Origin of the sequence: Streptomyces sp. NPDC102274 (assembly GCF_044766385.1) — a bacterium.
In the GTDB taxonomy this organism is placed as follows: domain Bacteria; phylum Actinomycetota; class Actinomycetes; order Streptomycetales; family Streptomycetaceae; genus Streptomyces.
The window spans coordinates 73,018-128,619 of record NZ_JBIWLW010000008.1 but is presented as its reverse complement, the minus strand read 5'-3'; the positions used below and the strand labels follow the sequence as shown (position 1 = coordinate 128,619).

The 55,602-nt window shown below is 70.4% G+C and carries 38 protein-coding genes and 1 pseudogene (1 of these 39 only partly in view); 25 read left to right on the top strand and 14 right to left on the bottom strand.

What is annotated here, in order from left to right:
* Positions 1–205 precede the first annotated feature (205 nt).
* Entirely contained in the window at positions 206–2,026 is a 1,821-nt protein-coding gene (locus tag ACIRQP_RS13625) for a glycoside hydrolase family 71/99-like protein (protein ID WP_403888184.1), read from the bottom strand.
* A 68-nt stretch (positions 2,027–2,094) separates the two neighbouring features.
* A complete protein-coding gene (locus tag ACIRQP_RS13620) occupies positions 2,095–4,362 on the bottom strand; it encodes an ROK family protein (RefSeq protein WP_403888181.1) in 2,268 nt (755 codons plus the stop codon).
* 266 nt (positions 4,363–4,628) lie between these two features.
* Between ACIRQP_RS13620 and ACIRQP_RS13615 the strand changes: the two genes are divergently transcribed.
* The 8 genes from ACIRQP_RS13615 (at position 4,629) to ACIRQP_RS13580 (ending at position 17,045) form a co-directional block, all read left to right on the top strand.
* Positions 4,629–5,534 carry an ABC transporter permease gene (locus tag ACIRQP_RS13615; protein ID WP_403888179.1) on the top strand — a complete coding sequence of 302 codons (906 nt, stop codon included), beginning with the start codon at positions 4,629–4,631 and terminating at the stop codon, positions 5,532–5,534.
* The gene (locus tag ACIRQP_RS13610) at positions 5,531–6,490 is read left to right on the top strand and encodes a carbohydrate ABC transporter permease (RefSeq protein WP_403888177.1); all 960 of its coding nucleotides are present in this window, start codon (positions 5,531–5,533) and stop codon (positions 6,488–6,490) included. Before ACIRQP_RS13615 ends, ACIRQP_RS13610 begins: the two co-directional genes overlap by 4 nt.
* 54 nt (positions 6,491–6,544) lie before the next feature.
* Positions 6,545–8,158 (top strand): extracellular solute-binding protein, encoded by a 1,614-nt coding sequence (locus tag ACIRQP_RS13605; RefSeq protein ID WP_403888174.1) that lies wholly within the window; start codon positions 6,545–6,547, stop codon positions 8,156–8,158.
* Complete coding sequence (locus tag ACIRQP_RS13600; RefSeq protein ID WP_403888171.1) at positions 8,158–10,266, top strand: DUF2264 domain-containing protein; 2,109 nt, start codon at positions 8,158–8,160, stop codon at positions 10,264–10,266. Before ACIRQP_RS13605 ends, ACIRQP_RS13600 begins: the two co-directional genes overlap by 1 nt.
* The gene (locus ACIRQP_RS13595; protein WP_403888169.1) at positions 10,259–13,408 is read left to right on the top strand and encodes an alpha-mannosidase; all 3,150 of its coding nucleotides are present in this window, start codon (positions 10,259–10,261) and stop codon (positions 13,406–13,408) included. The genes ACIRQP_RS13600 and ACIRQP_RS13595 overlap by 8 nt, the downstream gene beginning before the upstream one ends.
* Positions 13,409–13,541: 133 nt before the next feature.
* A complete protein-coding gene (locus ACIRQP_RS13590) occupies positions 13,542–14,636 on the top strand; it encodes a beta-galactosidase small subunit (RefSeq protein ID WP_403888166.1) in 1,095 nt (364 codons plus the stop codon).
* 69 nt (positions 14,637–14,705) lie between these two features.
* A complete protein-coding gene (locus ACIRQP_RS13585; RefSeq protein WP_403888164.1) occupies positions 14,706–15,755 on the top strand; it encodes an alpha/beta hydrolase in 1,050 nt (349 codons plus the stop codon).
* A gap of 156 nt (positions 15,756–15,911) precedes the next feature.
* Positions 15,912–17,045, top strand: a complete 1,134-nt coding sequence (locus tag ACIRQP_RS13580) for a DNA alkylation repair protein (RefSeq protein WP_403888161.1) — start codon at positions 15,912–15,914, stop codon at positions 17,043–17,045.
* 39 nt (positions 17,046–17,084) lie between these two features.
* Here ACIRQP_RS13580 and ACIRQP_RS13575 read toward each other — a convergent pair whose 3' ends face one another.
* Positions 17,085–17,738 (bottom strand): TetR/AcrR family transcriptional regulator, encoded by a 654-nt coding sequence (locus ACIRQP_RS13575; RefSeq protein WP_403888158.1) that lies wholly within the window; start codon positions 17,736–17,738, stop codon positions 17,085–17,087.
* Between the two features lie 195 nt (positions 17,739–17,933).
* Between ACIRQP_RS13575 and ACIRQP_RS13570 the strand changes: the two genes are divergently transcribed.
* From ACIRQP_RS13570 to ACIRQP_RS13535, 8 genes are all read left to right on the top strand, one after another.
* The gene (locus tag ACIRQP_RS13570; protein ID WP_403888155.1) at positions 17,934–18,296 is read left to right on the top strand and encodes a hypothetical protein; all 363 of its coding nucleotides are present in this window, start codon (positions 17,934–17,936) and stop codon (positions 18,294–18,296) included.
* 78 nt (positions 18,297–18,374) lie between these two features.
* On the top strand, positions 18,375–19,010 hold the full coding sequence (locus tag ACIRQP_RS13565; protein WP_403888152.1) for an SRPBCC family protein: 636 nt from the start codon (positions 18,375–18,377) through the stop codon (positions 19,008–19,010).
* A 597-nt stretch (positions 19,011–19,607) separates the two neighbouring features.
* Entirely contained in the window at positions 19,608–21,938 is a 2,331-nt protein-coding gene (locus ACIRQP_RS13560) for a nitrate- and nitrite sensing domain-containing protein (RefSeq protein WP_403888149.1), read from the top strand.
* Entirely contained in the window at positions 21,935–22,339 is a 405-nt protein-coding gene (locus ACIRQP_RS13555) for a roadblock/LC7 domain-containing protein (protein ID WP_403888146.1), read from the top strand. Before ACIRQP_RS13560 ends, ACIRQP_RS13555 begins: the two co-directional genes overlap by 4 nt.
* A gap of 129 nt (positions 22,340–22,468) precedes the next feature.
* Complete coding sequence (locus ACIRQP_RS13550; protein WP_403888143.1) at positions 22,469–23,671, top strand: ABC transporter substrate-binding protein; 1,203 nt, start codon at positions 22,469–22,471, stop codon at positions 23,669–23,671.
* A 1-nt stretch (position 23,672) separates the two neighbouring features.
* Positions 23,673–25,724, top strand: coding sequence for a branched-chain amino acid ABC transporter permease (locus tag ACIRQP_RS13545; protein ID WP_403888586.1), 2,052 nt, complete (start codon positions 23,673–23,675; stop codon positions 25,722–25,724).
* A complete protein-coding gene (locus ACIRQP_RS13540) occupies positions 25,721–26,629 on the top strand; it encodes an ABC transporter ATP-binding protein (protein ID WP_403888141.1) in 909 nt (302 codons plus the stop codon). The genes ACIRQP_RS13545 and ACIRQP_RS13540 overlap by 4 nt, the downstream gene beginning before the upstream one ends.
* 10 nt (positions 26,630–26,639) lie before the next feature.
* Positions 26,640–27,368 carry an ABC transporter ATP-binding protein gene (locus tag ACIRQP_RS13535; protein ID WP_403888138.1) on the top strand — a complete coding sequence of 243 codons (729 nt, stop codon included), beginning with the start codon at positions 26,640–26,642 and terminating at the stop codon, positions 27,366–27,368.
* A 102-nt stretch (positions 27,369–27,470) separates the two neighbouring features.
* On the opposite strand, the gene ACIRQP_RS13530 is transcribed toward ACIRQP_RS13535, so the two are convergent.
* From ACIRQP_RS13530 to ACIRQP_RS13480, 11 genes and pseudogenes are all read right to left on the bottom strand, one after another.
* Positions 27,471–28,688, bottom strand: a complete 1,218-nt coding sequence (locus ACIRQP_RS13530) for an FAD-dependent monooxygenase (RefSeq protein WP_403888136.1) — start codon at positions 28,686–28,688, stop codon at positions 27,471–27,473.
* Positions 28,689–28,971: 283 nt separating this feature from the next.
* Positions 28,972–32,013, bottom strand: a complete 3,042-nt coding sequence (locus ACIRQP_RS13525) for a glycoside hydrolase family 2 TIM barrel-domain containing protein (RefSeq protein WP_403888134.1) — start codon at positions 32,011–32,013, stop codon at positions 28,972–28,974.
* 56 nt (positions 32,014–32,069) lie between these two features.
* A complete protein-coding gene (locus ACIRQP_RS13520; protein WP_403888131.1) occupies positions 32,070–34,802 on the bottom strand; it encodes a glycosyl hydrolase-related protein in 2,733 nt (910 codons plus the stop codon).
* A 57-nt stretch (positions 34,803–34,859) separates the two neighbouring features.
* Positions 34,860–35,666: a carbohydrate ABC transporter permease gene (locus tag ACIRQP_RS13515; RefSeq protein WP_403888583.1), complete on the bottom strand. Its 807-nt coding sequence runs from the start codon at positions 35,664–35,666 to the stop codon at positions 34,860–34,862.
* Between the two features lie 47 nt (positions 35,667–35,713).
* Positions 35,714–36,658 (bottom strand): carbohydrate ABC transporter permease, encoded by a 945-nt coding sequence (locus tag ACIRQP_RS13510; protein WP_403888128.1) that lies wholly within the window; start codon positions 36,656–36,658, stop codon positions 35,714–35,716.
* A 7-nt stretch (positions 36,659–36,665) separates the two neighbouring features.
* Entirely contained in the window at positions 36,666–38,000 is a 1,335-nt protein-coding gene (locus tag ACIRQP_RS13505) for an ABC transporter substrate-binding protein (RefSeq protein WP_403888125.1), read from the bottom strand.
* 217 nt (positions 38,001–38,217) lie between these two features.
* On the bottom strand, positions 38,218–39,222 hold the full coding sequence (locus ACIRQP_RS13500; protein ID WP_403888122.1) for a LacI family DNA-binding transcriptional regulator: 1,005 nt from the start codon (positions 39,220–39,222) through the stop codon (positions 38,218–38,220).
* Between the two features lie 245 nt (positions 39,223–39,467).
* Positions 39,468–40,250 (bottom strand): helix-turn-helix domain-containing protein, encoded by a 783-nt coding sequence (locus ACIRQP_RS13495; protein ID WP_403888119.1) that lies wholly within the window; start codon positions 40,248–40,250, stop codon positions 39,468–39,470.
* Positions 40,251–40,475: 225 nt separating this feature from the next.
* On the bottom strand, positions 40,476–41,033 hold the full coding sequence (locus tag ACIRQP_RS13490; protein WP_403888116.1) for a cysteine hydrolase family protein: 558 nt from the start codon (positions 41,031–41,033) through the stop codon (positions 40,476–40,478).
* 94 nt (positions 41,034–41,127) lie between these two features.
* A pseudogene (locus ACIRQP_RS13485) lies at positions 41,128–42,594 on the bottom strand (MFS transporter).
* Positions 42,591–43,049: a MarR family winged helix-turn-helix transcriptional regulator gene (locus ACIRQP_RS13480; protein ID WP_403888113.1), complete on the bottom strand. Its 459-nt coding sequence runs from the start codon at positions 43,047–43,049 to the stop codon at positions 42,591–42,593. Before ACIRQP_RS13480 ends, ACIRQP_RS13485 begins: the two are co-directional and overlap by 4 nt.
* A 168-nt stretch (positions 43,050–43,217) precedes the next feature.
* Between ACIRQP_RS13480 and ACIRQP_RS13475 the strand changes: the two genes are divergently transcribed.
* The 9 genes from ACIRQP_RS13475 to ACIRQP_RS13435 all read left to right on the top strand — a co-directional run.
* Positions 43,218–43,739 carry a DinB family protein gene (locus tag ACIRQP_RS13475; protein ID WP_403888110.1) on the top strand — a complete coding sequence of 174 codons (522 nt, stop codon included), beginning with the start codon at positions 43,218–43,220 and terminating at the stop codon, positions 43,737–43,739.
* Positions 43,740–43,974: 235 nt separating this feature from the next.
* Entirely contained in the window at positions 43,975–44,178 is a 204-nt protein-coding gene (locus ACIRQP_RS13470; RefSeq protein WP_403888107.1) for a DUF2997 domain-containing protein, read from the top strand.
* A complete protein-coding gene (locus ACIRQP_RS13465; protein ID WP_403888104.1) occupies positions 44,166–44,756 on the top strand; it encodes a 4Fe-4S cluster-binding domain-containing protein in 591 nt (196 codons plus the stop codon). Before ACIRQP_RS13470 ends, ACIRQP_RS13465 begins: the two co-directional genes overlap by 13 nt.
* Positions 44,757–46,307, top strand: coding sequence for an AAA family ATPase (locus ACIRQP_RS13460; protein ID WP_403888101.1), 1,551 nt, complete (start codon positions 44,757–44,759; stop codon positions 46,305–46,307).
* Positions 46,308–46,312: 5 nt separating this feature from the next.
* Positions 46,313–48,220, top strand: coding sequence for a hypothetical protein (locus ACIRQP_RS13455; protein ID WP_403888098.1), 1,908 nt, complete (start codon positions 46,313–46,315; stop codon positions 48,218–48,220).
* Positions 48,217–50,766 (top strand): hypothetical protein, encoded by a 2,550-nt coding sequence (locus ACIRQP_RS13450; protein ID WP_403888095.1) that lies wholly within the window; start codon positions 48,217–48,219, stop codon positions 50,764–50,766. Before ACIRQP_RS13455 ends, ACIRQP_RS13450 begins: the two co-directional genes overlap by 4 nt.
* Positions 50,767–52,434: 1,668 nt before the next feature.
* Positions 52,435–54,045 carry an Hsp70 family protein gene (locus ACIRQP_RS13445; RefSeq protein ID WP_403888093.1) on the top strand — a complete coding sequence of 537 codons (1,611 nt, stop codon included), beginning with the start codon at positions 52,435–52,437 and terminating at the stop codon, positions 54,043–54,045.
* A 46-nt stretch (positions 54,046–54,091) separates the two neighbouring features.
* Positions 54,092–54,499, top strand: coding sequence for a DUF1257 domain-containing protein (locus ACIRQP_RS13440; RefSeq protein ID WP_403888090.1), 408 nt, complete (start codon positions 54,092–54,094; stop codon positions 54,497–54,499).
* A gap of 511 nt (positions 54,500–55,010) precedes the next feature.
* Positions 55,011–55,602, top strand: partial view of a sterol desaturase family protein gene (locus ACIRQP_RS13435; RefSeq protein WP_403888087.1) — the 5' portion only. Its footprint extends 329 nt past the window's final position; only the first 592 of its 921 coding nucleotides appear in the window; the start codon lies at positions 55,011–55,013; the stop codon falls past the right edge of the window.

The following is a 55,602-nucleotide window of genomic DNA, read 5'->3' as shown; positions in this document are numbered from 1 at the left end:
GGTTTGGGGGGGGGGCGGCGCGCGGGGGGGGGGGGGGGGCGCGGGGGGGGGGGGGGGGGGGGTGGGGGGGGGGGTGTGGGTGGGGGGGGGGGGGGGGGGGGGGCCCCCCCCCCCCCCCCACTCCCCCGGTTCCTGCTCAACCGCTCACTCCACGCTCAACTGCTCAGAGCTGCTCGGCTGCTCGGCTGCTCGGCTGCTCGGCTGCTCAGCCATTGAAGACCGTGAGGTCGTCGATGTACGCGTGGAAACCGCCGGACGTCCCCTGGCGGTCGAAGCCCACCAGGATCCTGTCGATCGTCCTGCCGGCCAGCGCGGGACCGACATTGCTCTGGATCTTCGTCCAGGCGCCGACACCGCCCTTCGGCGCCGCCGGGTGCATGTCCGTGCCGTCCGTCGTGGTCGCGGCACTGTCGCGCAGTGTGGAGCCGTCGGACATCACGAAGTCCACCGCGACGTTCCGTCCGCCCGCGTCCTTCGGCAGGAACTCGTACGACAGCTTCGTCGCCGCGGTCACCGGGATGTCGACGTCGAACGCCTGGAAGTACGCGTAGGCGTGCGCGGTCGTCGTGGTACTTCCCTGGATGCGCAGCGCCGACTGCCCGAGCCGGTGGTCCTCCCCGGTCACCACGCCGAGGACGGGCGATCCGCTGCCGCCGGGACCGGTCACATTCGACGTGCCGCCGGGTACCGGGGTGTTGGTCCAGGTCGGTGTGGCGTCGGTGTCCTTCTCCACACTGGTACGGAAGAAGGTGGGGCCGGTCGCCAGCGGGATCGGTACCTGCGTGACCAGCGGGTCCAGGCCCGTGATCATACGCGTCGCCTTGCCGGCGAGCCGCAGGTAGAAGTCCGAGGACACATACTTCCCGTCGGAACTGGTCGTCTGGAAGTACTGGTTGGTCGGGATCATCGAGGAGTCCTCGGCGGCGGGCGCGAGCGCCGTGCCCTCGTCGTACTCGTCGAACATGGCGATGAACGCCTGCGGCACCCCGGCCTTGCGGACGTTGGCGGCCTGCTGCCAGAGGTAGTCGCCGTTCTTGCGCGGGATCTCGTTGCGCGGACCGTCCTTCCAGTTGGACCAGGCGAAGCCGGGATAGATGACGGGCTGGTAGTCCTGGCCGGTCGCCTTGAGCGCGTCACGGTCGGCCGTCAGCTGGGGAGTGGTGTCGGCCGTGCTGCCGACCATCCAGGGCGAGAGCATGTCGAACGCCCGGTAGACCGGGGCGAATCCGGGCTTGGCGTCGGCGTCGGTGCGCCAGCCGCGCGGCACGCCGCCGATGACGTACAGGCCCTGGTCCTTGAACCAGTTCACGACGCGCTCCGCCTGGGCGGCGGTGCCCGGCCGGTTGAGGAAGCCGAGGCCCCACAGCTCGACGACGGGCTTGCCGCCCTCCTTGGCGTAGGCCGGGGAGTCGGTGAGGCCCAGCGTGCCGGTGATGACGTCGGTCCAGTCGCTCGTGAGGACCTGCTCAAGGTTGGCGTCGGTCAGGCCGCTGACGTCGTACTCGACGTAGAAGCCGCGGCCGTACTTCTCGGCGGCGTCACGGGCCTTGTCCGCGATGGAGTTGCGGTTCGCCGCTCGCGGCGCGGCGGGATCGGAGATGTCGCTGCCGAAGCGCTGGAGAGCGGCGCCGTCGATGCCGTACTGCTTCATCCAGCTGAAGTGCTGGTCGACGACGGCGGTCGGGTAGGACGAGAAGAGTGTGGAGCTCTGTCCATTGCCCAGCGGCGCGTATCCCGTGGCGTAGCGGGCCGATGCCGGGTACTTGCTCATGTCGGGATAGAGCTCGAAGGACTGGTTGCCCGGCGAGGGCTGCGAACCGGCCCAGTGCCGCCAGGCGTTGAGCGGTGAGCCGTCACCGGGCGCGTTGAACCAGCCCTGGTAGCCGGTGTACACCCGGTTCTTCACGGTCGGGTTCGCGGCGGCCTGTGCCGTGGGGGTCAGGGCGGTCGCCGACCACCACAGGCCCGCCGTCAGGAGGGAGAGGACGAGGGTCAGTCTCAGGACGAGATTTCGGCGTCTGTGCATGAGGCACCCTTGGGTTGGGGGGCCGCCTATGTAAATCCATTGGATTGCCATACGTCAATGGCTCCGACTCAGCCGCGAGTTGACGCTCCACGTGCCGAACGGCCGTGCGGGCTCAGGCGGGGAGTGAACGCCGAGTGGAAAACACCGGCCGCGGCGCCGACCGCCGCCGCCTGGTTCGGGCGTGACTGGGCGACATGCACATCGCGTACCCGCCGCGCGACCGGGAAGCGGTTGACGGCGGCGGCGATCTGGCCCAGATAGAGGTCGGCGACGGACGGCAGGACGGCCGGTCCGCCCACGACGAGCAGTTCCACGTCAAGGAGGTCGATGATGCCGACGGCTCCCAGGGCCACCGTCCTGGCCACGCTCTCCAGCACCGTGACGGCCCGGTCGTCACCGCGCGCCGCCGCTTCGCAGACCCAGTCGTAGGCGCCGTCCCCCTGCGGCACCATCAGGCCAGCCGCCCTGGCCTGCTCGACGACCGCCGAGATCGGGGCACACTCCGCGACCATGCGGGGGCCGCCCTCGTCGGTGAGCAACCCGGTTCTGATGGCGCAGAGTTCGCCCATCTCGCCCGCGTTGCCCGTCGTGCCGCGGTACACATCGCCGTTGAGGAAGGCACCGCTGCCGGCGCCGGCGCCCAGGTAGAGATAGACGAAGTCCCCGGCGCGGTCGGCGGCGCCCAGCCAGCGTTCGCCGATCGCCGCGGCGGTGGCGTCCTTCTCCACGATCACCGCCGTGCCCAGCCGCTCGATCAGTTCCGCCTTGAGCTCCACCTGTTCCCAGCCGTCGAACAGCGGCGGGTCGAGGACGATCCCGGCGCGCGCGTCGACCGGGCCCGGCACGGCGACACCCACCCCGAGCAGGGCCTCCGACGCCTGACGGGCCACCGCCGCGGACTCCAGGGCCAGCCGTGTCATGTGCTCCAGGCACCAGCCGGGGTCGCGCCGTTCGAACAGGTGCATCTGCCGACGGTCGAGGATGCCTCCGCACAGGTCGACGGCCACCACGCTGATCATCTCGGGGTCGAGATGGACCCCGATGGCGGACGCGGCATCGGGCCGCAGCCGGAGCGGCACCCTCGGTTTGCCGGCGCCCGCGGACTGCCTTCCGTCCTCGGCGAGCAGCCCGGCGGTCAGCAGATTGCGGGTGATACGGGACACCGCCTGGGGCGTGAGCCCGGTCTGCTCGGCGATCTCGACCCGGCTGAGCGCCCCCGCCTCCCGGATGCTCTCGATCACCAGCTTCTCGTTGTACGAGCCGAGCGCGAGCTGGTTGAAGGCGCGCGGGACGGGGCGGGGCGGGGTCCGCCGCACCCGGGTCTCCGACCGCTGCCAGCTGAAGGCACAGTCGCCGCGCGCGTCCGCGTGGGCCCGCGCGGCCTCGGTCAGCGCGTGCAGGACCGGTCTGAACCGGCCGGGGAACTGGGCGAGTTCGGCGAGGGCGATCGTACAGGCGGTGGCGGACCAGCTCATGGTGGAGTCGGCCCGGTGCCAGCTGGCCTCACGGAGAGCGTCATGGTCCGGGTGGCCGTCCGGGGTCGCGCGGTACGCCGCTTCGTCGCCCCAGGCGATGAGGTGCAGCGTACGGCGGGGATGACGCGCGGCGATGGTGGCGATCAGGGCGTCGGGCTCCTGATCACGCGGCGCGGGGACGCCACCCGGGGCAACCGCGTGGGCACCGGTCGCGGACGGACCGGCCGGCGGCGGTTCCGCGTCCCGTACGCGGTCGAGCTGCGCGGCGAGGGCGGCGTGCCGCGAGCGTCGCTCGTCGGCGTCGGTGGCCCGGCCCCGCTGCCCCTCGGGCGCGGGAGCCTCGCCGATGACCAGTACCGCCCTGTCGGCCCTGGCCCACACACCGAGCAGTTCGGCACGCGCGCAGGGCAGGGCGGGATCGACGGGCACGGTCGGCAGGCTGCCTTCGCCGGGACCGACCTGCCACCGGCGCCACACCCCGGTCAGTGTGGTGTGCGAGACGCCGATACGGTCCGCGAGTGCGCGGGCCGACCAGGTACGCGCCGGGGCGGGCGGTCCCGCGAGCGTCGCGGCGACGACATCGGCCTCGTCGACCTGCGGCGGGCGGCCGCTGCGCGGGCGGTGCTCAAGACCGGCCAGCCCCTCGGCGGCGTACCGCTTGCGCCATGTGGTCACCGTGGGGCGGGAGATGCCCAGGGCGCGCGCGCTGCCGGAGACGCTGAGACCCGCCGCGGCGTCCAGCACGATGCGCGCGCGAACGGAACGCTCCGGCCCACCACGGGCCCAGGCGCGCAGAGCCTCGTGGTCCCGGTCACTGAGCACCGGCTTGCTCGCCTCGTCCATGTCACGCATGGCAGACATCCAAACACCCGCCCCCTCAACTGCAAAAGTACTAAGTTGCCAATTTTTGGAGCCGACAGAGAGCGTCCCGAGGCACCCCGCGCGACGAGAACCCGCAGCCAGAGGGCCAAAAAGAAACCGCTTCCTACTGGCTGAGCTGCACCGTAACAACGTCCATCGAACCCCGGTGCGACAGATTTTTACGCGCACGAAGCATTGACGTAAGACAAATCAATGGACTGTCATGGTCGGCACATCGCTCCATCCACCCTGGCGAAGGGCAGCCCATGTCCACACGGTCCGCACGTCGCGACCGGTCGCTGTTCTGGTTCACGGTGCCTGGCATTCTCGTCGTCCTCCTCTTTCACTATGTGCCGCTGCTCGGCAATGTGATCGCGTTCCAGGACTACCAGCCGTTCATCGGGATCTGGCACAGCAGTTGGACGGGACTGGACAACTTCGGCGTCCTCGTCAACGGTGACGCCGCGTTCCTCCACGCACTGAACAACACCCTCCAACTGCTGCTGATCCAGGTGGTGTTCGTCTTCCCCGCGCCCATCCTGCTCGCGCTGGCGCTCAACAGCCTGGTGAGCGAGCGGGTCAAGAAGGCCGTACAGAACATCCTGTATCTACCGCACTTCCTGTCGTGGGTGGTCGTCGTCGCCGTGTTCCAGCAGATGCTCGGCAACGGCGGTCTCCTCAATGTCTTTCTGCGCGCCCAGGAACTGGGCACCTGGAACATCATCGGCGACCCCGAGCTGTTCAAGACGCTGCTCACGTCCCAGGTGATCTGGAAGGACACCGGCTGGGGGACGATCCTGTTCCTCGCCGCGCTCTCCCGCGTCGACAACAACCTCTACGAGGCGGCGGCGGTCGACGGCGCGGGCCGCTGGCGCCAGACCTGGCATGTGACCCTGCCGGCGCTGCGCGGGCTCGTGGTCCTGCTGCTCATCCTCCGGCTGGGCGACGCGCTCAGCGTCGGCTTCGAGCAGATCATCCTCCAGCAGACCGGTGTGGGGCTCGAATCCAGCGAAGTCCTCGACACCTACGTCTACAACAACGGTCTGCTGGCCGGCCAGTGGGGCGTGTCGGCCGCGGTGGGCCTGGTCAAGGGCGTGGTCGGTGTGGTCCTCGTCCTCGGCGCGAACAGACTCGCCCATTTCTTCGGCGAGGAAGGGATCTACCGCAAATGACCGTACAGACCGCCACCACCGTCCAGACCGCCGCCCCCGCCGTTCCGCCGCCGCGCCGCGGACGCGTGGACAGCGCGATCCCCGGGCAGACCCCCGCCTCGCCTCCCTGGCGTGTCGTCAAATCCGTTCTGCTGCTGATCTGTTGTCTGCTGGTCGCCATCCCGTTCTTCTCCATCATCGCGACCTCGCTCGCCGACACCCAGCAGGTCAACGAGGCGGGCGGGTTCGTGCTGTGGCCCGACCATCCCACCTTCGACGCCTACAGCGCCATCCTCCAGGGCGGCATGGTGTCACGCGCCCTGCTGGTGAGCGTCGGTGTCACGGTGGTCGGTACGGCGCTGAGCCTGCTGTCCAGCATCACCCTCGCCTACGGGCTGAGCCGGCCGGGCTCCTTCGGTCACAAGCCGGTGCTGATGACCCTGCTGTTCTCGATGCTGTTCGCGCCGGGTGTGATCCCCAGCTATCTGCTGATCAAGCAGCTGCATCTGATCAACAGCTACTGGTCGCTGATCCTGCCCACCATGGTCAGCGCGTTCAATGTGATCGTGCTGCGGTCGTTCTTCATGAGCATCCCCGGCGAACTCACCGATGCCGCCCGGATCGACGGAGCCAACGCGGCCCAGATCCTGCGCCGCGTCGTGGTGCCCCTCTCGCGTGCCGCGATCGCCGTGGTGGGGCTGTTCTACGCGGTGTCCTACTGGAACGCGTTCTTCAACGCGATGCTCTATATGAACGAGTCGGCGAAATGGCCCATGCAACTGGTCCTTCGGACCTATGTCGTCAACAACTCGGCGATCGGCGCCGGCCAGGCGTCGGCCGCGGGCGCGGCGCTGCCGCCCTCGCAGGCCCTCCAGGCCGCGATCCTCGTGCTGTCCATCGTCCCCATCGTGATCGTCTATCCCTTTTTGCAGCGCCATCTGACGAAGGGCGTGATGATCGGCGCCGTCAAGGGCTGACCCGGCGGGCCGCCGTCGCAGGCGGCCCCGATGCCAACAAAGGAGAGGCCTGACATGGGCACGTATCTCACGCGCAGACATCTGCTGCGCGGCTCGCTCGGCGCCGCCGGGCTGGCCCTCGCCGGATGCGGCGACGGCGGGCCACGGCTCCCGCTGGCCGACAACGCGCGGGTCCGGTTGCCCGAGTACATCCCGTACCGGGGCGTCGCCGCGCCCCTGGCCGGCACCGCCGAGGGCGTACTCAACGGCTATCTGCACTACCCGGAGCGCCCTATCCGCGCCTTCCCGGACGGGCCGCCGGCCAAGGGCCCGGGGTTCTCGGTCATGACGCTGATCTTCAATCCCGTGCCGCCCCCGCCCGACCGCAACAGCTACTGGCGGGCGCTCAACGACAGTCTGGGCACCGAGCTCACGATGGAGATCGTGCCGGTCGTGGACTATCCCAACAAGTTCTCCGTGGTCATCGCGGGCGGTGATCTTCCCGACGCCATGGCGGTACTGCCCTCCGCGACCCAGCGTCCCGCCATGTTCAACGCCCTCTTCCAGGACCTGTCCGAGCATCTGTCGGGCTCGGCGATCCGCGAGTATCCGTACCTCGCCAACATCCCCTCGCAGTCCTGGCGTTGGACGGTCTACAACGGCGGCATCTACGGACTGCCGATGCCCCGCGCCAACACCGGCTCCGTGATGTACTACCGCGCCGACCGGGTCAAGGAGAAGTCCCTCGATCCGAACCCGGGCAGCTTCGACGAGTTCAGGCAGCTGTGTCTGGATCTGTCCGAGCCGCGCAAGAGCCGCTACGCGCTGGGTGACCCGATGACCACGCTCTACTTCATGATGGAGATGCTGGGCGGCCCCAACAAATGGCGCGAGGAGCAGGGGCGCTTCACCTCCTGGCTGGAGACCGAGGAGATCAAGCAGGCCCTGGACTCCGTACGCCGGCTGACCCGTGACCAGCTGCTGCATCCGGACGCCTACAGCGTCCTCGGCAAGTTCAAGGACTGGTTCGGCAGCGGTCAGATCGCGCTGCACTACGACGGCAACACCGGCTGGAACGACTTCTACCGGCTGTACGCGCAGAACACCGAGGACTTCGCGATCGACGGGATGCTCGCGCCCGGCTTCGACGGCGGGCCCGGCACCCACTGGGCCGGCGACTCCAGCTTCGCCACGCTCGTCTTCAAGAAGGCGCCGCGCTCGCGCATACGCCAACTGCTGTGCCTGTGCGACGCGTTGGCGGCGCCCTTCGGCACCGACGCGTACAAGCTGCGCAAATACGGAGTCGAGGGTGTCGACCATACGATCAAAGGGTCCGATCCCCTGCTGACCCCGACCGGGACCGTCGACACGACCGTGCCCACGGTCTTCGTCACCGACGCCCCTCAGTCGCTGTACTTCCCCGAGCGTCCCGAGGTCGTCCCGCAACAGCACGCGTTTCAGAAGCGCGCCGTGGACGTCCTGGTGAAGAACGCGGCCGAGGGTCTGTACTCCGAAACGGACGTCACCTCCAGCGGCGGCCTCCAGAAGCGGATCGACGACTCTCTCAAGGGCATCATGCAGGGACGGGATCCGCTCTCGTCGTGGGACGACACGCTACGGACCTGGCGCCGCGAGGGCGGCGACCGGATGCGCGCCGAATACGAGAAATACTGGGAGAGTCTCCACTGATGCCGCATTCCACACCCCGTACGGCCCCGCTCACCAGGGCGGACTGGGAGCGAGTCGCCGACCGGCTCCTGCTGGCGGTCCGCCCGTACGCCTCGGAGCATCACGCGCTGATCGGACTGCCCGGTACGGCCAGTGTCAACGGCCCCTGGAGCGATGGTCTGGAGGGCTTCGCCCGGACCTTTCTGCTGGCCGCGTTCCGGCTGGCCGGCGCGCGGGGGCACGATCCGCACGGGCTCGCCGAGTGGTACGCGGCCGGGATCGTGGCGGGCGTCGACCCGGCGAACGAAGAACGCTGGCCCACCTTCGCCGAGTCCAACCAGGCCAAGGTGGAGGCGGCTTCGGTCGCCATCGCCCTGCACGAGACCAGGCCGTGGATCTGGGACCGCCTGCCGGAGCTTACGCGGCGCCAACTGCTGGACTGGCTGGGCGACATGGTCGGAAACACGATGCCGGGGAACAACTGGATCTGGTTCCAGGCCATCACCGAGGCCTTCGCCCATACCACGGGCGGCGCCTGGCGGGCCGGTGATCTGACGCGGACGATCGAGCTCACCGAAGACTGGTACACGGGCGACGGCTGGTACTCCGACGGGCTCTCCGGCGGCGCACACCGCAACTACGACCACTACAACGGCTGGGCCATGCACTTCTATCCGCTCTGGTTCTGCCGCATCCTCGGTGACCGGGCGCCGGACGGGCTCCTCGATCGCTACCGATCCCGGCTGCGCCGTTTCCTGGACGACGCCCGGCACCTGGTGGGCGGCGACGGTTCGCCGCTGATCCAGGGCCGCTCGCTGACGTACCGCTTCGCCGCGCTCGCGCCGGTGTGGACCGGCGCGCTCTTCGACGCGACGCCGCTGCCGCCCGGCCAGACACGCCGGCTGGCGGGCCGGATGCTGGACCACTTCACCGGTCACGGCGCCATCGACGAGCGGGGCCTGCTGACACTGGGCTGGCACCGGCCGTTCCGGCCCGTCCTCCAGGTGTACTCCGGGCCCGCGTCTCCGTACTGGGCGAGCAAGGGGTTCGCGGGCCTGCTGCTGCCGGACAGCCATCCGGTGTGGAGCGCCGCCGAGAGTCCGCTGCCCGTCGAGTCCGGAGACTTCGACCGTACCCTGCGCGCACCCGGCTGGCTGGTGTCCGGAACCCGCGCCGACGGTGTGGTGCGCGTCGTCAATCACGGCGGCGACCACGCCGATCCGTCCCGGCAGCACTCCGACGATCCGCTGTACGCGCGGATCGCCTTCTCGACGCACGCCGCGCCCGAGACTCCGTCTCATCCGCGCGGCGGGCCGGTGGATTCGTCGGTCGTGCTGCTCGACGCGGACGGACGGGCCAGCCACCGGCGGCCCCTGGAGCGCATCACGGTCGAGGGCCGTGTCGCTGTGTCACGCAGTCGCGCGCACTGGCCGGAGGACGAGCGCTGGGACTGCTTCGGCGGCCCGGACACGGCGTACCGCCTCGGGCCGTGGATCACCGTGGCGTCCGTGCTGCGCGGCGCCGTGGAGGTCCGGCTGGTGCGCGTGGACCCGGCTCCCGGGGGCGACCCCGGTCCTTGGCGGCTGCGGCTGGGGGGATGGGCCGTGGCCGAGGGCGGTACGGACCTGCACAGCGGCCTCGTTCCGCTGCCCGTTCTCGACGAGAACCCCGGCTCGGGCTCCGATTCCGGTGCCGCGTCGGGGGCCGGAACCGCGTCGGGGGCCGGGTCCGGCTTCGAGTCCCGGTCCGGCTTCGACGAGGCGGACGTACACCACGGAACCGACACCAACGCCCTCACCACCGCGTCCGCGACACCGACACTCTCCACCCGCGGCGAAGTGGTCTTCGCACGGCCGTACGCCGCGGCCGTCCACCTCGGCGGCGACGCTCTGTCCGAGGACCTGACACCGCGGATCCGGCTCCGCTCCCGAACCACGGACGCCACCGGGACCACGGACGCCACTCATACGACGGACGCGACGGGGACGACGGACGCGAACGCCATCGTGGCGGACGTCCTGTGGCCCGATGGCCAACTCGACAGCGTTCGGCTCCCCGCCCCCGCCCCCGCCCCCGCCCCCGTTCCCGCACAGCCGTCCACCGAGAAGGAATCCTCGCCCCATGCATGACGACCGCGTATCCACCGAGGACCGGATCGCCAAGTTCACCGCCGAGCGTCTGGCCCCCGCCCTCTACGGCCCGTCGCTGCCCCTGGAGTTGTCCGCCTGGCGCGTGCCGGGAGAGCCCGTACCCGTCGCCGAGGCACTGACCGCCGCGTACGAACCCTTCAGCGTGGGCGAGGGGTGGGGCGGTCCGTGGGCGACCACCTGGCTGCGCGCCCGTGCCCGTATCCCCGCCGACTGGGCGGGCCGCCGGGTGGAGGCCGTCTTCGACCTGGACTTCGATCTGACGCGGGGACCGGGCGGCCAGGCGGAGGGCTTTGTGCACGACGCGTCCGGCACCCCGGTCCAGGGCCTGCATCCCTACAACAGGTCGGTGCTGCTCGCCGGTTCGGCGAGCGGCGGGGAGCCGGTGGATCTGCTGATCGAGCTGGCCGCCAACCCGCCGATCAGTGGCAGCCGCGGCATCGGTACCCACTACGGCTCGAAGGAGACCGCGGGCACCGACACGCTCTACCGGCTGCTGGCCGCCGGGATCGCCGTCCGCGAGGAGGACGTGTGGCACCTCCTGCACGACATCGAGGTACTGGGCGAGCTGATGCGCGAGCTGCCGGCCGACTCGTCGCGCCGTCATGAGATCCTGCGCGCCCTGGAACGCGCCGTCGACGCCGTCGACCCCTGGGACGTCGCCGCCACGGCCGCCGCCGGACGCGCCGCGCTCCGCGATGTGCTGGCCCGGCCCGCGCATGCCTCCGCGCACACCATCAGCGCCGTCGGCCACGCCCATATCGACTCCGCCTGGCTGTGGCCGCTGCGCGAGACCGTCCGCAAGTGCGCCCGTACCTTCACCAACATCACCACCCTGGCCGAGGAGTACCCCGAGCTGGTCTTCGCCTGCTCCTCGGCGCAGCAGTACGCGTGGATGAAGGAGCAGCGCCCCGAGATCTTCGAGCGGATCAGGAAGGCGGTGGGCGACGGCACCTTCGTACCGGTCGGCGGCATGTGGGTGGAGGCCGACGGCAATCTTCCCGGCGGGGAGGCGCTGGCGCGTCAACTCGTCTACGGGCGGCGGTTCTTCGCGGCGGAGTTCGGTATCGAACAGGACGGGGTGTGGCTGCCCGACTCCTTCGGCTACACCGCCGCGTATCCGCAGCTGGCCCGGCTCGCCGGGGCGCGCTGGTTCCTGACGCAGAAGCTGTCGTGGAACGCGACCAACCGGCTGCCCCATCACACCTTCGACTGGGAGGGCATCGACGGGACCCGTATCCTCACCCACTTCCCGCCCGTCGATACGTACAACGCCGAGCTGACGGGGCGTGAACTCGCCCACGCCGAGCGGAATTTCGCCGAGAAGGGCGCGGCCAGCCGGTCGCTCGCGCCGTTCGGCTTCGGCGACGGGGGCGGCGGTCCCACCCGCGGCATGCTGGAGAAGGCCCGCCGGATGCGTGATCTGGAGGGCTCGCCGAAGGTGGAGATCACCCACCCGACGGAGTTCTTCGAGGCGGCGGGCGCGGAGTATCCGCGACGGCCGGTGTGGCGCGGCGAGCTGTATCTGGAGACACACCGCGGTACGTACACCAGCCAGGCCCGCACCAAGCGGGGCAACCGCCGCTCCGAGCAGCTGCTGCGCGAGGCGGAACTGTGGGCCGCGACGGCCGCCGTGCACACGGGGGCGGCGTATCCGTACCAGGAGTTGGAGGAGTTGTGGCAGCAGGTGCTGCTGCATCAGTTCCACGACATCCTGCCCGGGTCCTCCATCGCATGGGTGCACCGGCAGGCGGAGGAGACGTACGGCCGTATCCACGAGGGACTTGAGCGGATCATCGACGGCGCGTTGTCGGCGCTGACAACGGCCGGGGACGACGGGAGCACCGCCGACACCGGGGTCGCTGACACCGACGAGCCGCACAGTGTGTTCAACGCGGGCCCGCACGCACGCGACGAGGTGCTCGTCCTGCCGACCGGCGTGCGGGCACCGCGCGACGCCCAGCCGTTGAGCGACGGACGGTACGCGGTCGCCGTCACCGCGCCCGCCCTGGGCGCGGGCACCCCGGCCGACGAGGCACCCGCGTCCGTGAGCGCCGAGGCGGACGGCGAGGGCGAGGGGTTCGTCCTCGACAACGGTCTGCTGCGGGTACGCATCGACGGCGCCGGGCTCGTCCGGTCCGTACGGGACCTGGCCGCGGCGCGCGAGACCCTCGCCCCGGACCAGCCGGGCAACCTGCTCCAGCTGCACCACGACGACCCCAACGCCTGGAGCGCGTGGAACATCGACCACCACTACCGCAATACGGTGCGCGATCTCGACGAGGCCGACTCGGTCACCTTGACCGAGCGGGGTCCGCTGCTCGCGAGTGTCCGCGTGGAACGGACCTTCGGCGATTCACGGATCACACAGGATCTCCAACTGACCGCCGGAAGCCGACGGTTGGTGGTGCGCACCGATATCGACTGGCAGGAGCGCGACGCCGTGCTCAAGGCGGCCTGGCCGCTGAATGTGCACGCCGAGCACGAGAGCGCGGAGATCCAGTTCGGGCATGTGCGGCGGCCCACGCACGAGAACACCAGCTGGGACGCGGCCCGCTTCGAGGTGTGGAACCACCGATGGGTGCATGTCGGTGAGTACGGATTCGGCGCGGCCGTCCTCAACGACTCCACGTACGGGCACGACGTACGCCGTCACACCCGCGAGGACGGCGGCACCACCACCACGCTGCGGCTCAGCCTGCTGCGCGCGCCGCACAGCCCGGACCCGCGGGCCGACCGCGGCCGGCACTCCTTCACCTACGCGCTGGAGGCGGGCGCCGATGTCGGCGCGGCCGTCGCCGGGGGCTACGCGCTGCATCTGCCGCTGCGCCGACGCCCGGGTGCGGCCACGGCCGCGCCCCTGGTCACGGTCTCCGACCCGGCCGTGGTCGTGGAGGCGGTCAAGCTCGCCGACGACCGCTCCGGCGATGTCGTCGTACGGCTCTACGAGTCCCGGGGCGGGGCCGCGACCACCACGCTCACCAGCGCCCGCGGTCTGCGCGCGGCCCACCTCACAGACCTGCTGGAACAGCCCGAGTCCGCGCTTGATGTGGCGGGGGACGGTCATGACATCAGCCTTTCGCTGCGCCCGTTCCAGATCCTGACGGTACGGCTGAAGAGCTGACACGGCGGGGCGGGCGGCCCCGTGTACGTACCGGCTCACGCCCGGCACGATCGCCCAGGTCCGCCCGCCCACCGGCCCGATCCCGTACCGACGAGATCACCTACCGGCCCGACCGCCCGAGGAGGGGCCCGTCATGTCCCCCGCACTACCCCGGCACCTCGACCCGGCCCCACCGCCCGGCACGCTGCCCGCCCGTGCCGCCTTCCCCAGCTCCGCCCCGCGCCTGAGCCTCGACGGCGACTGGCGCTTCCGACTCGAAGGCGCCCCGCCCCACGAGCCGGAGCCCGCGGTCCGGCACCGGCGGCGGCCATCGGCGACAGATCAGCACTCCACTGACCGCCTCTCCACGGACGACCTCTCCGCGAACCAGCTCTCCACATGCACACTCCCCACCGGTCAACTCGCGTTCGGTGAGGGGGCCTTCGACGTCCACACCGGCCGGCTCCGCTCGCTGGGCGGTACGGAGCTGGCGGGGCCCGTGCTCGACATCTGGCGGGCCATGACCGACAACGACCGTGAGCCCGGGGCCGAACTGCGCGGCTCCGAGGCCGCCCGCACCTGGCGTCAGCGCGGCCTGGACCGTATGCGCCATCGCACCGACCGGGTGTGCGCCGACGGTCCGGATCTCACCGTCCACAGCCGGCTCGCCCCCGCCTCGGAGCAGTTCGGGCTGCTCGCCACGTACCACTGGAGCGCCGTGCCCGGTGGTCTGCGGCTGCGCCTGACAGCGGCGCCCGACGGCCCGTGGCCCGAGGACATGCCGCTGCCGCGCATCGGCGTGCGTCTGGCGCTACCGGCCTCCTGGAGCCTGGTCCGCTGGTTCGGGCTCGGGCCCGGCGAGTCGTATCCCAACTCCCGTGCGGCGGTACGCGTCGGCCGCTGGGAGCACACCGTTGACGCGCTCCAGTTCCCGTACACGTTTCCGCAGGAGAACGGCCATCGCAGTGAGGTGCGTTGGGCCGAGCTGACGCCCTCGGACGGGGCGGCCGGCGGAATCCGTTTCGAGGGCCGGCCGCATTTCGGGTTCACGGCGCGCCGCTGGACCAGCCAGGACCTCGACACCGCCCGGCACCCGCACGAACTCGTCGCCCGGGACCGCGTCCATGTCCATCTCGACCTCGCCCAGCACGGCCTGGGGTCCGCCTCCTGCGGCCCCGACACACTGCCGGCCCACCGGCTGACGGCGGCCCCCATGGAGTTCGCCGTTGTGCTGCGCGCGACCCCCTGACCACACCGGAACATGTCCACTGCCCCGCCCCGAGCGTCACAGGTAGACACGAGAGACGGAGAAGACATCATGTCCCAACCAGACCTGTCCCCACCGGACCGTCCCGCAGGGGACTTCACCCCCTCGCTCCCCCTCACCCGGCGGCGTGCCGTCGCCGCGCTGGCCGTCGCCGGCGCGAGCGCCGTCGCGTCGGGCTCCGTGGCATCCGCGTCCTCCGCCACACCGCCCTCCGCCGCACCGCCCTCCTTCCGTCGCGGGCCGCGCCTTCTGGCGGCCGAGCGGATCGATGAGCGCACCCTGAACCTGCGGATCGAGTCCCCCGCGCTGGGCCGCACCGGCAACGTCACGGTGCTGCTACCGCCCGGCTTCGACGACGCGCCCACCCGCCGCTGGCCGGTCCTGTACCTGCTGCACGGCTGCTGCGGAAGCCCCGGCTCGACCGGCTGGGGCAACGCCCCCGCCATCACGGCTCAGACACCGGCCCTGGTCGTCATCCCGGAGGGCGGACCGGCGGGCTTCTACGCCAACTGGTGGAACCAGGGCCGGTACGGGGCGCCCGCCTGGGAGACCTTCCACATCAGCGAGGTCCGCCAGATCCTGGAGCAGCAGGTGCGGGCCGGTGACCGACGCGCCGTGGCCGGGCTGTCCATGGGCGGCCACGGCGCGCTGTACTACGCCGCACGGTATCCGTCGCTGTTCCGCGCGGCCGCGTCCTTCAGCGGACTCGTCAACACCACACGGTTCACGACCGGCATCCAGAACATCGTCAAGGGACAGGGCCTCAACCCGCTCGATCTATGGGGCGACCCCACCGCGCAGGCGGGGCTCTGGCGAGAACACAACGCCTACGAGCTCATCTCCCGGCTGCCCCGCGGCTATCCCGTATACGTCAGCAGCGGCAACGGCCTGCCCGGCCCGTTCGACCCCCCGGACCGTACGCCCGACAGCCTGGAGGCGACCCTCGATCTGATGGCCGGGGACTACATAGCCCGCGCGCGGTCCCACGGTCTGAACGTCACGGCCGACCGCTACGGCCCCGGCACCCACACCTGGCCCTACTGGGAACGCGCCCTGACACGTGCGCTCCCGATGCTCACGGCGGCCATCGGCGCGACCTGAGTGTTCCGGTTCCGATCCAGGAGCCGGATGAGGACAGAAGCTGTCCTCATCCCGTCGTAGCGTCCGAGTGCGAGGAAGACCCCGGATCCGGGCCTCTCCGGTGCATTCCGGGGCGATCCGGTCCGATCCGGGCCGACACACGAAGGACGTAGCGACATGCCCACCGCCGACGAACTGATCAGCGCGGCCACCATCCGACAACTGGCACGCGTGCTCGGCGCGACCACCGCGCCGGGCACGCACGGGTCCACGCGTGGGTCCGCACGCTGGTCCACCGTACGGGCGAGCGCCGAGACCCTCGGGCCGCTCGGCCTGAGCCAACGGGCCCGCGCCGTACGTGACGCGCTCGTCCAGGACCTCCCCGGTACGTACCCCGCCGCCGCGGACGTCTTCCGTACCGCCCTGGCCGATCCCGGGTTCTCCGGCTGGATGATCTGGCCGGTCTCCGAGGCTGTGGCGATGATGGCCGTGGACTCGGCCCGCCCCGGGGACTTCGAGGACGGCCTCGCTCTTCTCGCCTCCCTGACACCCCGGCTGACCAGCGAATTCGCCCTGCGGACCTTCCTCAACGCGGACCTCGGGAGAACATTGCGGACGGTCGGCACCTGGACCGCCTCCGCCGACCCCTCGGTACGGCGACTGGCGAGCGAGGGCACCAGACCGCGGCTGCCCTGGGCGAAGCAGGTACCGGAACTGCGCCACCGGCCCTCCGTGACCGTGCCGATCCTCGACGCGCTCCACACCGATGCCGATGAAGTGGTCCGCCGGTCCGTGGCCAACCACCTCAACGACATCTCCCGGCTCGACCCGGCCCTCGCGGTCTCCACAGCGCGCGGCTGGTCGGAGCGCGCCGCTGCCACCACCACGCCCGCGGTGGCCAGACACGCGATGCGTACCCTCGTCAAACAGGCCGATCCGGCAGCACTCTATCTGCTCGGATTCGCCCCGCCCTCCGAGGACTTGATCGTCACCGGGCCCAGACTGCGGAGCACGAAGGTCACCCAGGACGACGAACTGACCTTCGGTGTGGACCTCACCAACGAGGGACCGCGGCCGGTCCGGCTCGCCGTCGACTACGTCATCCACTACGTCAAGGCCAACGGCACCACGGCGCCCCGCGTCTTCAAACTGACCACACGGACCCTGGCCGCCGGTGAACGGCTCGCGCTGGAGCGCCGGCACTCCTTCCGCCCCATCACCACGCGCCGGCACTACCCCGGCGAACACGCCCTGGAGATCCAGGTCAACGGACGCCGCTCCGGCAAGGCCGTGTTCGTCGTCGACCTCTGAACAGAGCCCGGATCTCCAGCCCGCCGGCCGCCGTACGACTCAAGTCCGGTGTGCCGGCAGGCTGTCCAGTTCGGCCGCGAAGAGCAGGGCGGGATCGAAGCCCATTCCGGTGAACTGGCCGGCGAGTTCCAGGGACAGGACGCCGTGCAGCCGGGTCCAGAATTTCAGGGCCAGATGGAGCGCCGCGGGCGGGGCGGGGTGACCGCCGGCCCAGTCCCGGTGGTCTTCCAGATGGGCGCTGAACGGTGTCGCGGGGAGGTCCGGGGCGAGCGCCGTGGACGCGTCGAGCAAGGTTGCCATGATCTCGCTCGAGATGCCGGTGATGTCCTGGGGCGCGTGGTAGCCGGGGACCGGGGTGCCGTAGATGAGGAAGTACCGCTGGGGGTCCTCCAGGGCCCAGCCGCGCAGGGCGTGTGCCAGTCCGACCAGGTCGGCGCCGGCGGCGGAGGCCGCACCGAGGGTGTCGGCGAGACTTCGGTACGCGTCCCGGATGAGTTCGGTGATCAGCTCGTCGCGGCCGGCGAAGTAGCGGTAGAGAGCGGGTCCGCTCATACCCATCCGCTTGGCGATCGCGTTGAGGGAGAGCGCGGACGCGCCCGCCGCGGCGATCTGCTCCCAGGCTCGTTCCTTGACCTCCGCACGCACCTGGGTGCGATAGCGCTCGCGCGGGGTCTTCGTGTCCGTCTTCGCCATGGCCTGCCACCTTCCCCATCCTTGTGGCTATAAGTTCAAGATTTAATTAGAGGCTATCACGCACCCTGTTGACCTCTCGTTTCACATTGCGTTATAACTTCTAACGAACGCAGGAGCTTCTATCCCAGTGCGGAGTGCGCGGCGCGGCCACGCAACACCGCGCACCTGTGCGCACCACCGGATGAGGAGAACTTCGTGACCACCACGGCCGCTTCACACCCCACCCGCACAGAACGGCGCGTTCCGCTGTCGGTGACCGTCTCCGCCTGGGCGGTCCCCGTCATGGTTGTCGGTCAGTTCGCCCTCATCTCGGGCATCCCCGTCGTGATCGCGCTGGTCGGTGCGCTCCGCCGGGTCTCCGACCGGGCGGTGCGCCGGGCGGCCACGCTCGTCGCCGTCACGTTCGCGATTCCGCTCACCGTATGGCTCACCCGGCCCGACGGGGCGCCGAGCCTGTCCAAGGACATGCACCCCGTGTTCGCCGGGCTGATCGTCGCCGCGTCCGCCGCCCTCATCGTGACCCTCCACCGAGCCCGCCGGCGCCTTCCCGCGCGGTGACACCACCGCCCGGACCGCCGCCCCACTCCCGCTCACTCAACACGCCGCGCTCAGCCCGCAACTGACAAGGAGAACGCCATGTCCCGAATCCGCGGCACCAACGTCCGCGCCGCCCTGTTCACCGTCCCGCTCGTCGTCGCCGGTGTCCTCGGCACCGCCGCCGCCCCCGCCGGCGCCACCCCTCACCCCGGCAAGTCCCTCACCTGCCGCGGAGAGGGCGTCGATCCCAAGGCCCTCATCCGCTCCACGACCGAGACCGTGATCCACGCGCCGCTGAGCACCATTTGGAAGCTGCAGACCGATGTGGAGCGCTGGCCGTCCTGGCAGACCCCGGTCACGACCGTGGAACGCCTCGACCACGGCCCGTTCCGGGCGGGTTCGGCGTTCCGGTGGACGACCCCGATACCTCCCAATCCCGCGACTCCCGCCACCAGCCTGGACATCACCTCCACCGTCGAACAGCTCAGGCGCAATTCCTGCATCCGCTGGACCGGCCCCGCGATCGGCGAGGGACTGCGCATCGACGGCGTCCACGTGTGGAACTTCACCAAGGTCAAGGGCGGTGTCCTCGTACGCACCGAAGAGACCCACACCGGAGAGCAGGTCGAAGCGGACGTCCCCACCGCGACCAAGATCCTCGCCGATGGCCTCAAGGGATGGCTGGGTGAGCTGAAGACCGCCGCCGAGGCCAGTGCCCACCACCAGTCGCGCTGACACACACCGGACCCGGATCCGCGCCGCCGTCCTCCTCAGCCCGTGCGCGAGGAGGACAGCGGCATGACACACTGGCAATTGCCGCCGGGACCGGATCCGCCGTCGAGCCGGAGCCGGATCCGCGCCGAGCCCGCTCGTCGCGGCCGTCGTCGACCATGGGATCTAACCTTTCCGCAACGAAGCTCACACCGCCTGATGGCCGGTCACCTATCCTTGCGCGGAAGCCTCGTTGACATTCCGCCGACCGTTGGCCACCCCCGTGGGAAAGCCGCTACGCAGGGCAAGCATGGTTGCGCTTGATTGATTCGGTCATTCCGATTCACCCGAGGAGAGACTGATCTCCCGGCATCCGCAGCCGAGTTGGACCCTCCCCGCGCAGACGAGTGCGCGCGATTTCCCACGCGGCACGCGCCCGTTGGCGCCCGCTACGGCTTAGGATCAGCCGCGCCGCCGGGCCCCCTCCGCCCCGTCGGCAACGATGTGCCAGACCCCCCACCGACATAGCAGCGTTCCCCCACCGACACCCCGCCACAACCCGTTAACAGGTATCAGCGTGTTACCGATACTCAGCACCGGTTCCGGCGATGGAGCCGCGCAGTGAAAATCAATCGTCGCCTCGCCCTGCTCGTCACCGCTCCTCTCACCGTGGCCGTCGCCTTCTCGGTTCTGGCCCTCGCACCCGCGACCAATCGGGCGCTGCAGGCCAACCGGCTTGCCACGATGGTCGAAGTCGCCTCCAGCGCCGGGGAGTTGACCCACCAGTTACAGCGCGAGAGGGCGGCAGCAACCGCGTTGGTCTCCGCACAGGGAGATACGGAGGCGTTCCGGGAACGTTCCCACGCGACCGATAGGAGTGTCGCCACGTTCCGCGGTCGGACAGAGCGCCTGTCCGAGGTGCCCGACAACGCACAGGGCGCGCTGAACCGTATCGAGCGCTTCATCGAGGAGATGCCCTCCCTGCGTGCCCAGGTACGCACGGGCGACATCACCATCTCCGCGCTCGCCTTCGGCTACCGGATCGTGATCGCCGACCTCAACGGCTACCGCGACGGCATCGCGCAGGCCGACGGTGTCGACGCCGACATCGCGGAGCGGATCCGCGCTGCGGCCGCCTTGTCCGAGGCAGCCGAGTACACGGCCCAGCAGCAGGTCACGGTGTTGAGAGCGCAGGCCGCGGGCGGCTTCACGACCGCCTCGCAGCGGACGTTCGACGCCGGCCGGCTGGGCTACACCGAGTCGATCAGCGTCCTGTTCGACCTCGGCCCCGGCCAATGGCGGACCTGGCTGGAGCGCACCCTCTCCGGCGCGAAGGCGCTGGAGGCCCGGCGGCTGGAAGACGAGATCGGGCGTACGGGAACGAGCAAGGACATCGAGGTCACCCCGAAGGAGTGGCAGAAGGCTTCCCAGGACCGTCTGACGCTGCTGCGTTCGGTGGAGAAGCGCGTCGACGAATCCATCTTCTCGACGGTCTCCGACACGCGCACCGCACTCCTCTGGATCGCGGGGGCCGAGGTCGCCCTGGTGGTGCTGACCCTGGTCGGCGCCGTCGTCGTGGCCATCCGCCTGGGCCGCGTGATGATCCGCCGGCTGAGTGATCTGCGCAACGCCGCGCACGAAGTCGCCCACACCGGGCTGCCCGCCGTGATGAGCGAACTGTCCCGACCCGGCGCGCTGAGCGGCGCGACACCCGAGCAGGTCGCCCAGCAGACCGGCAACCCGGTCAGGACCACGGGCGAGGACGAGATCGGCGAGGTCGGCGAGGCGTTCAACGCCGTTCACCACGAAGCCGTCCGGCTGGCCGCCCAACAGGCCCACATCTACGAACAGTTCGCGGACACGCTGGTCGGCGTCGCCCGCAGGGGCGCGCAGTTGACCAGCGTCATGGTGTCCGAGTTGGACACGGTGCAGCGCGACGAGTCCGACCCCGCGCGGATGAAGACCCTCTTCGCTCTCGACCACCTCGCGATCCGCATGGAGCGCAACACCAACAGCCTGCTGGTGCTGGGGGGTTACGGACAGGCCCGGGTGCGCTCGCAGGACGTCGACTGCGCCAGCGTCATCATGGCCGCGGCCCAGCAGATCGAGCGCTTCGACCGCGTGTCGCTCGGCGTCGTCGAATCGGAAATCGGTATCGCCGCCCGCGCCGTGCACGACGTGGCGCACATCCTGGCGGAACTCCTCGACAACGCGACCCGGTTCTCGCCCCCCGACAAGCAGGTCGGGGTCGCCGTATGGCGGCTGTGGGACCGGGCCGTCGTGCAGATCGTCGACGAGGGGGTGGGCATCGCCGCGGAACGCCGCGCCGTCTGCAACGCCGCGCTGCGCGAGCCGCGGTCGGGCATCGGAGACGTACGGTCCATGGGTCTGCACGTGGTGGCGCGACTCGCCGCGCGTCACGGCATCACGGTCGAACTGTGCGACTCGTCCGGTCCCGGCACCATCGCCGAGGTCGCACTGCCCGCGAGCGTGCTGGCCCCGGCCCCCCGGAAGTCCGCGGAGCCGCCGCGCGGCACGCTCGGTTCGAACCGTGCCAACGACAACCGTGGCATCGGTGTGCGCTACACAGCACCTCGTCCGATCACACAACCCGGCGGCGCGACGCAGGGCGCCAACCAGGGCGCGCGCAACCGGGTCACGCCGCCCGGTGGCACCACCGTGCGCGACGAGCCGGCTTCCCGTATCGCCGGAGTGAGCTCCTCAGGACTGCCCGTACGGCAGCGCAACACACCGCAGCAGCGAGCCACCTTGGGCAGACGGGACGGCGGCGAACAGCGCTCCGGCGCCGCCACGCCCAGGCCGTCGCCCCGCCGCCGGGACTCCCGGCAGGTCTCCGACGTCCTGGCGGCCTACGCCCAGGGGATCAACAGGAGCACCAACCAGCGCCGGCGTTCCACCATCGATGACGACACCGAACGGAGCGAGAAATGACCTCATCCGCCGACCTGAGCTGGATCCTGAGCGGTTTCGCCGGACGCGTCCCGGAAGTCACTCAGGCGATAGCCGTGTCCGTGGACGGACTCGTGCTGGCGTACACCGGTGTGAATCGTGACGACGCCGACCGGCTGGCCGCCATCGCCTCCGGCGTCGTCAACCTGCTCTCCGCCGCCGCCCAGTTGACGAACACCGATCCCGTCGAGCACAGCCTCACGGCGATGGAGGGCGGCTACATGTTCTCGATGGCCGTCTCCAGCGGCGCCTCACTGCTGGTGACCACCACGAGGGACGCGGACATCGGTGAGGTCAGCTACATGATGTCCGAACTGATCAACCAGGTCGGCGACTCACTGTCTCCCCAGGTCCGCGAGGCGAGCACCGAACTATCGGGCTGATCGCCCGGCCGTTCCCGTACGACCGCACCACCCCGGCCGTCGCCCAGGTCGAGCCCGCTCCACAGCCAGTCGGCGGCCACTCGGCAGCCGCTCGGCCCGTTTTGCCCGTTCCTACCGATGGGAGCCCCCATGTTCCTCGACGTGTCCCTTTCGCGCCGCCGCCGATTCCGGCCGCTCGGCGCTGCCGCCCTCGCCCTCGGTCTGGCAGCCGTCACCGGGTGCAGCGGCGACAGCGGAGCCGGCGACGACACCGTGAAGGTGGGCCTGGTGGCCTCCCTGTCCGGCACCTACAAGCCGGTCGGCACCGAACTGCGCGCCGGCTTCGAGCTGTACCTGGAAACCCACGGCAACAAGCTGGGTGGACGCGAGGTCGAACTCATCGTCGCGGACGAGGGCGACGGTCCGCCGACCGCCGTTCCCGCCGCCACCAAGCTGGTCAAGAAGGACAAGGTCGACGCGTTGACGGGGTTCGTCGGCGGAGGCTCGGTCAACGCGGTGCTGCCGCTGGTCAACCAGGCCAAGATCCCCTTCTTGGGGTCGAACGGCCGGCCGCCCATCAAGGACCTCGAGTACGTGTGGACGACGAGTTTCCTGTCCGACGAGCCGGGCAAGGCCATCGCCCCGTACGTCAAGGAGAAGGTCGACGGGCCGGTCTACGCGATCGGCCCCGACTACCAGGGCGGCTACGACGAACTGCGTGGTTTCACCGACGAGTTCAAGCGCATGGGGGGTGAACTCGCCAACCCCGACGGCAAGACCGCCTGGACGCCGTTTCCGAAGACCACCAACTTCCTGCCCTACTTCGGCGAGATCGCCAAGACGGACGCCAAAGCGGTGTACTGCTTCTACGCCGGCAAGGCCGCGATCGACTTCGCCAAGCAGTACGCGCAGTCCGACATCGCCGATCTGCCGCTGTACACGGCCTTCGTCACCGAGGGCAGTGTGCTCCAGGCGCAGGGCGACGCGGCGAAGGACATCTACTCGGTCCTGAACTACGCGGCCGACCTCGACAACGCGGCCAACCGTAAGTTCGCCGCCGACTGGACGGCCAAGCACGACACACAGCCCACCACCTACGCGATGGCGTCGTACGACGCGGCTGCCGTGCTGGACCAGGCGATCGCCGATGCCGCCAAGGGCGGGGACGTGACGCCGCAGACCATCAACAAGGCCATCGCGGGACTGGGCCAGATCGACAGCCCGCGTGGCGCCTGGGAATTCGGCGACAAGGCTCACTCGCCGGTGCAGGCCTGGTATCTGCGTCAGGTGCGGCCGGACGGTAACCAGCTGGCCAATGTCATGGTCCAGGACCTGGCGACGCTCGGCAGCTGACGTGGAACTCCTCGATGCCCACCTCATGCCCGCGGTGGACGGGGTGGCCTACGGGCTGCTGCTGTTCGTGGTCGCCGCCGGCCTGAGTCTCGCCTTCGGGACCGCGGGCGTGCTGAACCTCTCGCACGGCACGTTGTACGCCATCGGCGCCTACACGGGAGCCGAGCTGAGCGACGGAACCTGGGGCGGCCTCGCCCTCGGGCTGGCCGCCGGAACGGCGGCGGCGTGCGTCGCCGGAGCCGGGCTGTCCGCCGCGACGGTTCCGCTCGCCCGGCGTGGGCATCTCGCTCAAGCGCTGCTGACGTTCGGGCTCGCCCTGGTCGGCGGTGATCTGCTCATCCAGCTCTTCGGGGCGGACGAGCTTCCGGTACGCGTCCCCGAGGCGCTCGACTCCTCGGTGACACTGCTGGGCCACCGGTATCCCGCGTACCGGCTCTGCTTCATCGTGATGGCCGTACTGCTCGCCGCGTTCGGCACATGGGTGCTGACCCGGACCCGCGTGGGTGCGACGGTACGGGCCGCCTCCGACGATCCGCAGATGCTGGCGGCCACCGGCCACAACCCCCGGGCGGTGCACACCGGTGTCCTCGCGGCGGCGGGTGCGCTGGCCGGTGCGGCGGGCGTGCTCGGGGCGCCGATCATCGGTCCCGGGCCCGGCACGTCCGAGAACGTACTGATGCTGTCGCTCGTGGTGGTCGTGCTCGGTGGACTGCGCTCGCTGTGGGCGACCTTCTTCGCGGCGATCGCCGTGGGTGAGGTCCAGACGCTGGGCGTCTCGTTGGCGCCGGACCTCGCGCCGTACCTGCTCTTCGCCGCGATGGCGGCGGTGCTGGTGCTCCGGTCCCGCTTCGCGGAACCGGCGACCGGGCACCGCCCGGAGGACCCGGAGGGCCCGTCCGCGGACCCGGTGGCCCGGCTGCGCCGCCATCTCGCCGCGCGGCTGCGACGGGGACCGCGCGGGGCGGCCGGGGCGGTGGCATCGCGCGGCAGGGGCAGGGGCAGGGCCGCGCTCACGGAGATCACCTGGCTTCCGCGCGGGGCCGCGTGGCGGCGGGCGGCTCCGTTGCCGGTGTTGCTCGTGGTGCTGATCGCGCTTCCGGGGATACTCGACCCGTACAGCATCTCGCTGGCCGGTTCGGCCCTGGCTCTGGGCCTCCTCGCGGTCAGTGTCACCGTCCTCACAGGCTACGCCGGACTGCCCACCCTCGGGCAGACCGCGCCGTTCGCCGTCGGCGCGTACGCCACCGCGAATCTCGCGGAGGCCGGGTGGACCATGGGCCCGGTCCAGATCGTCCTCTCGGCGCTCGCGACCGCGGTCTTCTCCGCCGTGACGGGGCCCGCCGTGATCCGGGCCCGTGGCACCACCGTGCTGATGATCACGCTCGCCATCGGTGAGCTGACCGGCGCGGTCATCAACCAGTTCACGTCCGTCACCGGCGGCGCCGACGGTCTCGTCGGCTTCCCGTCCACGCGGGCGCCGTGGGGCGGGGAGGGGATGTCCGAGGAGAGCGACGTCTACACCTACGCGCTCGTCGTCGCCGTCCTCGCCGTCGCCGTCACCCTGCTCGTGCTGCGCTCCCCTGCCGGGAAGCTGCTGACCGGTACCCGGGGCGCCGAGGCGCGGATGCGCGCCTCGGGGCACCCGGTGGGGCGCTACCTGCTGGTGGCGTACATCTGCGCCGGTGCGCTGGCCGGCGTCGGCGGCTCGCTGATGGTCACCGTCCAGCAGTACCTCTCCCCCGCCGACGTCGGCTTCGAGATCGCCGCGTTCGCGCTGCTCGCGGCCGTCATCGGCGGTACGACGTCCGTGATCGGCGCGCTGATGGGCGCCGGGCTCATCGTCATCACCCGGGACTGGGTCGCCAGTTCATGGCCCGGCCACGGGCCGCTGCTGCTCGGCGCGCTGTGCGTCGCCGCCGTGTACCTGCTGCCCCGCGGTCCGGCCGGCCTGCGCGGCGGATCCGGTCGCGGCGGGCCGACTCCCGGCGAGCGGCCCTCGGCCGCGTCGACGTCCGCGCACACCCCGCCCCCCGCCGGGAAGGTCTCCTCATGACGCCCACACCGACCGCCGCATCGGCACCCCCGGTACTGGACCTCACCCGTCTCACCCGCAGATACGGCAGTCTCACCGCCGTCGACGACGTCAGCCTGCGGCTCCCCGCGGGAGCCCGGCACGCCGTCATCGGCCCCAACGGCGCGGGCAAGACCACCCTGCTCAACCTCATCGCGGGTACCGACCGGCCCGACCAGGGCACCATCGTCCTGGGCGGCGCGGACATCACCCGAACGGCCACCGCCAGGCGCAGCCGTCTCGGTATCGCCCGCAGCTTCCAACAGCCGTCCGTGATAGCCGAGTTGACGGTACTGGACAATGTCGTACTGGCCGGCTGGCCGCACCATCCGAAGCGCCGCGGTGCCTGGCGCAGCCCGTCCCGCCACCGGCTGCACACCGAGTCCGCGGGCCGCCATCTGGAGGCCGTCGGCCTCGCGGACATCGCCCACCGGCCGGCCTCCACGCTCTCCCACGGACAGCGTCGCATGCTCGACCTCGCCGCCGCGTTGGCGGGCGACCCGCGCCTGCTGCTCCTGGACGAGCCGGCGGCCGGGCTGACCGACGGCGAGATCGGCCGGCTGCTCGGCGTCCTCGGAGGGCTGCCGGAGAGCGTCGCGATCATCCTGGTCGAGCACCATGTCGAAGTCGTCGCCCAACTCGCCTCGACGGTCACGGTGTTGGCGGCCGGACGGGTGCTCGTCACCGGTCCGACCCAGGAGACGCTCGCGCACCCCGAGGTCCGCGACGCGTACCACAACACCGGCACGACGGCGGACAAGGCCGCGGACGGCGTCCCGGACCCCGGCGTCGAGAACGTCGGCGCGTCCACCGTCGCCACGTCCACCACCGCCACGTCCACAGCCGCCCCGTCCGCCGACGACCCGTCCGCCGACGCGAGAGGATGACCGACCCCCGATGCTCGAACTCACCGGACTGACCGCGGGCTACCACGGCGGGACCGTCCTCCACGATCTCGACCTGTCGGTGCCCGCCGGCACAGTCCACGCCGTCGTCGGCCACAACGGCGCGGGCAAGACCACTCTCGTCCACACCGTCGCCGGACTGATACGCCCCAGCGCAGGTGCCGTACGGCTCGACGGCCGGGACGTGACGGGACAGCCCGCACACCGGATCGCCCGCGCCGGGATCGGCCTCGTACCGCAGGGCCGTCGCGTGTTCGCCGGGCTCACCGTCGCCGAACACCTGCGGCTGTCCTACCGTCCGCCGCGCCGTGACGACACCACGCGTCCCAGCGTGTGGACCCCGGCGCGCGTCCTGGAACTGCTGCCCCGGCTGGGCGAGCGCCGGGGCCACCGGGGGGCGGATCTGTCCGGCGGCGAACAGCAGATGCTGGCGCTGGCCCGCGCGCTGCTCGGCTCGCCGAACGTGCTGCTGCTCGACGAGCCGACCGAGGGCCTCGCGCCGGTACTCGTCCGGCAGGTCCACGAGCTGGTGACCACGCTGGCGGACGAGGGCATCGCCGTAGTGCTGGTCTCCCCCAGCCCGGCCCAGGCGGCCGAGTGCGCCAGTACGCTCACGGTCCTCACCTCGGGGCGGACGACGCTGCGGCTGGACGGCGCGGCCGCCCGTACCGATGCCACCGCCCTGCACACCGCACTCGAACTCGCGCCGACGGCGGATTGAGACGCGAGCGATACCAGCCGTGAGGGCGGTGACCGGCACGCGGTCACCGCCCTCCTCGCGCCCCGGGCCCACTCGCACCCCGGGCCTCCCCGCGCCCCGGGCCTACTCGACCTCGATGCTGTGGCCGCCGAAGCCGCTGCGCCGGTCGGAGCCTTCGTTCTGGTCCTGCCACCACGCGTCGAACTCGGGTTGGTCCATGGCGGACCAGTCCGGTGTGTTCTCGACCTGCGCGCCGCCCATCCTGCGGGCGAGCGCGACCATGGCCGCCCCGACGGCGCGGCGACGGGCGTCGTACCTCTCCAGGATCTCCTGCCAACTGCCCCCGGTCACCCAGGCGGCCTCCAGAGCGGTGGCGTCCTGGAGCGCCTTCACACTGCCGCCGCCGATGTGCGGCCGGGCGACGCTGGCGGCGTCGCCGACGAGCGCCATCCGTCCCGAGGTGTAGTGCGGCACCTCCAGGTCGTAGATGGGCTGGATGAAGGTGGTCTCAGGACGCGTACGGAGCACCCTGAGAGCCCAGTACGGCGGGAAGTTGTCGGCCACCAGGGCCCGCAGGTGCGCGGTGAGCTCCGAGTTCAGACGGCCCGGTGGCAGGGAGGTCGGGGTCAGCAGGTCGGGGTGGAGGCCGTCGATCCGCGGGGGCGTCGTGTAGAGAACCCAGTTGAGCCGGTGCCCGCCGACGCCGTCCGGGATGCGATAGATCATGCAGTGGCCGCCGGGGAAGACGATGTTGTGCGCGTCGTGGCCGTCCGAGGGGAGGTCGGCCACGTCCGACGACGTACCGCGCCAGCCGATGTAACCGGCGTATGTCGCGTCGGCCCCGGGGAACATGGCCTCGCGGACGACGGAGCGGTACCCGTCGGCCCCGATCACGACGTCGAAGTGCTCCTGGTATCCGTCCGCGAGACGCAGCGTCACACCGTCAGCGTCCGGCTCCACGCCGGTGACCGTCGCGCCGGACCGGTAGCAGACCTCCTCGGGCACCCGGCGGCGCAGCTCGCTCCATAGGGAGCCCCAGTTGTAGGCACGGAAGGGAAACGGCTGCTCGCCGACGGTCCGGCCGTGGTCCGCCTCGCCGTCGCGCATGCTCCACACCCGCCGGGTCAGTGGCGCCCAAGGCATCTCGGAGGCCACATAGCCCGCGTGCCTCAACTCGTCGTACCGGTCGTTGTGAAGGGCGATTCCCACTCCCCTGTCGCGGAGTTGGGCGTCGGCGCGCTCGAAGACGGTGATCTTCCCGGCTCCGCCGCGCGACGCGGCCACGGCCGTGGCACACCCCGCTATGCTGCCGCCGACCACAGCGATGCTGCCTCCACGCATGACTGGCTCTCCACTCACTCGGTGTTCCGGTCACCGTTCCGGCCGCTGTCGCGCCGGCGTGACCGGCTGGAAATCCGCTTGAATTGGCGCTCGTTGTCCCGTTGCCCACGGTCAGGATCCGGCGGAATCCTATCGAGGAACGCGCGCACTATCAGTGAACTTCCCACAGTGGATGACCAGTTGGCTCCCGGCACCGCCGGAGCGCGACCGACTCGGCGCGGAGCACAACGCGGCGTTCGCGGCACCGTGGAGTAGCTGGGGTGTGTCCGGACACACCCCAGGTCTAGTCCTCCTGGCTCTGGCCTGCTGTGATGCGCAGCCTGATCGTGCGGGATTCGGGGCGAAGCGCGAACTCGGGCCACACATCCGGTCCACAGGCCCGTGAGCCGAGCCCGTGCTGGGCCGCATCGACGATCAGGTGACTCGTCGTCGACTCCGGAAGCTCGAACGGGTGTCCGGCTCGTGCGATCTGCTGTGGGATGTGACGGCTGAGCGTGAAGCCGGGGCGCCGTCCGCGCGTGTCCGGGATGGTCGTCATGCGCAGCGCCTCGGTACCGGCGCTCGTCAGTGCCAGCTCTCGCAACTGGGAGCGGTGCCCCGTCTCCTGGGGCCGCGCGTAGGCAACGGAGAGGTCGCGGATGGTTGAGGAGAAACGGCCGGTACGCGCCGCGCGAAGACTGTCGGGGTAGGACTCGAACGGGCCGAGGCCGAACCATTCGGCGCCGTCTATGGGAGCCGCGCCATCGGGCAGCTCGAAACGAATCCCGATCCGCGGCCACACCGTCAGCCAACCGCTCGACGGCTCGATCTCCACACGCAGGTCGAGTCCGTCGCCCTCAAGCGACCAGACCGACTCCACGATCACGGACGAGGCGGAGTTCGCCGCGGAGACTCTACTGATCGTCCGCAGGGCCGTCGCGGTGCACTCCACGGACAGTCGCCGCGTGACCAGCCGGTCGAGACCGTCGCGACGCCACAGCTCGGCGTTGGAAACCCCGGCGACGCTGGCGTCGCTCTCGCCGACATCGTCGGACGCGCCTTCGTCGTTGTCGGTCGGGGCGCGGAACAGTTCCAGCCGCGGGCCCACCACGGCGCGACCCGCGAGGCGTACGAGGGACCCGTCGATGAACTCGGCGGGTCCGAGCGTCAGTGTGCCGTCGCTCTGCCGCCAATCGGTTTCGGGTCGCACAACCGGTACGGGACGACGCGTCGAACGGTCCAGCTGCGCGGTCGCGATCACATGCCCGGCGCTCGCCCACGCGGTCCCGGCCGCCAGTACCGCGTCGGCGGTGAGCCACGTCTCCGCGTCTCGCGACACCGGGATCCGTGGAAGCGGCACCCGCGCCGACTCGCCTGCCGCGATGACGGGGACCTCCATGTCCCCGGAATCCACGAGCGTCCCGTCGTGCTCGACGCGCCAGCGGAAGCGCAGGTCGGACGTGTCGGCCGAGTGCCGCAGGTTGGTCACCGCGAGCGCGTCACCGTCGAAGGTGAAGCGGAGCGGCTGCGCGACCGCCTTGTACTCGTGGAGGCTCGGAGTCGGGACGTCGTCGCTCAACAGCACCCCGTCCATCACGAAGTTGCCGTCGTGTACGACCTCTCCGAAGTCGCCGCCGTACGCGTGATAGGGCGTACCGTCCGCGGTCGTCGTCAGGATGCCGTGGTCGCGCCATTCCCAGACGAAGCCGCCGTGCAGCCGTGGATGCGCGTGCACGAGCGCCTCGTACTGGTCGAGCGCTCCCGGCCCGTTGCCCATCGCGTGGGCGTATTCGCAGAGCAGGAACGGCTTGGAGCGCTGCCGAGCGCTCTGCGCGGGGGTGCAGTTCAGCAGCGTCGAGTGTGAGCCGTCGGTTCCGATCCGCTCGGTCTCGGACACCGACGGGTACATGCGCGAGTAGATGTCGGTGTATTCGCCGGCGTGGTCGCCTTCGTAGTGCACGGGCCGTCCGGCGTCCCGGGCATGGACCCACGCCGACATCGCGGCGAGGTTGCTGCCGGTTCCCGCTTCGTTGCCGAGCGACCAGATCACGATACTGGGATGGTTCTTGTCCCGTTCGACGGTGCGCTCGATGCGGTCGAGATAGGCTCCGCGCCACGCCGGGTCGTCGCTTGGATTGCCCACCCAGTCGAGATGGTCGAAGCCGTGCGTCTCAAGATCGCATTCGAGTATGACCCAGAATCCGAGTTCGTCGGCGAGGTCGAGCAGTCGTGGATGCGGTGGGTAGTGGCTGGTGCGGATCGCGTTCACGTTGAACCGCTTCATGCGGGCCAGGTCCTCGCGGGCGTGCTCCTCGTCGAAGACGCGTCCGCGCACGGGGTGGAACTCGTGGCGATTCATCCCGTGGAACACGACGCGGCGGCCGTTGACCAGGAACTGGTCGCCGCGTATCTCGACCGTGCGGAAACCCACCCGCAGGGCGATGCTCTCCGCGGCCGTCGACACGGTGGCGTTGTACAGGCGGGGGTGCTCGGCCGACCAGGGCTCCACTCCCCCGACATCGAGCGGGGCCACATCGGCCGCTGTCGCCCAGATCTGTTCGATGCCGAGTTCGGGGAGGCGAAGGGTGACCGGGAAGGCCGCCGCGCCGGCGATGACCTCCGTCTCGATCCGCCCCCGCCCCTGCTCGAACCCGGTGCGCAGCCAGACGTCCTCGATGCCTCCGACCGGCCGTGCGATCAGGGTGACATCGCGGAAGATGCCTGGCAGCCACCACTGGTCCTGGTCTTCGAGATAGCTGGCCGCCGACCACTGGTGCACGCGTACGGCGACGACGTTGTCGCCCGGACGCACAGACGAGGTCACGTCGAATTCGTGGGCGAGCCGGCTGCCGCCGGCGCTGCCGATCTCGTCTCCGTTCACCCAGACCTTGAAGAGCGACTCGACACCGTCGAACCGCAGCACGACGCGCTCGGCTCGCGACCAGTCGGCGGGCATGTCGAAGTGGCGGCGGTAGTCGCCGGTGGGGTTCTCGTCCGGGACATGGGGCGGGTCGACCGGGAACGGGAACTGCACGTTCGTGTAGATCGGCCGGCCGTAGGCTCCGTCGCCCTGGAGCACCCAGTGGGAGGGGACCGGGATGCTGTCCCAGCCGCTGTCGTCGAAGCCTTCCGACGCGAAATCCTCCGCCGTCGGCGCCGTTCGCGACAGACAAAAACGCCAATGCCCGTTCAGTGAAAGAGAAGGGGCGTCGGAGTGCAGCCACGAACGCGCCGTGCGCAGCGCGCCACGCCCTGGTGTGGTGTCCGAGACATACGCGGAAAGTGGGGAGTGCACGAGGTCACAACTCTTTCTTGATAACAGAAAGGATCCGAACGCCGGCCGCATTCGCCGACTCACGTGATCGGAGCTTGGCTGGTGGTCCTTCGCGTGCGTGCGGTTGTCTACCGGACCACGACTGTTCGGATCTCCCACGGGCCGAGGACGAGTTCCAGTCCGTCCGTGACCGGCGTCGCGGAGAGCGGCCGGCCGAGCAGGTCGACCGTGGTGGCTTCGGTGAACGCGCCGGTCACGCGGGCGGTCGACCCCGTGTCGCTCATCGCGGCCAACCGCACCTCGATACCGGCACCTTGATCGTCGTCCGCGACGCGGCGGATGCTCGATACGAGGATGTCCGCACCGTCCACCCGCAGGCCGGTCGCGTCGGGGGGCAGTTGGCCTCCGGCGGGCGCGGTCCCGCGGGCGACCAGTACGTCGTTGCGGAATTCCTCGGCGAGAGCGACCGCGTTCGCGCCCTGCCAACCGGTCGACGAGGGCACGACGGCGAAACGGTTCTCGATGCGCACGCCGAGATCCTGCGCGCCGGGTGCGGGGATCTCGGTCGCCGCGGGCTCGTCACGGAGCGGATGGATGTTGACGCTGATGGAACCGATCGCGCGCAGCAGCGTCAGGGCGATTTCGGAGCCGTCGCCGACGAGTTCGTACTCGGTCGCGTGGTCGACCAGTACGTTGGCGGCGCCGGCCGATACGAACGAACTCGCGGGGAAGGTCGGGATCGGGTACTCGCCCCAGCCGCCCTCGGCGGTGAGCCCACGCTCGGTGACGGCGAACTGACCGGCGGACGCGGACACGGCCGCCGGCTCGGGCAGCGGCACATGGAAGCGCAGCCGGTGGTCGGCGGACTGGTTCAGGAACGACGTGGAGACCCGCACGAACGGCTCACCCGCGCGCACCTCGACGAGTGTCTCCACCGGGGTCGGCACGGTCAGGCCGCCGCGTAGGTCGCGCTCGTCGGAGGAGAGCGCGGTGGGCCACGCGTACACGCGGGTGACACGCGTCCTCGAACGCAGCGGGCCGTTCTCAAGAAGCTCGACGGAGACCTCGGTCGGCTCCGACACGAGCACATCCCGCGCCGGTGGAGCGTAGTTGTAACTGTCGCCGCGGTCGCCGCCGTCGACGAGGCGGCCGACTCCGTACAGCACGGTGCCGTCGGACCCGGTCACGTCCAGGGTGCCGTCGGCGGCGATCGAGACCTCGACCAGTCCGTTCGAGAGCGTGCGGGCCGTCGCCGTCGCGGGTGCGGACGTCGTCGGCCGCACAGCGGTCCGGTCGCTCGGTTCGACCCGGAAACCCGCGAGCCCCGAGGCGGGTACGTGCACGGGCACCAGCGCGGTCGCGCGAGCTTCCTCCAGCGTCAGCACCCTCCACCGACCGGGATGCGCGGCGGCCGCGGTGGCGACCTCCCGGCGCAGGATCAGCAGGTCGAACGGTCCGCTGGTCGGCACCTCGGCGAGATGGAAGACGAGCGATCCCGGGGTGAGTTCGTAGTGGTCGATCAGACGGCCGAAGAGCTCGCGGCGGTGGATGCGGCGCAGCACACGTTCGAGCTGCGAGGCGTCCATGTGCTCGTCGCTGAGCACGGTCGGGGCCTCGGAGACCAGTTGCACGGGATGCGCGGAGCCGTCGGCGGCGGTCGCGACCAGAACGGTTCCCTCCGGCGGGGCCACGACGTCCACCTCCACCAGTGCCGTACGCGGGAACGGCAGCGGGTTGGCGACCAGGTAGGCGTCGCTCGGCAGCAGGGCGGCGGGCACGGCGAGGGCCGCGTCCCGGACCGCCCGCGCGGTGTGCGTGGCTTCGGCGAGACGTGCTTCGACCTGATCGGAGGTCTCGTCGGTACCGGAGCCGACGACCGAATCGTGCGCGGTCGACTCGATGATCTTGTGCCAGGCGAGCGAGAGGAACGGCGAGTCGTCGCGCCGGGACCAGAGAGCGTTCACCCGCTCGGCGTGGTCGATGGTGCGCTCGGCGACGGCCATCCGCTGTTTGAGCGCGAGCCGTACGGAGAGCACGCCCGGGAGGATGTTGCCGCGCACGTGGCTGCGCAGCTCACCGGTGACGACGGCGGAGACCTCGTCGCGCACATGCTCGCGGATGTACTCGTCGAGCGTCGCGATGGTGATGGCGCGCTCGTCGCTGGACGCGCGCCGCAGCCAGCTCGCGAGTCGCGGGTCGGGCGCGTTGTGGTCGGTGCCGGCCATCGCGAGCACGGGGTCGTCACCCCACCGCTCGGCCGTCATCTCCGCGTACTCGCCGAGCGCCCGCCCGATCTGGTCGGGCACCAGCAGCACGTCGAGGCCGTTGTCGTAGCCGTCGAAGAGGAACTCGGTGCGCACCTCCGAGCCGTCGGGAGCGCGCCAGCGGAAGGCATGACCGTCGACAGAGCCGGGAACACCGCGCCACAGCGCCGCATGTTCGATTCCGGCGCGCGCCAGGATCTGCGGCATCTGCGCGACATGACCGAACATGTCCGGCAGGTAGCCGATGGGCATCGAGCCACCGAGTTCCGCCGCGGCCGCCCATCCCATCTGCAGATTGCGCACGATGGTCTCGCCGGAGCAGAGGAACTCGTCGAGCAGGATGAGCCACGGTCCGATGGCGAGTTGGCCGCCGGCGACCAGGGCCACGACTCGGTCGCGGTTCTCCGGTCGCATCTCCAGGTAGTCCTCGATGGCGGCCATCTGTCCGTCGACGGTGAACCGGAAGTCCGGGTTCGCCTCGGCCGTCTCCAGCACGGTGTCCAGAGCGGCGACGAGCCGGTGCCGGAAAACCTGGAAGGGCTCATACCATTCCCGGTCCCAATGGAAATGGGGCACGAAGACGGCGGAGTTTCGCATAGCGCGGGGGCTTTCTGTTCGCGGGGGCGTGGGAGCCGGAAGAGCGGCGGTACGGGGCTACTTGAGGGAGCCGGAGGCGAGCCCGGTGCGCCAGAACCGCTGGAGGAGGATGAATACGATGATCACGGGCACGATCGAGACCAACGAGCCGGTGATCACGGATTCCTGGAGGAGCGGGGCACGGGCGGTCTGGCCGTTCCACTCGTAGAGGCCCAGTGTGATCGGGAAGAGCGACTCCTTCTGCAGCATCACCATCGGCAGGAAGAAGTTGTTCCAGATCGCCACGAACTGGAACAGGAAGATGGTCACCAGTGACGGCGCCATCAGCTTCAACGCCACCGAGAAGAACGTACGGAACTCGCCGGCGCCGTCCAGGCGCGCCGACTCCAGAATCTCCTCGGGGACGGCGGCGGCGGCGAAGATCCGGGCGAGGTAGACGCCGAACGGGCTGACGATGCTGGGCAGGAACACCGCGAGGTAGGTGTTGACGATCCCGGTCGCCGAGAACAGGAGGAACAGCGGGAGCGCGAGCGCGGTGGTGGGAACGAGGACGCCGCCGAGGATGACGGAGAACAGGAACTCGCGGCCCCGGAACGTGAACTTGGCGAGGGCGTAGCCGCACAGCGCGGAGATCAGGGTGCCGACGGCCGCGCCCAGCACCGCGTAGATGACGCTGTTCAGAGCCCACTGCCCGAAGATGCCGTCGCTGCGGCTGAACAGCGTCCCCAAGTTGCTGAACAGGTTGAAGTCCGAGAAGGCCAGCCCGTTGGTGGAGGCGAGGTCTCCCTGTGGTTTCGTCGCCGCGACGATCAGAAAGTAGATCGGCAACAGGAAGTAGATCACCAGGAGGAACATCAGAGACATGGCAGCCGTGCGGCTGACGCGGCTTTCTCGGATCAGGGTGTGGTTGCTCACAATCCGGCCTTCTTCGAGGTCAGTCGCATGAATCCGAAGCTCAAGACGAAGGTGATGACGGCGATGACCACGGAGACCGCCGCTGCCTGCTGGTAGTTGTTCCCGGAGGCCACGGCATACGCGAGCATGTTCGGTGTGTACGTGCTGGAGATGTTCGAGGAGATCTGGCGCAGCACGGCCGGCTCGGCGTAGAGCTGTAGCGTCCCGATGATCGAGAACACCGTGGTGAGGATGATCGACGGGGCGATGATCGGGACTTTGATCTGCCACGCGATCGTCCAGTTGCTCGCGCCGTCGAGCTTGGCGGCTTCGTAGAGCTCCTGCGGGATCGACTGGAGTGCCGAGAACATGATCAGCATGTTGTAGCCGGTCCAGAGCCAGGTGGAGACGTTCGCCGCCGACCACAGCACAGCACCCGGGCCGAGGAAGTCGGGCTGGAGGCCGATGTCCTTCAGCAGGTCGACCACGGGGCTGAGCTGCGGCGAGTACAGGTACGACCACATGATCGCGGCGATGACGCCGGGCACGGCGTACGGCATGAACGCCGCGATGCGGAAGAACGACTTGAGCTTCAGCAGCGGGGTGTCGAGCAGCAGCGCCATGATCAGCGCGATGAACAGCATGATCGGCACCTGCACGATGCCGAACAGTGCGATGCGCCCGACGCTGGCCCTGAACTCGGCGTTCTGGAACACCTGCACGTACTGTTCGAAGCCGCCGAAGGTCGTGTACGACGTGCCGTACTGGCCGCCGGTACGGCGCACGACGAGGAAGCTCTGCCAGATCGCGTAGCCGACCGGCACCAGGTAGAACAGCACGAACGGGAGGAAGAACGGCGTCAGGAACGCGACGATGGTGCCCGCCCGGGGGCCGACGCTGCGACGGCGACGGCCTCCCGTGGCAGCCACCCCGCGGGGCGCGCGGGTTGCGATGTCAGTCATACCCCGGTCACTTGCCCGCTGTAGCCGGGATCGCCTGATCCTTCATCGACTTCAGTGCCGCCGCCTGGGCGTCCGAGAGTGCGTCGGAGAGCGTGCCCTTGCCGGCTGTCGCCTTGGCCATCGCGTCCTGGAGCGCCAGGTTCACCGTCTTCTGGGTGGGACCCCAGGAGAAGCTGGTGTCGATGTTCTTGGACGAGTCGGCGAAGACGTCGAAGACCTTCTCGTCGTTGTAGTACGGGACGCCCTGCGAGAGTGCGGGCAGCTCCAGACCGGCGGTGGCCGCCGGGTAGAGGCCGCCCAGCTTGTTCTCCAGTGCGAGGGCTTCCGGGTCGGTGTTCAGCCAGGTGTTGAACTTGACCGACTCGTACAGGTGCTTGCTGCCCTTCATGAACGCGACGGTGGATCCGCCCCAGTTGCCGGACGCGGTGTTCGATCCCCAGGTGGGCATCGGAACGATCGACCACTTGCCGGCCTGGTCGGGCAGATTGTCGCGGAACATGCTGTAGCCCCAGGAGGCGCCGACGTAGCTGGCTATCTGGTTCTTCTGGTAGGCCGCGTACATCTGGGTCGAACCGTTGGCGAGGTCGGTACGGACGAGCTTGTCGGCGATCAGCTTCTGCCAGTACTCGGCGACCTGCTTGCTCTGCTCGGACGCGACGGTGACGTGCCACTTGTCGCCGGAGTACTTGTACATCTGGGCGCTGTTCTGCCAGAGAAGTCCGTTGAACCACTCGGCGTTCTTCGGGTCGAAGAACGTCATGCTGAGGTTGGGGTCCGCCTTGTGCAGCTTCTCCGAAGCCGCCGCGTACTCGTCCCAGGTCTTCGGGATCTCGACGCCGTGCTGCTTGAAGATGTCGCTGCGCACGTAGAGGGCCATCGGGCCGGTGTCCTGCGGGAAGGCGAACACGCCGGTGTCCCCGAAGCTGGTCTGCGACCAGGTCCACGGCACGAACTTCGACTTGGCCGCGGGGGCCGCCGAGCAGGCCGAGGCGTCCACGAAGGAGTTCTGGGTGCGCAGGCTGGGGAGTTGGTCGTAACCGACCTGGGCGAGATCCGGCGCCTTGTCCGCCTTGAGGGCGTTGCCGAGCGTGCCGTACTGGTCGTTGGAGATGTTCTTCGTCTGAACCTGGATGTCCGGGTTCTTCTTGTTCCACAGGGCGACGACCTGCTCCATGCCCGGCACGGTGTTCCAGTACTGGAGGGTGACTTTGCCCTTGGCGGGCGCGCAGGAGTCCGCGGACGCGTCGCCCGACGGAGCGGGTGACGAGCACCCGGCGAGTACGGCGATGCCGGCTGCCGCGGCGACGACGGCGAGGCGGATGCGCGTGACTGTGTTGCTCATACTTTCCTTACCAGGGAACGACCAGCGACGGCGCTGGACGGGTCGACTTTGACACCTCGGCCGAGATGCCTTACTGGTCGGAACGGATAGGGCCTGGGCCTGACAGGCCCCTCGTGAGCGCTCACGTGAACGTTCACGGAAGCTCTGAATTGTTCGGAAGTGTGCGCTCCGGTGCGGTCGAGTGTCAAGACTTTCGGTCATGCACGAGTCCGGCAGGTTAAGCGGAACCGCCCAACCGCAGCTCGGCCCGGACGACGAGCTCGTCGTTCCCGAGCGGGTCCACCCCGGTCAGCAGCCGTGCGACCTGGTCGATGGCGAGCGCGCCGAGCTTTCGCGTGTCGAGGGCGACGCTGGAAAGCGGAGGCTCGACAAGGGCGCCGAGCTGCAGACCGTCGAAGCCGATCACGGCGAGATCCTGCGGGACGCTCCTGCCGAGCCGGCGCGCCTCGCGCAGGACGCCGATCGCGATGATGTCGTTGAAGGTGAGAACCGCGGTGACATCGGGATGGGCGGTGAGCAAGGTCTTGAGCGCCGCTCCACCGCCGTCGGCCGACTGGTCCGCGCCGACCACCCTGCCGGCGTCGATCCCGTACGCCGCCGCGGCCTTCGTGAACCACTCGCGCCGGATGCTCGGCTCGGCGCGGCCGTCGTGGTCGAGCATGCCGATGCGTTTGTGGCCCGCGGCGACCAGGTGCGCGATCGCGGTGTGGACGCCCTCCTCGCCGTCGATCCGGATGGAGCTGAACCGCGCGCTGTGGTGTTCGCGGCCGATGAGCACCACCGGGACGCCGCGGGTGAACAGTTCGAGTTCGTCCTCGGAGCAGCTGAAGTAGCCGACGACCGCGTCCACTTGCGAGGCGATCACCTGGAGTGTGCCGAGTTCCTCTTCGGCCCTGTCCGCGGTGTCGTATACGACGACGTGCCAGCCGCGGCCCCTGGCCGCCTCCAGAGCGGCCGCGGCGACCTCGGTGAAGAACGGGTTGAGCAGATCCGGGATCACCAGCCCGATGGTGGTGGTGTCCTGCCGGACCAGACCACGGGCGAACCGGCTCGGCCGGTAGCCGAGCTCCCGGGCGGCGTCGAGCACGCGCTGCTTGGTGGAACCGTCGATCTCATCCTTGTCGTTGAGCGCCCGCGACACGGTCTGCCGGGACACCCCGACGGACCTGGCGACGTCATTGATTGTGACCTTCCGGGGTTCTGTCCCCGACGACATCACCATCGCGTACCTCCCACTGCTCGCGGGTGCCGATGCGCCCGCAGGGCCCGAGTATGCCCGCGCGGGGCGCGGCGGCGCGAGATCGGATGCCCTGATGGACAGGTCCGGCCTTGATCACCTGGGCGCCGGAACCGCACGTCATCCACGTCGGACGCGACCACCCGGCCGCCCATCACAACGGTGGGCCGCCGGTGTGTGTCCCTGCCCGACCGGCGACCGAGGCCGTGCCGAAAGGCCCTAACACCCTGTCAAGGGTCGCGGTAGACGGAGGGGCGCGCTCCGGTGTGCCGGAGGAAGGAGGCCGACAGAGCGCCCGGACCGGCGAAGCCACACCGCACCGCGATCTGGGCGATCGCCAGGTCGGTGTCGCGCAGCAGCCGTTTCGCCTCCTCGATCCGCAGCCGGGTCAGAAACCGATAAGAGGTCATTCCGGTCGATCCCTTGAAGACCCGGACAAAGTGATAGACGCTGAGGTGCACCTCGCCGGCGATCTCGGCCAAGGTGATCGGGTCGGCCAGCCGGTCACGCATCACCGCGACGGCCGCGCCGACGCGTGCGTCTTCCCGCGTCGGAGGCCGGGGATCGGGCTGTCCCGCATGACGGGTCAGCAGGTGCACGGTCAGGAAGGCGGCCGTGGACTCGGCATACAGATCACCGGCCTCGTCCAGGGAACCAACAGCGCGGACAGCCTCCTCGATCAGCGGGTCCCCCGCGGCCAAGGAAGCGGCCATGGCCTCATAGTCCACCGCGCGGCCACCCAACCGCGCCGCGACCGCGTCGACGGTGCCACGCGGAATATGGATCTGCACGCTCCGCATTGCCGCGTCCCCGCGATAACGGCGCAGGACGGGCCGATCCGGGATCCCCACCTCAAGCCGTCCCGGAGCCCACGTGCAGCGGCTCCCCCGGCCACCACTGCGCGCCTCCATCACCGCCCGACCCGCGACCGGCAACACCAGATGCAGATCCGCCGCGCCCGGCAGTTCCATCTCCTCGGCCGCGGGGACGTGCTCGAACCGCTGAACGAGCAAGGACCGCGCCAGCCGGTGTCCTCCCCACCGCAATACGTCCGACGAACGTAACGATCCATATCAAAACCGACATACGGCTGGAGATCGAAACGAGTGGAGTCAAACACCATGACGGCGAGGCTACCGACCGGGCGCCGAAGAGCGCTGGTCTCAAGCGCCCCCGGCCTGACCAACGGTCCGCCGCCGGCGCGGGGCAGACGGGGCTTCTGAGGCACGCCCCAGGTGTCAGGCGGTGAGGTCGGAGATCCAGGCGTCGATGGTGGTGACGTCGGCCTGGCGCGGGAAGACCTTCTCCGTCAGCACCCGGTGGACCTCGGGGTCGGCGTCGCCACAGCCGTCGGCCAGGACGGTGAGGCGGTAGTCGAGGTCGGCGGCCTGGCGGAGGGTGGACAGGACGACGCCACTGGTGGCGAGACCGGTCAGGACCAGGTGGTCGATGGCGCCGCCGCGCAGCACCAGGTCGAGGTCGCTGCCGACGAAGGCGCTGACGCGCTTCTTTGTGACGATGCTCTCGTCGGGGCGGGGCGCGACGTCCGGATGGATGGCGGCCTGGGGGTCGTCGTCGGTGAAGGCTCCGTCGGGCAGGGCGCCGAAGAGCGGGCTGGACTTGGTCTCCGGGTGGCCGGGGCGGAAGCCGACGACGACGAACACCACGGGGACGCCCGCGGATCGGGCCGCGGCGACGGCGCGTGCGAGGCGGGGCGTGTAGTCGGGGTCGGGGTCGGGGACGCGATCGGTGATGGCCTTCTGGACGTCCATCACGAGCAGGGCAGAGTTTGTCATGGTTCATCCTTGGTGTTTCGGGGCGGGGCGGGTCGCCGTACGCGGCGGAGGCGCCGCGGGGCGGGTTTTGTCGGGCGGGGCCCGGAGGGCTCGGTCACGGGTCGGTGTGCCGGGATTCGGTCTCGGCGGAGGTGTCGTTCGTGCGTGGTGTGCCGATGCGGCGCAAGGAGCGGTCGACGACGGTCACCACGAGGAACAGGACGCTGACGGCGAGCATGAAGGCGGCGAGGTGGTGCAGGCCGTCGGTGTCGGCGCGTTTGGCCGAAGAAGGCGCCGTTGGCGGCGGAGGCGACGTTGGCGCCGAGGTAGCCGAAGGTGCGCAGGAGCCCGGCGGAGGAGCCCATGCGTTCGCCGTCGGCCTGGTGGAAGACGGCGTTCTGCAGGGCGAGGCTGTTCAGGCCCTGGGGACTCCGAGGACGAACACGACGGCCAGGAGCATCCACAGGGGGCTGTGGTCGTGCAGAAGGAGCAGCAGGGCGCAGGCGGCGATCTGGCCGACGGCGCCGATCAGGAGCTTGCCACGGATGGCCTGGCGTCGTCCGGTGAGGGTGGAGACGACGATCGCGGTGACGAACAGGGGGAGTTGCACCAGGCCGGCCTGGGAGGCGGACAGTCCGCGTCCCTCCTCCGTCCACTGCGTGTAGCCGTACAGGAAGGCGTAGCTGACGACATAGGCGAGCAGGGCCCTGGCGTAGGTGGCGAGGAGCGGCAGGTTGCCGCCGAGTACGCGTATGTCGATGAAGGGCTGCCGCGCTCGCAGTTCGCGCCAGGTGAAGCCGGCTGCCGCGGCGACGGCCAGGATCGCGAGGTACCAGTCCCCGCCACCGGGGTTCATGAGGAACAGCAGGAGGCAGACGAGGGCCACGGTGAACAGGCCCATGCCCGGCAGGTCCAGGTCGTTCACGGGGTGGCGGCCGTCGTCACGGCGGGAGGCGGGGGTCGCGGGGAGACGGCGGGCGCCGAGGTACAGGCCGGCCATCGCGAGGGGGATGTTGACGGCCAGGGTCGCGCGCCAGCCGCCGACGCCGATCAGCAGGCCGCCGAGGCTCGGGCCGATGACCGCGATGGTCTGGGTGGTGACGGCGAGGGCGGTGAGGACGCCGGCGGGGCTCTCCTTGCCGGTACGTCGGGCCTCGGTGCGAATGAGGTACATGGCTGCCGGATAGCCGGAACAGGTGCCGAGGCCGAGGAGCACCCGTGCCGTGATGAGCACGCCGAGGTTGGGGGCGAGCGTGCCGACGACGCCGGCGACGCCGGTCAGCGCCGTCCCGGCCAGGAACAGGCGGCGGGGGCCGAAGAGATCGATCAGCCGTCCCACGACGGGTTGCCCGATGGAAGTGGCCAGGTAGAGGGCGGAGATGAGCCATGCCGTCCGGGCGGGCGGGGCACCGAAGGCGGCGCCGATCGGCACCAACGAGACGGAGATGATGGAGGAGTTGACCGGGTTGAGTGCCGATCCCAGCATCATCGGGGCCAGCAGGTGTCGGTCGAAGCCGTCCGCCGGCCCCTTGGCTCCGCCGGGGCGCAGCCGGCGCAGCACGCGGGTCAGCTCTCCGGTCATGACCGGACTATCCGTTCCAGCAGGGCCGTCGCGGCGAGGAGGGTGCGGCGCTCCTCCTCCGTGCACTGGTCCTCCAGGGCGCGGGTGAGCCACCCCTCGCCGGCTCGGCGGCGGTCCTCGAGAAAGGAGTGGCCGCCGTCGGTGACGAAGACCAGTTGACGGCGGCCGTCCGCGGGGTCCTGGCGGCGGGAGACGAGGCCGCGCTCCACCAGGACGCCGACGGTGGCGGCCACCGACTGGTGCCGGACGCGTTCGACGGCCGCCAGGTCACTGACCGACGCCTCGCCGTCCTTGTCGAGTCGACTGAGGACGGACGTCTGGGACGGGGTGAGGTCGCCGGGGTCGTAGGTCTCGCGCATACGGCGTCTCAGCCGGCTGAAGACCACACGGACCTCGCGGGCCGCGCGGGCGGCTGATTCGGACACGCCGTCGGGGGTGCTGGCCATCTCACGCATATATACAGGCTAACTTGCGCAGTCTGGACTGCGCAAACCCGATGATGCGGATCCGCAACTTTTCTTGCAAGAGCGAAACGGCGGTGGCGATGCTGTCGGTACCTCACCGGCGTCGAAGGTGCGTATCGGATCACGCTCGGCACGCCGGCCGACGAAGGGGCAGCCCAGATGGATTCCACCCGACGCCGACGGCCCGACGCCGACGCCGCCACCCAGGCGAAGGACACCGGACCTCCGCGGACAGGCGCCGACGAGAAAGCCACCCTGCGGGACTTCCTCGACTATCTGCGGAACGCGGTCGCGGACAAGGTCACGGGCGTGCCGGAACCGCACGTCCGAACGGGCGGAGTGGCCTCCGGCACCAACCTTCTCGGGCTCCTCAAGCATCTGGCGTTCGTCGAACGCTTCTACTTCCTCGGTGAGGATGTCGGCCGCTGGCATGCGACCATGCGGCCGTCCGCGGAGGACACCGTCGACAGCGTGCTCACCGACTACCGGAGGACCGTCGAGCGAGCGAACCAAGTCATCGACGCCTGCCCGGATCTGGCCCTTCCCGCCCCGCGCCCCCCGCGCCGGGGACCGGCACCATCGATGCGATGGGTCCTGGTGCACATGATCGAAGAGACCGGCCGGCACGCCGGCCACGCCGACATCCTCCGCGAGCGGATCGACGGATCCACCGGCCGCTGACAGGCCGGCTACCGGTGCGCGGCGCACTGGGCCGCCTCGTCGTCGGCAGGCGCGGAAGGCCGACTGAACGCGCGCCGACCCCTCGCCCGGCGACCCCTCGCCCGGCAGCCGGGAGACGCTCGCCGGGCGACCGGCGATGTGGAGAACTGGTGCCAGTCGAGGATCTTCGGGATCCCTCCCGAACGTTGCGCGGCAGTCTGGGAGAAATCATTTCTTTGTGGCGAAGGGTGGGTTGATGGCAGAGGAGACCGTCGAGGTCGTCATCTCCGCGGATGGCACCGTGGAGGTGCACGTCCAGGGTGTCGCCGGGACGCGGTGCGTGCGGGACACCGACGAGCTGGTCCGGCTGCTCGGCGGGACGGTGGAGCACCAGGAGCTCACCGAGGAGGCGTATCAGGAGGGAACGGCCGAGGAGCAGGACCGCCTGTGGCAGGGGTGAGCGACCTCGACACGCCGTGGTACCTGCATGCCGTCCTTCCCCGGAGTGCCGCCAACGGCCCGGGAATTCGGCGTGTCATCTGGAGCCAGGGCTGCGCCCTGAGCTGCCCCGGGTGCTTCAACCCGGAGACCCATCCGACGGCGGGTGCCGGCCTGGTCCGTACGGTCGGCGACGTGGTCGGCGAAACGCTCGCCGACGCCACGCGCATCGAGGGCGTCACGCTCACCGGCGGTGAGCCGCTGGAGCAACCCGTCGCGGTCGCCGCGTTCTGTGCCGAACTCCGGGCCCACAGTGGCCTGTCGGTGATCGTGCTGACCGGATTCACTCGCCGCGAGATCGAACAGGACCCGGCCCGCTCGGCGGCCGTGGCCGACGCCGATCTGGTGATCGCGGGGCGCTATAATCGCCAGTTGCCGCTGGCCCGGGGACTGCGCGGCTCGTCGAACAAGGAGTACTGGGCGCGCACCGACCGCTATACGGCGGAAGACCTGGCCGCCGTACCCGAGTTGGAGATCACCATCGCGGACGATGCGACGGTGACGTTCACAGGCATGCACGCGCCTGGAGGAGAGTTCTGAGTGGGCACCGTGAACATCCATGACGAGATCCGGCTGTATCTGCGCGCCCGGGTGGCGCTGATCGTGCTCGTCACGGTCGAGGAGCAGCGCGCGCTGGAAGTGCTGGACCAGGTACGGCGCGACCGGGATCCTTCGTCCGACCTCGTCTCCTGGGACATCGCCGACGGCCTGGAGTCCACAACGGGTCGGCAACTGCCCAAGGCCGCCACCCCGCCGGACGCGCTGTCCAAGATCAAGGAGCTGGCGCAGAAGGAGCCACGTCGGCGCGACCTGTACGTGCTCAAGGACTTCCACGCTTTCTGGGAACGCGACCCGGCCGTACGCCGACGTCTGCGCAACCTCGCCCACAAACTCGTCTACACCGGCTCCTCGCTGATCGTGACCACGCCGGTACGCGACATCCCGGTGGAACTGGGCGACGACGCGGTGGTGGTGGAGATGCCGCTGCCCGAGGCCGATGCGCTGCGCCGCGAGCTGGACCACCTCATCGACAGCACCAAGGGCGTGAAGTCCACCCTCACCCCGGCGGGCCGCAGCCGCCTGGCGCAGGCCGCGCTGGGGCTGACCGCCGCGCAGGCCCGGCGCGCCTTCGCCAAGGCGATCGTGCGCGATGAGGTGCTCGACGACCGTGACATCGAGGCGGTGCTGGCCGAGAAGAAAGCGGTCATCCGGGAGAGCGAGGCCCTGGAGTTCTACGCCGCCGAGGAGAGCCCCGACGACCTCGGCGGCCTGGAGGCGCTCAAGGAGTGGCTGCGGCTGCGTGAGCGCGCCTTCAGTGACGCGGCGCGTGAATTCCGTCTCCCGGCCCCCAAGGGCATCGCGCTCATCGGCATCCCCGGAACCGGCAAGAGCCTCACCGCCAAGATGATCGGCGGGCTGTGGCGGCTGCCACTGCTGCGCCTGGACGTCGGCGCGCTGTTCGGTTCGCTGGTGGGCGAGTCGGAGGAGCGGGTGCGCAGGGCGCTGCGGCTGGCCGAGACCGTGTCCCCGTGCGTGCTGTGGATCGACGAGGTGGAGAAGGCGCTGGCGGCGGGCGGCCACGACGGCGGCACCTCGCAGCGGGTCTTCGGCACCGTCCTGACCTGGATGCAGGAGAAGACCGCGCCGGTGTTCGTGGTGGCCACCGCCAACGATGTCGGCGCGCTGCCCCCGGAGACGCTGCGCCGCGGCAGGTTCGACGAGGTGTTCTTCCTCGACCTGCCCACCGAGGAGGAGCGCCGCGAGATCATCACCGTCCACCTGCGCAAGCGCGGGCGCAAGCCGGAGATGTTCGACGTCCTCCAACTGGCCCGGGACTGCGACGGGTTCGTCGGCGCCGAGCTGGAACAGGTCGTCGTGGACGCGATGTACGAGGCCTTCTCCGACGACGAGCGGGACATCACCACCGCCGATATAGCCCGCGCGGCGGCCAGGACCGTGCCGTTGAGCAAGTCCCAGCGCGAGGTCATCGAGGATCTGCGTGCCTGGCTGCGCGAGGGCCGCGCCCAGTCGGCCTCCTTCGTCGGGACCGCGCAGGCGGCCGGGCACCAGGTTCCGGTACTGGAGGTGTAGCGGGGGTGGCACGACTGGCGGGGGACGGAGCCGCCCGGCTGCTGCGGTCGGCCGCGCGGCGACGGCCGGACGGCTCACGCGGAATGCGCGCGCGCCGGGCGTGGTCGCGGCTGGTACGGGCGTGCGCGGCCGGAGACCCGGCGGTGCAGGAGGCCGTACGCGCGGCGGAGTTGCCGGACACCGACGTGCTGGAACTGCTGGCGGCGGGACCCGAGGAGCCCGCGGACCGGGCGATCTACCTGACGCTGATCGGGCAGCGGGCACAACGGCAGGCCATGGACCCGGAGGGGGCGCTGCTGGCGCTGGCGTACTGGGCGGCGACGGGCGGGGCGCGCGAGCGGCTGCGCGCGGTCATGGCCGCCGAGGGGGACGTGGACGCGGTCCGTGGCGTCGTCGGCGGCGAGCAACGGGACCGCGCCGCCGGAATGTCGTACGAGGAAGTGGACCACATCGGAGGCCGGCTCGCCGAGCACGGGCGCTTCGACGAACTGCGCCGCCTCGCCCTGGACCTGCCGTTGTCCAAGTCGGTCGCCGCCGCCCGCCTGCTGCCGGAACGAGAGCGCGCGGGCGACGCCGAGGCGGCGCTCACCGCACTGGCCGAGCGGTTCCCGCAGGGGCTGCGGTACCTGGTCGGCCGGCTGCCGCGGGAGCATGTGATCGCGTACCCGACGGGCGAGAACTGCTCCGACATCGACGCGTCGTTCTCTCCCGACTCCGCCGAACTGGCCGTGCGGTACACCCACGATCGGTGGGTGGAGGTCGACGCGTTGCGGATCGACACGGTCCGGATCGGTACGGGCGAAGGAACGCCTCGCTTCCGCCGGTCCATGGTGGTCGGCGAGGACGTCTTCACCGTGCTGCATCTCGGGGAGGAGATCCTGGTCAGGCGGGGATGGAGCGGCCGTGGCCGGCTCCTCAGACTCCTGTCCGGCCGGCCGGACCTGCGCTATCCGCGAGACGACTTCTCCCGCGCCCGCAGGTCGAGCCGTGGCGCGGTGCTGGCCTGCCCCACGGGCCTGGTCTTCGTCGATCACGGTACGCGTGAGCCGCGGCGCCGGGAAGTGCCCCGGATGGCCCGGCGGAACGGCGGCCGTGGGCTCCGTATCGACGAGTTCGGGACCGAACTGACGACGCTGCCGGAGGCCGGTCTCGTCGCGCTGTACTGCGACGGTGAGTTGCTGGTGATGGACGAGGAAGGGATGGTGCTCCACGAGATCACGGACACCGGCGCCGACGCGTTCCGCGGACGGGGCGACCCCGCGCTCTCCTTCCTCTCCCCCACCTCGCTGGCCCTGCACCGGTACCGACCCCCGGAGCAGGGATCCGTCAAGATCTCCGGGCAGCGGACCCAGATCTGGGAACTCCCGCCCGGGGGCGCCGCGCGGCTCACCGCGGACCATGAGGGAGCGATCCGGGAGCGGTGGCCGCTCGGTACCTGGCGCGGGAGGGCCCTGGACGACTGCTTCGCGGCGCGGATCCTCGTTTCGGACCCGATGTTCGGCAGGTTCGGGGGAATCGACGAGGACATCGTCCCCTGGCGTTACACCTCGGCCTTGCACCTCGGGAAGATCACGAGCGCGACCCGCATGCCGATAGCGGTGGCGCCGTGGGGAGACATGGTCGTCACGACGAGAACGATGTCCTTCGACCGCGACCTGAAGGTGCACAGCCCTCATCTGCCCACGGCGCGCGAGCTCTTGGAGCGGCCGCTGCTGCACCATGCCCGGCAGGACCTCCAGCGCGTACGGGAGTTGCTGCCGCTGATCGGCGACCCCGAGGTACGCGACGCGCTCGACGCGCTGGCGGCCTGTCTCGGGTACCGCTTCGACGGGGAGATAGCCCTGGGCCCCGGGCCGGTGTCCGCCGGCGGGCCGCAGGACATCGCCCTGGGCGACCGTGGAACGGCGGGATGAGACCGATGCGCCTGTGGACCGCCTCGCTCCTGCTGCGTCTTTCTCTGGCTGTACCGATAGCGCCCCTCGGCCGCCGTGCTCTGGCAACTGTGCTGGGCGCGGCCGACTCCGGCGAGCCCGCGAGCCTGCGGGCCGTCGCACGGGCCGCCGCGTCCGAGGGGCACGACGCGGTGTGGCGGATCTGGCTCCAGCCGTGGGTGTCGGGAGGACCCGTACGACGGTGGACGTCCCCCGTGCTCGACGAGTTGGCGGCCGACGTCTCGACGGTTCCCGGCTGGGTCGTCGACACCGCGTGGACGGACTGGCTGAAGGAGCCGGACACCGTGCCGTGGCCTCTGCTGACGCGGTGGAACCGCCCCGCCACGGACGCGGTCCCTCCTCGTACGCGCGCACTCAGCCGACTGGCCCTCGGCGACACCACGGGGCCGTTGGCCCCGGCCCTGCTCGCCGATGCCGCCGCGCGCTTCGACCACCCCGTCGGCGAGCGGGCCCGTGCCCGGCTGCTGGAGCTGGACGATCCCGAGGCCGTGGACCTGTACTGCGCGGCGGCGATCGAGACGCCCGAGGTGAGGGACTTCTGCGTCGCGCACCACCTCGCCCCCGCCGACGAGGTCGAGCGCGCCGTCTTCTTCGTCCGCACCGGGCAGTACGAGCAGTATCAGGCGCTGGACCCCAACGGGGCCCTGCTCGCCGTGGGATACCGGGGTGGGTCCACGGCGGAGCGGGCGGCGCTGAGGGCTGCCATGGCCGCCTCCAGCGGCATCGACACGTTGCGGGTCCTGGCCGGGCAGCGTTTCGACCGGCGTGACTTCGCCTCCCTCACGGTAGGTGAACGCGACTACCTGGTACGGCAGTTGACCGGCCGGGGCGACTGGGTGCGGCTGTGGCCGCTCGTCCCGCTGTTGCCCTTGCCCGAGGCCGCCGACACGGTCCGTCGGTTCGGGACATGGCGGCCGTCCGCCGAGGACGCTCGCGAACTGTTCGAGGCATTGCACGCGGCGGACCCGTTGGTCATCAACGACGGCCTGAGCGCCGTTTCCGTCATGCCGTCGCGCATCGAGCCGGTCCATGTGTCGCTCGGCGAGGCCTTCGGCGCATGCGCCGTCCATGACCTCGACTTCTCCTCGGACGGGAGGCAACTCGCCTTCGTCGGAACGCGTCGGAAAGATGAGCCCTTCGCCGGGGTGGTGGACCTGCGCAGCCGGAAGGTCTCGCGGCTCCACTCCGACTTCGTGCACCCCCTGACACGCGTGGCACACCTGGGTCCGGACACCATCGTCGTAGCCGAGGACTATGCGCGTAACGTCAGCAAGGCCCAGGTGAAGAAGATCCACTACGCCGACCGCCACGGTGTGCGGCCGCTCGATTTCGGGACCGCTCGTGTCGTGGGGCTGGAGCGCACCACCGGTGACCGGGCGTTCCTGGTTGCGGCACAGCGGCAGATCGTGGCCGCGGACCCTCGTTCCGAGGTCTTCCTCGGTGCGGCCGACGGGCCACTGACCAAGGTGTTCGAACTGTACGGGAGGAACTCCTTCGATCCTTGGGGCGCCGCCGTGTCCCCCAGTGGACGGCTGGCCGCGGTGTTCGGCGAACAGAACATCGTGGTGGTCGATCTCGCCGAGGGGACCGTCAACGAGATCCACGGTCACCTGGACACGGGGCCCGGCCAGGCGCATGCCGCCCTGTCGCCCTCCGCGCTGGTCCGCATCACGCTCTCGGGCACGCTGAACGTGTGGCACGACCCGCTCACCTCCACGCGGGTACCGGCGGCCGCCCGTGTGTGGTCTCCCGGGCAGCTCCCCACCGGCCTCGCCTGGTCGCCCGCCCTGCACCGGTTCGTCGCGGTCAGGGGGGCGCACCTGGAGATCCTCGCCGTGCCGCCGACCCGCGAGATCCCCATGCCCGACCACCTCGTGCACAGGCGGATCGAACTCGTCGGCGCCCCGCCCGAGCGGCCCCGCGTACGGCTGTCGCCCTCCGGCAACGTCCTCGCCGTCGCCGGAGACGGCCCGACCGTCAACCTCTACGACCTCACCTCGAAGGAATCGGCCCTCACCCGGTCCATGGGGTCCTTGAACCGTGAGGACCTGGCGGAGGTGGCCCGATTGCGGCGCTATCCGGACCTCGGCCCTACGGCCCGGCACGCACTGGCCCTCCTGTCGGCCTGCCTGGAACACGGGTTCAGGCACGACATCGGGATCGGGGACGCGCGCGACGGGGCGGTCGTGGGGGACCACGAGATCGAGTTGGGCGGGTGGCGCCGTGACGAAGCCACTGACTGCCGACGCCGCCGCCCGGCTGCTGCGCGGCGCCGCCTCCCGTCGTACCGACGGTTCCCGGGGGCCGCTCGCCCGGCGTGCCTGGCAGCGGGTGATACGGGCATGCGCCGGGGGCGACCCGGCCGCGCAGGACGCCGTACGTGCCAGGGCCGCGGACCTGTCCGACAGCGATGGTCTCGAACTGGCGGCGGCGGCCCCGGAAGAGCCCGCCGACCAGGCCGCGTATCTCGCTCTGATCGGCCAGAACGCCCAGCGCCAGGCTCTTGATCCGGACGGGGCCCTGCTGGCTCTGGCCTACCGCGCGGCGACCCCGGACGTACGGGAACGGCTGCGTACGGTCATGGCCGCGGAGGGCGACGCGGAGATCATCCGGGTCGTGGTCACGGGCGATCGACGTGACCGGATCGCCGAGATGTCGTACGACGAACTCGACTATCTCGGCCGCCAGTTGGCGGAGCACGGGAAGTGGGACGAACTGCGTCGGCTCACGCTCGACCTGCCCTTGGCCAAGGCCGCGGCGGCCGCCCGCATGCTGCCCGACCACTCGCGCACCGGAGAGCGCGGCGCGCTCCTCACCGCACTTGCCGAGTTCCCTCCCGAGCGGCTGGCGGCCACCGTCGAGAAGCTGCCCCGAAAGACAGTGACCTCGTACACCGTCGGCCGCGGGGTACTGGTTGCTTTCTCCCCCGACCAAACCGAACTCGTCGTGGTCGCGGCGCGGTCATCGCCCGGCGTGACGGGCCCCGACGGTCTGATGGAGACCATTCGGATCGCGACCGGCGAAAGGACCCCGCACCTCCGCGGCGAACAGACGACCACGCGTGCGACGAAAAGGGCCGGCCTCCTGTCGTGGGTGACGGCCCACTCGATTCTGCATCTGGGCGACGAGCTCTACCGAATGGATTTGTGCCCGGGAAATCCGCCGTTCGAGGCCATCATCCGGGTCCGCCCCGGGTACGACGAGATTCTTCTGACAGGCCCGGATGTCGTGTCGGGAATGGGCCGGGCCAGCACGGGCGTGGTCGCGGTCACGTCGTCCGGGCTCGTCTTCGTCGACCGCGGCGCCTCCCGCCCCCGGTACGTCTCCGTTCCCCGGATCGCCGTGGAGGCCGGGGAGCTCCTCGGGTCACGGCCGCCCACAGGGCAGGTCGTCCGCGACATCGCGACCCTGCCGGAATCCCGTTTGATCGCCATCGCCACTACCCGCTCGATACTCGTGGTGGACGAATACGGGACCGTACTCCACTACAAAGCCGGCGGCGCGAGCGCGGTGAGCTTCCTCGGCCCGGATACGCTGGCGTTCGTCGCGGCCTCCGAGTGGGGACACCCCCGTAGGATTCAGGTCCTCTCCGCGTCCGGTGGTATACGGCGCGATGGCGGGCATCCCCCGGACCGGGGCGCGTTCGACAGTATCCGGACGCTCGCGTCAGGGAGCCGGCCGTACGGTCCCGCCGAAAAGGCGGCATTCCAAAGAGCGTTCACCAGCCTGTGGAAGTACCCCCTCGACACCGCTTTCGCCACGAGTCTCTACCGATTGGTGCACGAACTCCCCACCCTGATCGCGGTGTCCACCCGGGGAGACGTGATCGTCACCGGTGCGATGTCGCTCGCCGAACCGGAGAGCGGCGCCCTCGATGCCATCGAGGTGCACAACTCCCATCTGCCCTCCGCCCGCGAAGCGCTGGAACAGCCGTTACGGCACGCCACCCCGCAGCAGTGGCACCGCGCCCGGGAGTTGGGTACGAAGGTCGGTGACCCCGCGGTGCGGGAGGCGCTGGAACTGCTGACGGCCTGTCTCACGGACCGTTTCGGCGGCGACATCGCCCTCGGCCACCCGCCCGCCGTGCCCGCGGGCGGCTCCACCGACGTGGCCCTCGGCGGCAGCCGACGCGGCGCGCGGGATCGACAGCCGGACATTCAGCATGAGGGAGACGCATGACCACCCGTATCGGGATCGACTTCGGCACCGCCAACACCGTCGTGGCGGGCTGGGACCACGAGGCGGGCCGCGGCGTCCCCGTCCCGCTGCCCGGCGTCGACGTGCTGCGCGAGGCCGGACCGGGCCCCACTCAGCGGGTGGTGCCCTCGCTCATCGCCTACGCCCACGACGGCACGACCCGCCGCCTCGGTGTCCAGGTCACCCCCGAGATGGACGAGGACCCGGGCTTCACCGTCTTCGCGTCCACCAAGACCAACGTCTCCGGGCACTCCTACGACGCGGCCCGCACCGTCGGCGACCGCAAGATCACCGGCCGGGAGGCGGCCACCCAGTTCCTCAGCGACATCATGGCGCTGGCCCTGCTCGCCATCGAGGACGACGACCTGGAGATCGTCGCCACCGCGCCCGTGGAGTCCTTCGACGGCTACCGCGACTGGCTGGTGCGCGAGGTCCGCGACGGCCTGCCCGCCGCGAGGCTGCGGGTCGTCGACGAGGCCACCGCGGCGGCCGTCGGCTACAGCGCCCGGCTCAACCCCGGCGACGCGTTCGCCGTGATCGACTTCGGGGCCGGCACCCTCGACGTATCCGTCGTCCGCGTGCAGGAACCGGACACGGCGGGGGCCGGGGCCGGGGTGCGGACCATTGCCAAGCGGGGACTGGACCTGGGCGGCAACCACATCGACGCCCACCTCGCCGAACACGCCCTCGGCCGTCTCTCCCTGCCGCACGGCGACCAGATAGGACGCAACAAGGTCTTCCGTCGCCTCCTGGTCTCCGCCGAGCGGGCCAAACGGCAGCTGGCCACCGCCGACCGGGCCGTCATCCGCGCCGACGACGCCCGTACCGACCGGGTGCACGAAGTCACCGTCAGCCGCGGCGAGTTCGACGCGCTGCTGCGCGACAAGGGCGTGCTGCGCCGGATCAACCAGGCGCTGCGGTCCTGCCTCGACTCCGCCGCGGCCCGCGGCTTCGGCACCGAGGACATCCGCGAGGTATTCCTCGTCGGCGGCAGCTGCCTCATCCCCGCCGTGCAGGACCTGGTGCACCTGCACTTCGATCCCGACGTGGTGCGCCTGGACCGGCCGTTGGAGGCGGTGGCCGCCGGAGCCGCCGGCATCGCGGGCGGCAGTGAGCTGTTCGACCACATTCAGCACGACTACGCCATCCGGCACGTCGACCACGACACCGGGGCCTACGACTTCGAGACCCTCGTCGAGGCGGGCACCTCCTACCCCACCGAGGAGCCGGTAAGGACGCTCACCATCAGGGCTGTCCACGAACGGCAGCGCAGGCTAGGCCTGGCCGTCTACGAATTGGCCCACGCGACCTACCGCGATGCCAGCGCCGAACTGGAGATCGCCTTCGACGCCGGCGGAGGCGCCCGTGCCGTGGCCGTCACCCCGCAGCAGCGCCAGCAGCGATCCATGCTCTGGCTCAACGAGGACAGTCCCACCTTCCTGGAGGCCGACCCGCCCGCGACGGCCGGCGAGGACCGCTTCCGCCTGGACTTCCGCATCGACGCCCACAAGCGGCTGACCGTCACCGCCTACGATCTGCGCCGCCAGACGCTGGTGCTGGACCGGCAACCGGTCGTCCGGCTGGCGTGACCGATCCGCCCGCGCCGCTCCCGCCACCGCACCCCGAGGAATCGCCATGTCCCACTTCACCCGAGTCCGCACCGCACTGCGCGACCCCGACCTGCTCGTCCAAGCCCTCGCCTCGGTCGGCTTCAGCACCGTCGAGACCCACGACACCCCACAGACCCTCTACGGCTACCGGGGCGACGCCCGCCCGGAACGAGCCGAGGTAATCATCCGCCGCGCCCACATCGGCCGCCTCAGCAACGACATCGGCTTCCGCCGAAGCGACGACAACACCTTCGAAGCCGTCATCAGCGAGTACGACAGGTCCCGCTACGACCAGCCCTGGCTCACCGGGGTCGCCCGCGCCTACGGCCACGCCGCCGCGCTGCGCTACGCCGAGGACAACGGCTACGAGGTGGACTCCGACGTGATCGAGGAGAGCGGGCAGCGACGTCTCGTCCTGCGGCGCTACACCTGAATCCGCGCCTCCCCGTGGTCGTACACCCGCGCCGGAGCCTCCGCCGGGCGGGCCGCTCGGCGATCCGCGGTTCGACGCGGGACCACATGAAGCGGTGTCATGTCGTCGTGGCGGTCGGGGGAGCACGGTGATGTCGCGGCCGCCTGTGACGCGCGGATCCGGTGCCCGAGCCGCGCGGTCGGTTCCGTAGCGGTCGGCGACCGGACTCCCGCGCCCCGAGGCGCTTCCACGGTGATGTCGCGTTTCCGAGCCGCGTTCACTCCCCGGCTCCGGACCCGACTCCCCCCTCTCGTCTCGCGGGAAAGCGCTCCTAGCCGATGCACGCGGCAAGAGCCCTTCGGCGGAGGTGCGCCGGGGGCGCGCGCCGAAGGCCCGATGGCCCGGTACGCCCCCGCACGCTGACCAGGCGATATTGCTACTGGTAGTTGATCGACAGCATGCTGTTACAGGCATCTGCTGTGCGGGACACCGGCGAATGCTCCCCTTGGCGACCCGCGAACGATGGGATGAAATGTCCGGTTCTTCGATATCCGGCGCGGGCCGGCCCCAGTCGGGGCGGGACTCGCGGGACACTGCACGTGCGCTGCTGGCCCGGGCCGCTCATCCCCTCTTGCTGCTCGCGGTCGTGATCGTCTTCGCCATGACCGCGCGGTACGGCTGGGACCCGAGCCGTGTCACCTTCGTCTTTCAGCTCGCGATGCTCTGCTATCTCGCGGGGCTGGAGCGGCTGATCCCGTACGAACGTACCTGGCACCCCAGTCGGCGGGAGTGGCGCTGGTACGCCGTGTACTACCTCCTCACGGCGGTGGGCGGCGGGCTGGCGCAGTCATTGGTGGTGGCCGCTGTGGGCGTCGTGGCCCCCGCCGACTCCGTGCTTCCGCTCTGGGGCGAGATACCTCTCGCCCTGCTGCTGGGTTCGCTGGCCAGCTATGCCGTGCACCGGCTGGGACACACCAATCCGTGGTTGTGGCGGCTGCACGGCGTGCATCATGTGCCCAACAAGGTCAACGTCGCCAACAACGGCGTCAATCACGTCGTGGACGTTCTGATCTCCCAGGGCTTCACACAACTGGCACTGGCACTCGTCGGGTTCTCGGAGACGG

Excerpts from the sequence above, each read along its gene's own strand:
- ACIRQP_RS13565 (WP_403888152.1), top strand. The coding sequence starts at position 18,375 with ATGTCCCGAATCCGCGGCACCAACGTCCGCGCCGCCCTGTTCACCGTC.
- ACIRQP_RS13600 (WP_403888171.1), top strand. The coding sequence starts at position 8,158 with ATGCCGCATTCCACACCCCGTACGGCCCCGCTCACCAGGGCGGACTGG.
- ACIRQP_RS13550 (WP_403888143.1), top strand. The coding sequence starts at position 22,469 with ATGTTCCTCGACGTGTCCCTTTCGCGCCGCCGCCGATTCCGGCCGCTC.
- ACIRQP_RS13575 (WP_403888158.1), bottom strand. The coding sequence starts at position 17,738 with ATGGCGAAGACGGACACGAAGACCCCGCGCGAGCGCTATCGCACCCAG.
- ACIRQP_RS13510 (WP_403888128.1), bottom strand. The coding sequence starts at position 36,658 with ATGACTGACATCGCAACCCGCGCGCCCCGCGGGGTGGCTGCCACGGGA.
- ACIRQP_RS13505 (WP_403888125.1), bottom strand. The coding sequence starts at position 38,000 with ATGAGCAACACAGTCACGCGCATCCGCCTCGCCGTCGTCGCCGCGGCA.
- ACIRQP_RS13520 (WP_403888131.1), bottom strand. The coding sequence starts at position 34,802 with ATGCGAAACTCCGCCGTCTTCGTGCCCCATTTCCATTGGGACCGGGAA.
- ACIRQP_RS13500 (WP_403888122.1), bottom strand. The coding sequence starts at position 39,222 with ATGGTGATGTCGTCGGGGACAGAACCCCGGAAGGTCACAATCAATGAC.
- ACIRQP_RS13580 (WP_403888161.1), top strand. The coding sequence starts at position 15,912 with ATGCCCACCGCCGACGAACTGATCAGCGCGGCCACCATCCGACAACTG.
- ACIRQP_RS13445 (WP_403888093.1), top strand. The coding sequence starts at position 52,435 with ATGACCACCCGTATCGGGATCGACTTCGGCACCGCCAACACCGTCGTG.
- ACIRQP_RS13540 (WP_403888141.1), top strand. The coding sequence starts at position 25,721 with ATGACGCCCACACCGACCGCCGCATCGGCACCCCCGGTACTGGACCTC.
- ACIRQP_RS13615 (WP_403888179.1), top strand. The coding sequence starts at position 4,629 with ATGTCCACACGGTCCGCACGTCGCGACCGGTCGCTGTTCTGGTTCACG.
- ACIRQP_RS13490 (WP_403888116.1), bottom strand. The coding sequence starts at position 41,033 with ATGACAAACTCTGCCCTGCTCGTGATGGACGTCCAGAAGGCCATCACC.
- ACIRQP_RS13610 (WP_403888177.1), top strand. The coding sequence starts at position 5,531 with ATGACCGTACAGACCGCCACCACCGTCCAGACCGCCGCCCCCGCCGTT.
- ACIRQP_RS13530 (WP_403888136.1), bottom strand. The coding sequence starts at position 28,688 with ATGCGTGGAGGCAGCATCGCTGTGGTCGGCGGCAGCATAGCGGGGTGT.
- ACIRQP_RS13480 (WP_403888113.1), bottom strand. The coding sequence starts at position 43,049 with ATGCGTGAGATGGCCAGCACCCCCGACGGCGTGTCCGAATCAGCCGCC.
- ACIRQP_RS13585 (WP_403888164.1), top strand. The coding sequence starts at position 14,706 with ATGTCCCAACCAGACCTGTCCCCACCGGACCGTCCCGCAGGGGACTTC.
- ACIRQP_RS13595 (WP_403888169.1), top strand. The coding sequence starts at position 10,259 with ATGCATGACGACCGCGTATCCACCGAGGACCGGATCGCCAAGTTCACC.
- ACIRQP_RS13450 (WP_403888095.1), top strand. The coding sequence starts at position 48,217 with ATGAGACCGATGCGCCTGTGGACCGCCTCGCTCCTGCTGCGTCTTTCT.
- ACIRQP_RS13590 (WP_403888166.1), top strand. The coding sequence starts at position 13,542 with ATGTCCCCCGCACTACCCCGGCACCTCGACCCGGCCCCACCGCCCGGC.
- ACIRQP_RS13525 (WP_403888134.1), bottom strand. The coding sequence starts at position 32,013 with ATGCGGCCGGCGTTCGGATCCTTTCTGTTATCAAGAAAGAGTTGTGAC.
- ACIRQP_RS13475 (WP_403888110.1), top strand. The coding sequence starts at position 43,218 with ATGGATTCCACCCGACGCCGACGGCCCGACGCCGACGCCGCCACCCAG.
- ACIRQP_RS13625 (WP_403888184.1), bottom strand. The coding sequence starts at position 2,026 with ATGCACAGACGCCGAAATCTCGTCCTGAGACTGACCCTCGTCCTCTCC.
- ACIRQP_RS13515 (WP_403888583.1), bottom strand. The coding sequence starts at position 35,666 with ATGTCTCTGATGTTCCTCCTGGTGATCTACTTCCTGTTGCCGATCTAC.
- ACIRQP_RS13605 (WP_403888174.1), top strand. The coding sequence starts at position 6,545 with ATGGGCACGTATCTCACGCGCAGACATCTGCTGCGCGGCTCGCTCGGC.
- ACIRQP_RS13470 (WP_403888107.1), top strand. The coding sequence starts at position 43,975 with ATGGCAGAGGAGACCGTCGAGGTCGTCATCTCCGCGGATGGCACCGTG.
- ACIRQP_RS13535 (WP_403888138.1), top strand. The coding sequence starts at position 26,640 with ATGCTCGAACTCACCGGACTGACCGCGGGCTACCACGGCGGGACCGTC.
- ACIRQP_RS13555 (WP_403888146.1), top strand. The coding sequence starts at position 21,935 with ATGACCTCATCCGCCGACCTGAGCTGGATCCTGAGCGGTTTCGCCGGA.
- ACIRQP_RS13620 (WP_403888181.1), bottom strand. The coding sequence starts at position 4,362 with ATGTCTGCCATGCGTGACATGGACGAGGCGAGCAAGCCGGTGCTCAGT.
- ACIRQP_RS13440 (WP_403888090.1), top strand. The coding sequence starts at position 54,092 with ATGTCCCACTTCACCCGAGTCCGCACCGCACTGCGCGACCCCGACCTG.